This is a genomic window from Aquabacterium sp. OR-4 (assembly GCF_025290835.2).
GTDB lineage: Bacteria > Pseudomonadota > Gammaproteobacteria > Burkholderiales > Burkholderiaceae_C > Pseudaquabacterium.
Map to the genome: position 1 here is coordinate 682,168 of NZ_JAOCQD020000003.1, position 56,288 is coordinate 738,455.

The 56,288-nt window shown below is 67.5% G+C and carries 54 protein-coding genes and 1 pseudogene (2 of these 55 only partly in view); 23 read left to right on the forward strand and 32 right to left on the reverse strand.

The features are described 5' to 3' along the window. The 8 genes from N4G63_RS24760 to N4G63_RS24795 form a co-directional block, all read right to left on the reverse strand. A protein-coding gene (locus tag N4G63_RS24760) for a zinc-binding dehydrogenase (RefSeq protein WP_314600403.1) crosses the window boundary here: on the reverse strand, window positions 1–637 show its 5' portion. It extends 347 nt beyond the left edge of the window; the window shows 637 of its 984 coding nt (coding positions 1–637); its start codon is at window positions 635–637; the stop codon falls past the left edge of the window. A gap of 9 nt (window positions 638–646) precedes the next feature. Continuing rightward, window positions 647–3,109: a hypothetical protein gene (locus tag N4G63_RS24765; RefSeq protein WP_260789646.1), complete on the reverse strand. Its 2,463-nt coding sequence runs from the start codon at window positions 3,107–3,109 to the stop codon at window positions 647–649. Between the two features lie 215 nt (window positions 3,110–3,324). After that, window positions 3,325–4,377, reverse strand: coding sequence for an alcohol dehydrogenase family protein (locus N4G63_RS24770; protein ID WP_314600270.1), 1,053 nt, complete (start codon window positions 4,375–4,377; stop codon window positions 3,325–3,327). A 22-nt stretch (window positions 4,378–4,399) separates the two neighbouring features. Continuing rightward, entirely contained in the window at window positions 4,400–5,731 is a 1,332-nt protein-coding gene (locus N4G63_RS24775) for an acyl-CoA dehydrogenase family protein (RefSeq protein WP_260789648.1), read from the reverse strand. Between the two features lie 116 nt (window positions 5,732–5,847). Continuing rightward, on the reverse strand, window positions 5,848–6,609 hold the full coding sequence (locus N4G63_RS24780) for an SDR family NAD(P)-dependent oxidoreductase (RefSeq protein ID WP_260789649.1): 762 nt from the start codon (window positions 6,607–6,609) through the stop codon (window positions 5,848–5,850). 181 nt (window positions 6,610–6,790) lie between these two features. Then, window positions 6,791–7,480: a hypothetical protein gene (locus N4G63_RS24785; RefSeq protein WP_260789650.1), complete on the reverse strand. Its 690-nt coding sequence runs from the start codon at window positions 7,478–7,480 to the stop codon at window positions 6,791–6,793. Window positions 7,481–7,685: 205 nt separating this feature from the next. Then, window positions 7,686–8,648 carry a Bug family tripartite tricarboxylate transporter substrate binding protein gene (locus tag N4G63_RS24790; RefSeq protein ID WP_260789651.1) on the reverse strand — a complete coding sequence of 321 codons (963 nt, stop codon included), beginning with the start codon at window positions 8,646–8,648 and terminating at the stop codon, window positions 7,686–7,688. A 121-nt stretch (window positions 8,649–8,769) separates the two neighbouring features. Continuing rightward, entirely contained in the window at window positions 8,770–9,675 is a 906-nt protein-coding gene (locus N4G63_RS24795; RefSeq protein WP_443112103.1) for an SDR family NAD(P)-dependent oxidoreductase, read from the reverse strand. A gap of 331 nt (window positions 9,676–10,006) precedes the next feature. On the opposite strand from N4G63_RS24795, the gene gnd reads away from it, so the two are divergent. After that, window positions 10,007–11,476: an NADP-dependent phosphogluconate dehydrogenase gene (gnd, locus tag N4G63_RS24800; RefSeq protein ID WP_260789652.1), complete on the forward strand. Its 1,470-nt coding sequence runs from the start codon at window positions 10,007–10,009 to the stop codon at window positions 11,474–11,476. 58 nt (window positions 11,477–11,534) lie between these two features. On the opposite strand, the gene N4G63_RS24805 is transcribed toward gnd, so the two are convergent. Next, on the reverse strand, window positions 11,535–11,945 hold the full coding sequence (locus tag N4G63_RS24805; protein WP_260789653.1) for a DUF4870 family protein: 411 nt from the start codon (window positions 11,943–11,945) through the stop codon (window positions 11,535–11,537). 262 nt (window positions 11,946–12,207) lie between these two features. Here N4G63_RS24805 and N4G63_RS24810 point away from each other — a divergent pair, with 262 nt between their 5' ends. Next, window positions 12,208–13,293, forward strand: coding sequence for an AraC family transcriptional regulator (locus tag N4G63_RS24810; protein WP_314600273.1), 1,086 nt, complete (start codon window positions 12,208–12,210; stop codon window positions 13,291–13,293). Between the two features lie 113 nt (window positions 13,294–13,406). Here N4G63_RS24810 and N4G63_RS24815 read toward each other — a convergent pair whose 3' ends face one another. The 4 genes from N4G63_RS24815 to N4G63_RS24830 all read right to left on the reverse strand — a co-directional run bounded on the left by N4G63_RS24815 (window position 13,407) and on the right by N4G63_RS24830 (window position 16,369). Further along, window positions 13,407–13,919 (reverse strand): hypothetical protein, encoded by a 513-nt coding sequence (locus N4G63_RS24815; protein WP_260789655.1) that lies wholly within the window; start codon window positions 13,917–13,919, stop codon window positions 13,407–13,409. A 150-nt stretch (window positions 13,920–14,069) separates the two neighbouring features. Then, window positions 14,070–14,531, reverse strand: a complete 462-nt coding sequence (locus N4G63_RS24820) for a DUF4440 domain-containing protein (RefSeq protein ID WP_260789656.1) — start codon at window positions 14,529–14,531, stop codon at window positions 14,070–14,072. Between the two features lie 401 nt (window positions 14,532–14,932). Further along, a complete protein-coding gene (locus tag N4G63_RS24825) occupies window positions 14,933–15,394 on the reverse strand; it encodes a cupin domain-containing protein (RefSeq protein ID WP_260789657.1) in 462 nt (153 codons plus the stop codon). A 51-nt stretch (window positions 15,395–15,445) separates the two neighbouring features. Continuing rightward, window positions 15,446–16,369 carry a homocysteine S-methyltransferase family protein gene (locus N4G63_RS24830; RefSeq protein WP_260790205.1) on the reverse strand — a complete coding sequence of 308 codons (924 nt, stop codon included), beginning with the start codon at window positions 16,367–16,369 and terminating at the stop codon, window positions 15,446–15,448. Between the two features lie 250 nt (window positions 16,370–16,619). Between N4G63_RS24830 and N4G63_RS24835 the strand changes: the two genes are divergently transcribed. Further along, window positions 16,620–17,702 (forward strand): IS630 family transposase, encoded by a 1,083-nt coding sequence (locus N4G63_RS24835; protein ID WP_260785852.1) that lies wholly within the window; start codon window positions 16,620–16,622, stop codon window positions 17,700–17,702. Between the two features lie 384 nt (window positions 17,703–18,086). Here the strand turns inward: N4G63_RS24835 and N4G63_RS24840 are convergent, their stop codons facing one another. Further along, a complete protein-coding gene (locus tag N4G63_RS24840) occupies window positions 18,087–18,395 on the reverse strand; it encodes a putative quinol monooxygenase (RefSeq protein WP_260789658.1) in 309 nt (102 codons plus the stop codon). Between the two features lie 242 nt (window positions 18,396–18,637). Between N4G63_RS24840 and N4G63_RS24845 the strand changes: the two genes are divergently transcribed. From N4G63_RS24845 to vapC, 3 genes are all read left to right on the forward strand, one after another. Beyond that, complete coding sequence (locus N4G63_RS24845) at window positions 18,638–18,904, forward strand: hypothetical protein (RefSeq protein WP_260789659.1); 267 nt, start codon at window positions 18,638–18,640, stop codon at window positions 18,902–18,904. Window positions 18,905–19,070: 166 nt separating this feature from the next. Beyond that, window positions 19,071–19,265, forward strand: a complete 195-nt coding sequence (locus tag N4G63_RS24850; protein ID WP_260789660.1) for a type II toxin-antitoxin system VapB family antitoxin — start codon at window positions 19,071–19,073, stop codon at window positions 19,263–19,265. Further along, complete coding sequence (gene vapC, locus N4G63_RS24855) at window positions 19,262–19,669, forward strand: type II toxin-antitoxin system VapC family toxin (protein ID WP_260789661.1); 408 nt, start codon at window positions 19,262–19,264, stop codon at window positions 19,667–19,669. The genes N4G63_RS24850 and vapC overlap by 4 nt, the downstream gene beginning before the upstream one ends. Before the next feature lie 120 nt (window positions 19,670–19,789). Here the strand turns inward: vapC and N4G63_RS24860 are convergent, their stop codons facing one another. Continuing rightward, window positions 19,790–20,299 carry a hypothetical protein gene (locus tag N4G63_RS24860; protein WP_260789662.1) on the reverse strand — a complete coding sequence of 170 codons (510 nt, stop codon included), beginning with the start codon at window positions 20,297–20,299 and terminating at the stop codon, window positions 19,790–19,792. A gap of 151 nt (window positions 20,300–20,450) precedes the next feature. Between N4G63_RS24860 and N4G63_RS24865 the strand changes: the two genes are divergently transcribed. Further along, on the forward strand, window positions 20,451–21,017 hold the full coding sequence (locus N4G63_RS24865) for a hypothetical protein (protein ID WP_260789663.1): 567 nt from the start codon (window positions 20,451–20,453) through the stop codon (window positions 21,015–21,017). A 170-nt stretch (window positions 21,018–21,187) separates the two neighbouring features. On the opposite strand, the gene N4G63_RS24870 is transcribed toward N4G63_RS24865, so the two are convergent. The 7 genes from N4G63_RS24870 to N4G63_RS24900 all read right to left on the reverse strand — a co-directional run bounded on the left by N4G63_RS24870 (window position 21,188) and on the right by N4G63_RS24900 (window position 25,777). Further along, window positions 21,188–21,817 (reverse strand): hypothetical protein, encoded by a 630-nt coding sequence (locus N4G63_RS24870; protein ID WP_260789664.1) that lies wholly within the window; start codon window positions 21,815–21,817, stop codon window positions 21,188–21,190. 150 nt (window positions 21,818–21,967) lie between these two features. After that, window positions 21,968–22,399 (reverse strand): hypothetical protein, encoded by a 432-nt coding sequence (locus N4G63_RS24875; RefSeq protein WP_260789665.1) that lies wholly within the window; start codon window positions 22,397–22,399, stop codon window positions 21,968–21,970. 34 nt (window positions 22,400–22,433) lie between these two features. Beyond that, complete coding sequence (locus tag N4G63_RS24880) at window positions 22,434–22,763, reverse strand: hypothetical protein (protein WP_260789666.1); 330 nt, start codon at window positions 22,761–22,763, stop codon at window positions 22,434–22,436. A 140-nt stretch (window positions 22,764–22,903) separates the two neighbouring features. Then, window positions 22,904–23,416: a hypothetical protein gene (locus N4G63_RS24885; RefSeq protein ID WP_260789667.1), complete on the reverse strand. Its 513-nt coding sequence runs from the start codon at window positions 23,414–23,416 to the stop codon at window positions 22,904–22,906. 164 nt (window positions 23,417–23,580) lie between these two features. After that, window positions 23,581–24,126 (reverse strand): hypothetical protein, encoded by a 546-nt coding sequence (locus N4G63_RS24890; protein WP_260789668.1) that lies wholly within the window; start codon window positions 24,124–24,126, stop codon window positions 23,581–23,583. 228 nt (window positions 24,127–24,354) lie between these two features. Further along, window positions 24,355–25,434: a hypothetical protein gene (locus N4G63_RS24895; protein WP_314600274.1), complete on the reverse strand. Its 1,080-nt coding sequence runs from the start codon at window positions 25,432–25,434 to the stop codon at window positions 24,355–24,357. 193 nt (window positions 25,435–25,627) lie between these two features. After that, on the reverse strand, window positions 25,628–25,777 hold the full coding sequence (locus N4G63_RS24900; RefSeq protein WP_260789670.1) for a hypothetical protein: 150 nt from the start codon (window positions 25,775–25,777) through the stop codon (window positions 25,628–25,630). A gap of 3 nt (window positions 25,778–25,780) precedes the next feature. Between N4G63_RS24900 and N4G63_RS24905 the strand changes: the two genes are divergently transcribed. The 11 genes from N4G63_RS24905 to N4G63_RS24955 all read left to right on the forward strand — a co-directional run bounded on the left by N4G63_RS24905 (window position 25,781) and on the right by N4G63_RS24955 (window position 40,047). Next, the gene (locus N4G63_RS24905; RefSeq protein ID WP_260789671.1) at window positions 25,781–25,912 is read left to right on the forward strand and encodes a hypothetical protein; all 132 of its coding nucleotides are present in this window, start codon (window positions 25,781–25,783) and stop codon (window positions 25,910–25,912) included. Beyond that, entirely contained in the window at window positions 25,902–27,029 is a 1,128-nt protein-coding gene (locus tag N4G63_RS24910) for a M14 family zinc carboxypeptidase (RefSeq protein WP_260789672.1), read from the forward strand. The genes N4G63_RS24905 and N4G63_RS24910 overlap by 11 nt, the downstream gene beginning before the upstream one ends. Continuing rightward, on the forward strand, window positions 27,026–27,865 hold the full coding sequence (locus N4G63_RS24915; RefSeq protein ID WP_314600275.1) for an alpha/beta fold hydrolase: 840 nt from the start codon (window positions 27,026–27,028) through the stop codon (window positions 27,863–27,865). Before N4G63_RS24910 ends, N4G63_RS24915 begins: the two co-directional genes overlap by 4 nt. Window positions 27,866–28,003: 138 nt before the next feature. Next, entirely contained in the window at window positions 28,004–29,188 is a 1,185-nt protein-coding gene (locus N4G63_RS24920; protein ID WP_260789674.1) for an ABC transporter substrate-binding protein, read from the forward strand. Between the two features lie 2 nt (window positions 29,189–29,190). Then, complete coding sequence (locus N4G63_RS24925; protein ID WP_260790228.1) at window positions 29,191–30,000, forward strand: NUDIX hydrolase; 810 nt, start codon at window positions 29,191–29,193, stop codon at window positions 29,998–30,000. A 64-nt stretch (window positions 30,001–30,064) separates the two neighbouring features. Then, a complete protein-coding gene (locus N4G63_RS24930) occupies window positions 30,065–31,303 on the forward strand; it encodes an acetyl-CoA C-acetyltransferase (RefSeq protein ID WP_260789675.1) in 1,239 nt (412 codons plus the stop codon). Window positions 31,304–31,972: 669 nt separating this feature from the next. Continuing rightward, window positions 31,973–32,116 carry a hypothetical protein gene (locus N4G63_RS24935; protein WP_314600276.1) on the forward strand — a complete coding sequence of 48 codons (144 nt, stop codon included), beginning with the start codon at window positions 31,973–31,975 and terminating at the stop codon, window positions 32,114–32,116. A gap of 160 nt (window positions 32,117–32,276) precedes the next feature. Continuing rightward, window positions 32,277–34,448, forward strand: a complete 2,172-nt coding sequence (locus N4G63_RS24940; protein WP_260789677.1) for an alkaline phosphatase — start codon at window positions 32,277–32,279, stop codon at window positions 34,446–34,448. 129 nt (window positions 34,449–34,577) lie between these two features. Continuing rightward, window positions 34,578–35,951 carry an MFS transporter gene (locus tag N4G63_RS24945; protein WP_260789678.1) on the forward strand — a complete coding sequence of 458 codons (1,374 nt, stop codon included), beginning with the start codon at window positions 34,578–34,580 and terminating at the stop codon, window positions 35,949–35,951. Between the two features lie 5 nt (window positions 35,952–35,956). Then, on the forward strand, window positions 35,957–37,555 hold the full coding sequence (gene gtfA / locus N4G63_RS24950; RefSeq protein ID WP_314600277.1) for a sucrose phosphorylase: 1,599 nt from the start codon (window positions 35,957–35,959) through the stop codon (window positions 37,553–37,555). A gap of 182 nt (window positions 37,556–37,737) precedes the next feature. Further along, window positions 37,738–40,047, forward strand: coding sequence for a TonB-dependent receptor domain-containing protein (locus N4G63_RS24955; protein ID WP_314600278.1), 2,310 nt, complete (start codon window positions 37,738–37,740; stop codon window positions 40,045–40,047). Here N4G63_RS24955 and N4G63_RS24960 read toward each other — a convergent pair. Continuing rightward, the gene (locus tag N4G63_RS24960; protein WP_260789681.1) at window positions 40,035–41,204 is read right to left on the reverse strand and encodes a LacI family DNA-binding transcriptional regulator; all 1,170 of its coding nucleotides are present in this window, start codon (window positions 41,202–41,204) and stop codon (window positions 40,035–40,037) included. The genes N4G63_RS24955 and N4G63_RS24960 overlap by 13 nt on opposite strands. Before the next feature lie 106 nt (window positions 41,205–41,310). Between N4G63_RS24960 and N4G63_RS24965 the strand changes: the two genes are divergently transcribed. Together N4G63_RS24965 and galK are read left to right on the forward strand one after the other, a co-directional pair. After that, window positions 41,311–42,432, forward strand: coding sequence for a UDP-glucose--hexose-1-phosphate uridylyltransferase (locus N4G63_RS24965; RefSeq protein ID WP_260789682.1), 1,122 nt, complete (start codon window positions 41,311–41,313; stop codon window positions 42,430–42,432). Between the two features lie 4 nt (window positions 42,433–42,436). After that, complete coding sequence (gene galK, locus N4G63_RS24970) at window positions 42,437–43,615, forward strand: galactokinase (protein ID WP_260789683.1); 1,179 nt, start codon at window positions 42,437–42,439, stop codon at window positions 43,613–43,615. A 105-nt stretch (window positions 43,616–43,720) separates the two neighbouring features. On the opposite strand, the gene N4G63_RS24975 is transcribed toward galK, so the two are convergent. From N4G63_RS24975 to N4G63_RS25015, 9 genes and pseudogenes are all read right to left on the reverse strand, one after another. Then, complete coding sequence (locus N4G63_RS24975; RefSeq protein ID WP_260789684.1) at window positions 43,721–44,707, reverse strand: LacI family DNA-binding transcriptional regulator; 987 nt, start codon at window positions 44,705–44,707, stop codon at window positions 43,721–43,723. A gap of 213 nt (window positions 44,708–44,920) precedes the next feature. Then, window positions 44,921–45,939: pseudogene (gene denD / locus N4G63_RS24980) on the reverse strand (D-erythronate dehydrogenase). After that, on the reverse strand, window positions 45,936–46,772 hold the full coding sequence (locus N4G63_RS24985) for a FadR/GntR family transcriptional regulator (RefSeq protein WP_260789686.1): 837 nt from the start codon (window positions 46,770–46,772) through the stop codon (window positions 45,936–45,938). The pseudogene denD and the gene N4G63_RS24985 overlap by 4 nt, the downstream one beginning before the upstream one ends. A gap of 13 nt (window positions 46,773–46,785) precedes the next feature. Next, complete coding sequence (locus N4G63_RS24990; RefSeq protein WP_260789687.1) at window positions 46,786–47,556, reverse strand: SDR family oxidoreductase; 771 nt, start codon at window positions 47,554–47,556, stop codon at window positions 46,786–46,788. A gap of 19 nt (window positions 47,557–47,575) precedes the next feature. Next, the gene (locus N4G63_RS24995) at window positions 47,576–48,655 is read right to left on the reverse strand and encodes an ABC transporter ATP-binding protein (RefSeq protein WP_314600279.1); all 1,080 of its coding nucleotides are present in this window, start codon (window positions 48,653–48,655) and stop codon (window positions 47,576–47,578) included. A 12-nt stretch (window positions 48,656–48,667) separates the two neighbouring features. Next, on the reverse strand, window positions 48,668–49,510 hold the full coding sequence (locus tag N4G63_RS25000; RefSeq protein WP_260789688.1) for a carbohydrate ABC transporter permease: 843 nt from the start codon (window positions 49,508–49,510) through the stop codon (window positions 48,668–48,670). 10 nt (window positions 49,511–49,520) lie between these two features. After that, window positions 49,521–50,378, reverse strand: coding sequence for a carbohydrate ABC transporter permease (locus tag N4G63_RS25005; protein WP_314600280.1), 858 nt, complete (start codon window positions 50,376–50,378; stop codon window positions 49,521–49,523). A gap of 189 nt (window positions 50,379–50,567) precedes the next feature. Further along, window positions 50,568–51,944 (reverse strand): ABC transporter substrate-binding protein, encoded by a 1,377-nt coding sequence (locus N4G63_RS25010; protein ID WP_260789689.1) that lies wholly within the window; start codon window positions 51,942–51,944, stop codon window positions 50,568–50,570. A gap of 97 nt (window positions 51,945–52,041) precedes the next feature. Further along, window positions 52,042–53,052, reverse strand: coding sequence for a 2-hydroxyacid dehydrogenase (locus N4G63_RS25015; protein WP_443112096.1), 1,011 nt, complete (start codon window positions 53,050–53,052; stop codon window positions 52,042–52,044). A 144-nt stretch (window positions 53,053–53,196) separates the two neighbouring features. On the opposite strand from N4G63_RS25015, the gene N4G63_RS25020 reads away from it, so the two are divergent. The 3 genes in view from N4G63_RS25020 to N4G63_RS25030 are tightly spaced (at most 19 nt apart) and all read left to right on the forward strand, a layout consistent with a single transcriptional unit that may run on beyond the window. After that, a complete protein-coding gene (locus N4G63_RS25020) occupies window positions 53,197–54,942 on the forward strand; it encodes an IlvD/Edd family dehydratase (RefSeq protein ID WP_314600281.1) in 1,746 nt (581 codons plus the stop codon). Window positions 54,943–54,954: 12 nt separating this feature from the next. Beyond that, entirely contained in the window at window positions 54,955–55,716 is a 762-nt protein-coding gene (locus N4G63_RS25025; RefSeq protein ID WP_260789691.1) for an SDR family oxidoreductase, read from the forward strand. A gap of 19 nt (window positions 55,717–55,735) precedes the next feature. Next, window positions 55,736–56,288: the 5' portion of an L-idonate 5-dehydrogenase gene (locus N4G63_RS25030; protein ID WP_260789692.1), read on the forward strand. Its footprint extends 473 nt past the window's final position; 553 of the gene's 1,026 nt are visible here — the first part of the coding sequence; the start codon lies at window positions 55,736–55,738; its stop codon lies beyond the right edge, outside the window.

Consider the following 56,288-nt stretch of genomic DNA (forward strand, 5'->3'; position numbering starts at 1 on the left):
AGCCTTGCGTGGCCTCGGCCAGCTGCGCGGCCAGGGTCTTGGGGTCGTCGGCGTCCAGCACGGTGGCGCCCAGGCTGGCGGCCAGCGCGCGGCGCTCGGGCACGCGGTCGATGGCAAACACGCGGCTGGCGCCCATCACGAAGGCCGATTCCACGCCCATCAGGCCGATGGGCCCCAGGCCCACCACGGCCACGGTGCTGCCGGGGCCGATGTCGGCATTGCGCGCGCCGAACCAGGCGGTGGCCTGGGCGTCGGTGAGCATCAGCGCCTGCTCGTCGCTCAGGCCTTCGGGGATGGCCCGGGCGTTGAAATCGGCCGCTGGCACGCGCAGGTACTCGGCCTGGCTGCCCTGCAGCTTGGTGCTCAGGCCGTAGCAGCTGCCGGAGTTGGTGACGCAGCGGTTTACCACGCCGGCCAGGCAGGCCGGGCACTGGCCGCAGCCCACAGCGGCCGACACCATCACGCGCTGGCCCACCTTGAGCTGGCGCACGCCGCGGCCGGCCTCCACCACCTCGCCCACGGCCTCATGGCCCACGCAGAAGCCGATGTCTTCCGAGAAACCATGGCCGAGGTAGATGTGCAGGTCGCTGCCGCAGATGGCGCGAACTGCGGCGCGGCAGTTGCGCTTCGGCGAGATTCAGCTAGCCTAATCGTCCAGTAGACCATTATCCCTAAGACTTCTAGCCACCCTAGCAAAGGACGCAGCAGAAGATTGCCGCGTACTACTCCAATCGAAGTACGGTTTAGCCTCCATGGTACTCCATGTCATGTCGAGATAGTCTAAAAATGCCCTCGCCCTATGGTATCTAGCAAGCAATCTATTGTCATTTACGTCTGAAAGCAACTTCGTACGAATATTTTCATCGAGAATATTCGTATCAAAGGCCATAGCCTCTAGAAATGAAAACTCGGCCGCCCACCTCTTATAGTGATACGCACCAACCGAGGTAACGCGGAATGCTTCCGGAAGTCCTCGCTCCCTTAATTCCTCACCCGTATCAAGAAGCCGTCTTTCAGTAGTCTCCACCAACTTTCGACGCGTCAGTTTCTGTAGATGTGCCGCAGTCTGATCAACAGTAAATCCGCTCTTCTGCATTTCGCCCAAAATTGCGGACGCGGAAATAAACCCGTCAGTTTGCGCCGTCTGCGCTCCGTCCCATGACAGGTAACCGATAATCATGAGCGAAAGAAAATGCTCCTTCTGGTCCCGATACACTAGCGAGAATACATTGGTTGCAGCAGAAGACTCCTCTTGAAAATGAGAATACTCCGACAGCAGCGCGGCTTTTGAAAACTCGTGCAATGGAACATCATAGTAACCTTGCTCGGTGATAATCTGAACAATCCGCTCCGATTCAACATTTGGACTACCCAAGTACTTTGAAACCAGTTCAATCGCCAATCGGACGTTGCCGCCACTTACATTTACGATGAATTCATTTAAATCCCGATTTCTTGCCAAGGATCGCAACAAAGCTCCAATCAGCTTGGCAAGGCTATCAACATGTAGCGTGACCCCGCCAACACGCTGCACGGGAATTTCACCTTCAGCCATCCGAAGCGCAAACTCAAGCCGCTTCTGAATTGCCTCTTCAAGCTTTGGGGGTGGGATAACAAATATCTTAGTGGGATAAGCCGAGAGGGTACCACTGCGCTTTGAGGCATGAAAGGTCTGCGGCCGCAGCGCTATGAAAACCAATGCCGCCCAGCTATCCGCAATTTCCTGAGCGATCAGAAATGCCTCCTGCTGAACCTCAAAGCTACGCTGGTCAGCATTATCAATGATGATAATTGATTGACACTTCTTCATCTGAGCAGCGTACGCGAGCGCGAGCCGTAGATGGGTCTCCCGCTTGTCAGCCAACTTTCGCATCAAGTCGATTCGTTGCTGTAAAAACTTTGGAGGATCAACCTCCTTCAACTCGGAGTTAAACCCTTCGTCGTAATCTCGCAACTCGCGCTTATATATGTCCTCCATCAACGGCTTACCTGTCAGGTTAATGCCAAATTGATCCCTGAGGGTGGCCTCCACCTGATCAAGCAAAGCATCTTTTGGCGTAGCACTCAAAGTTGCCCGGTTGCCTAAGTCAAAATATATTGAAATGGATTTTGAAAAGGCATCCTTTCCAGTAACCTGCATGAGGTGTTTTAAAAAAGTTGTCTTACCTACACCAACGTCGCCAACCAATACAACTGGCCTTTTAGCCAGCGCTTCTTGAAGAACCTGCTGAGTGAACGGCTCCGATCGCGTCGCGCCTCTCTTAGGATTAACCAGTTCTACTCGACTGCCGGGCTCACCCGAAGTAAAAAGAGCCGCGTAACGAGCGGCGATGAGATTCTTCCCAACTAGCGAGTATTGTGTGAGGGGGCCACTTTCACAATAACAACTCTCAAGAAAGTTCCGCTCCTGGTCAGTAACCCTGCCCAAATCCTCAATGACAAGAGCCGCCGCATTCTTGACCGACTCCTGAAACGCGCTGCTGTATTTGTGCTCGAAATAATTCAGGCATGTGGCGGAAATTTTCGGCGGAAGCGAAGCTGGAATCGCCCCTGTCAGCCTGTCAACTAGTCGCTTGTCTTCAACACCTTCCCTGCTTAGGACCTCGTAGATTAAATCAAACCCTCGCACAATCTCATCATAACCATCGAATACCAAAGCATCCCCCTGCAAAGGGGACTTGCCATCAAGGTTTGTAGCGAGGAAAGCGATCAACTGCGGCCCATTCGCGACAGCCACCGGACCAACTCCACGACTGGCACCATAAAGCTGTGCCTGCCGGACGGCCGCTGCCACGTCTGGATCAAAACTCATCAAGGAATTTAGAGTTACCCTTATCTTATTCTTCCTTGGCGGAATTCGGAAAGGAACCTTGGCATGCTTGGCTTCGACAATCAGTGACCGAGGTTGTCCGCATTCATAATCAGTCCTAGCTTCGTTCTCATAAACCTCTACTTTAATTTCCGAGCGAGGCCAATTTAGACACTCCTCCAAAAGCTTGTCGATGAATGAGAATCGTGTCTGAGCTTCGTTACTTAGCTCACCCAGAGGGGAAAACTCTTGGATGAGCTTTTGGAGATTGCTTCGGGCGACTGAATATTCAATTGTCATGCTTCTTGGCCAACTGTCCTCAGCGCAGATGATCGCAGAGGCCACATCAAACCGACAAGCAGAACGACTGCGTGCGACGCCAATCCACCACTCTTAAAACGTTCTTGCTGAGGCGCGCGCATTTCCATGCCAATTGATGCATGTAGCGACTCACAACGAATAGCTCCTCATGGACCAAGCAAGAGTGCGAGACATTGCCTTGCCATGGCGGCCCGTCACTTCCCCGGCTTCAACACCATCTTCAACGCCCCGTCTTCGCGCTTGTCGAACAGCTCATACGCTCTAGCACCTTCGCTGAGCGACAGGCGATGGCTGATGAAGCGCTCAGGGTGCAGACGGCCGCTTTGCACCAGCGGCACCAGGGCCGGCCATTCCTCGGGCACCGAGCAGGTGCCGATGCGCAGGGTGAGGCCCATGTTGAAGGCGCGCCACATCGGAAAGTTCACCATCTTGTCCTGCGCCACGCCGATCACGCTGACCGTGGCGCGGCGCCCGGCCAGGCGCAGCGCCAGACTGATGGTGGCCTCATGGCCCACGGCCTCCAGCACGCAGTCGGCCATGCAGCCTTGCGTGGCCTCGGCCAGCTGCGCGGCCAGGGTCTTGGGGTCGTCGGCGTCCAGCACGGTGGCGCCCAGGCTGGCGGCCAGCGCGCGGCGCTCGGGCACGCGGTCGATGGCAAACACGCGGCTGGCGCCCATCACGAAGGCCGATTCCACGCCCATCAGGCCGATGGGCCCCAGGCCCACCACGGCCACGGTGCTGCCGGGGCCAATGTCGCCATTGCGCGCGCCGAACCAGGCGGTGGCCTGGGCGTCGGTGAGCATCAGCGCCTGCTCGTCGCTCAGGCCTTCGGGGATGGCTCTTGCGTTGAAATCGGCCGCGGGCACGCGCAGGTATTCGGCCTGGCTGCCCTGCAGCTTGGCGCTCAGGCCGTAGCAGCTGCCCGAGCCGGTGACGCAGCGGTTCACCACGCCGGCCAGGCAGGCCGGGCACTGGCCGCAGCCCACGGCAGCCGACACCATCACGCGCTGGCCCGGCTTGAGCTGGCGCACGCCGCGGCCGGCCTCCACCACCCCGCCCACGGCCTCATGGCCGACGCAAAAGCCGGTGTCTTGCGAGAAGCCGTGGCCGTGGTAGATGTGCAGGTCGCTGCCGCAGATGGCGCAGGCGGTGACCCGGACGATGGCGTCGCGCTCGTCCTCGATCTTCGGGTCGATCAAGTAGGTGAACCGGATGTCGCGGGTGCCGAAGTAGGCCAGGGCTTTCATGCTGGGTCGGTCTTTTCGGGTGTTAGGCAGGATTCGACTGCGACGGCCGAACCACGCTGGCGCCCGTGGTGCCAGGCGGGTGCGCCGGCTGCTCGCCCGAGGCATCGGCCGGCGACATGCCCTGCGCTGCCATGGCCGACAACTCCTTGATCTTCTGCCGGCCCAGCTGGTTCATGTGCACGGCATCGGGCCCGTCGGCAATGCGCACAAAGCGGTTGATGGCCCAGAAGTAGGCCAGCTCGGTGTCGTCGCTCACGCCCATGCCGCCGTGCGCCTGGATGGCGCGGTCGATCACCTGCGTGGCCATGCTGGGCGCCACCACCTTGATCGCGGCGATCAGGTCCTTGGCCACCTTGTTGCCATGCTTGTCCATCACGTCGGCGGCCTTCAGCGTGAGCAGGCGCGCCTGCTCGATCTCGCAAAAGCTCAGCGCCACGTCCTGCCGGATGGCGCTTTGCTCGCTGAGCTTGCGGCCGAAGGTGCTGCGCGCCTCCACGCGGCGGCACATGGTCTCGAGCGCGCGCTGGGCCTGGCCGATCGAGCGCATGCAGTGGTGGATGCGGCCCGGCCCCAGCCGGCCCTGCGCGATCTCGAAGCCCTTGCCGGGGCCCAGGATCAGGTTGGCCCTGGGCACGCGCACGTTGTCGAAGCGCAGCTCGGCCTCGCCGCCCGGCGAGTGCAGGCGGCCAAACACCTTCTGGTTGCGCACGATGGCGAGGCCCGGCGTGCCGCGCGGCACGATCACGGTGCTGTGCTGGCCGTAGCGGCCGCCGGCCTCGCCGATGGCGGCATCCTTGCCCATCACCAGCAGCAGGGTGCAGCGCTCGTCCATGATGCCGCTGATCCACCACTTGCGGCCGTTGAGCACCAGCGTGTCGCCGTCGTGCTCGATGCGCAGCGCCACGTTGGTGGCGTCAGATGACGCCACCTGCGGCTCGGTCATCACATAGGCCGAGCGGATGGCACCGTCCAGCAGCGGCTGCAGCCACTGCGCCTGTTGCGCCGGTGTGCCGTAGCGGGCCAGCACCTCCATGTTGCCGGTGTCGGGCGCCGAGCAGTTGAACACCTCGCTGCTCCAGGGCACGCGGCCCATCACCTCGGCCAGCGGCGCGTATTCCAGGTTGCTGAGGCCCGGGCTGATGTCGCCATAGTCGTGCGGCAGAAACAGGTTCCACAGGCCTTGCGCGCGCGCCAGCTTCTTGAGCGGCTCGATGCCGGGCCAGGGCTGCCAGAGCCTGCTCGGGTCGTTCACCCAGTCTTCATGCGCGCGCTCGGCCGGGTAGATGTGCTGATCCATGAAGGCCTTGAGCTGCACCAGCAGGCCTTGCACTTTGTCGCTGTGGTCAAAATTCATCGCTCAGGCTCTCGACAGTGAAAATGCAAACCCTGCGGTCGCCGCGGAACCGGCTCTGCCGGGCCGCTGGTGGCGCCCCCTTGAGGGGGAGGCGCCGCAGGCGCTTCGGGGGTGGGTCAAGCCAGCGACAGGCCGCCATCACAGGCGATGGTCTGCCCCGCCATGTACGCGGCCAGTGGCGAGGCCAGAAACAGCACCGCGCCGGCCATGTCAGCCGGCGTGCCGATGCGGTGCATGGGGATGCGGGCCAGCGCGCCGTCCAGCCGCCTGGGGTGGGCCGTGGTCACCTTGGTGAGCTTGGTGTCCACCAGGCCCGGCGCCATGCCGTTGACCCGGATGCCTTCGGGTGCCCAGGCCACGCCCAGCGTGCGCACCAGGCTGATGGCGCCGGCCTTGCTGGCGGCATAGGCCGGGTTGCCCACATTGGCGCCATAACCGGCGATGCTGCTGACGATGACGATGCGGCCGCCCTGGCGCCCATCCGACGGCAACAGCGCCGGCTTGAAGCGGCGGCAGCAGTGCATCAGGCTGTCGAGGTTGACGGCCATCACCTGCGCCCAGCCCGCGCGCTCGAACTCGCCGCGGCCGTAGACCACGGTGCCCTGGCACAGCACCAGCACGTCCAGCCTGGCGCCGGCGCCACCGGGCTGCGGCGCGGCGGCAATGGCATCGGGCTCGGCCACGTTCACGCCCTGGTAGTGCAGGCCGGTCAGGTCGCTGCCGTCGCTGTCGGCATAGTCGGCAGCGCTGGCGCGCGTGCCCCACACATGCACCTCGGCGCCACGGGCGCGGAAGGCCTGGGCCACGCCGTTGCCGATGCCGCTGCTGCCGCCCACCACCAGCACACGCTGGCCGGCAAAGCTGGTGTCGTCCGTCATGCCGCGCTCCCCATTCGATCTGGTGCGTTGCATGGTGCGCCCGCCGGGCGGCGCGCGGGCGTCGCGCGGTGGACAGCCCGGCATCAGGGCATGCCCGCAGGCCGGGTGTCGCCTGGGTGTCGCCTGGGGGCGTCAGGCGGGCGCGCTGGTCGGCCGTTGGGCCGCCGGCGCGTGCGTCCGTTCAGTTGGCCGCGAAGCAGTAGAAGCGGCCGCTGCCGCCGGTGCGCACCAGGGCTTCCTGGCTGCAGCCTGCCGAGGGGTGCGAGAAGTTCCAGCTCTTGGCCCAGTTCTCGGGCAGCGGGCCGATGCGGTCGTGGTGGCCCACGATGGCCGAGCCTTCGGTGCTGCTGGTCCAGGCGCGGCAGGTGGTGTCGGCCTGCGGCGCGAAGGCGGTGCCGTCGTCGCGCGAGCCGGTCAGGATGTCGTGCTCGTTGGGCGTGTCGCCGCGGCCGTTGACCGTGCGGCCGCGCTCGTCCAGTGCGGTGGCCTTGGTGATGGCGCCGCCGGCATGCAGCTCGGTGGCATCGCGCGCCACCAGCACGCCCGCGGCGTTGTACCAGGGGCCGGCGCCGATGCGGTCGCGGGCGTTGACGGCCGGCACCGCCGCCGCGCTGGCGGTGGCAAAGATCGGCGGCAGGCTCAGGTAGGCACGCCAGGTGCGGGCCCCGGCGCCACTGGCGCCCGAGGCGGCGGCCAGCTTCTGGCAATGCGCGTCGGCGCCGGCCAGGCCACCCAGGTTGCCGCCCTGCCCCGAGCCGACGCTGGTGACGAAAAAGCCCAGCGGGCCGCTGGCCGGCGTGCTGGCGCAGCCCGACAGCATGCCGGCAACGGCCAGGGCACAGGCGGTGGACAGTGAGAGGGCTCGGCGCATCGGCAAACTCCAGTGAGATCGGTTGAGGGGTGACTGAGCATCGTACAAAAGCCTGGCGGTGTACGTGCCAGGGCCCGGCTTTTGTCCTCAGGGTGTTCCCGATCTTCCGGCTGGGCGGTCTCGCCGGCTCGCCTGGTCAGGCGGCGCGGGCCCGGTCGGGCCGGCCCGGCCCGGCTTGCGGCGGGCGGCGGGCGGCGGGCGGCTGTCAGTCGATGCTGATGCCCTGGGTCACGCTGGCCCACTGGGTGCGCTCGGTGGCCGCGCGCTGGGCCACCTGCTCGGGGCTGCCCGTCCAGGCGTCGTAGCCCTGCTCGGCCAGGGCCTTGGCCAGCTCGGGCTGGGCCAGGGCCTTGCGCGTGGCGTCCAGCAGGCGGGCCGCCACCGCGGGCGGCAGCTTGTTGGGGGCGTACAGCGCATACCAGCCGCCCACGTCAAAACCCGGCAGACCGGCCTCGGCCATGGTGGGCACCTCGGGCAGGGCCGCGCTGCGGCGGCCGGCGCTCAGCGCGATGGCGCGCACCCGGCCACTGGCGATGTGGCCGCGCGCGGTGCTCAGGATGTCGAACATCATCGTCAGCTGGCCGCCGATCAGATCGGACATCGCCGGCCCGCTGCCCTTGTAGGGCACGTGCAGCAGCTGCGTGCCGGTGCGCTGGGCCAGCAGCTCGCCGCTCAGGTGGTTGCTGCTGCCGATGCCGGCCGAGCCAAAGCTCAGCTTGCCTGGCTGGGCCTTGGCCAGCGCCACCAGCTCCTTGAGGCTTTGCGCCGGCACATCCTTGTGAACCACCAGCACATTGCTGTAGTTCACCAGCGGGGCCACCGGCGTGATGTCGCGGGCCGGGTCGAAGGGCATCTTCTTCATCACGTGGGGGCCGATGGTCAGCGGCGGGCTGGCGGCAAACCACAGGGTCAGGCCGTCGGGCGCGGCGCGGGCCACGGCGTCGCCGGCCAGCGTGGCATTGGCGCCGGGCTTGTTTTCCACCTGCACCGGCTGGCCCAGCTCCTTGGCCAGGGCCGGCGCCAGCAGGCGCGCCGCGGCGTCCACCGGGCCGCCGGCGGCATAGCCCACCAGCAGGCGCACGGGGGCTGGCTGCGCCCAGGCTGCCAAACACAGCGATGACGCCACCATCGCCAGCAAGGCGCGGCGCAAAACGCAGGCACGGTTCATGTTGAACGCTCGCTTGAGGCCGGTGAACCCGGCGCTGGTGGTGGCTCAGGTGGTGGCGCGGGTGGTGGCGCGGGTGGTAGTGCAGATGGCGGCGCCGGCGCCGCCACGGCGGGGGTGGGCGTCAGATCGGGTCCCAGCCGAAGACATCGGCCGAGCGATCCATGGCCACGAAGCTGCCCTTCAGCGCGGGCATCGCATGCTCGGCAATGTGCTGCGGGGTCCAGCCGTCGCCGCGGTGCACGCTGCGGATCGGGCGCGGCTGGCTCATCAGAAAGATCTCGTTGTTGCGCACCGCAAAGACCTGGGCGTTGACCTCTTTGGCCGCGTCACTCAGCAGGTAGACGGCCAGCGGCGCGATCTTGGCCGGCGTCATCTGCTGCATGCGGGCCACGCGGGCCTGCTGCTCGGGCGTGTCGGTCGGGATCGAGCCGATCATGCGGCTCCAGGCAAAGGGCGCGATGCAGTTCGAGCGCACATTGAACTTGGCCATGTCCAGCGCCACGCTCTTGCTGAAGGCGGTGAGGCCCAGCTTGGCGGCGCTGTAGTTGGCCTGGCCGAAGTTGCCGATCAGGCCCGAGGTGCTGGTCATGTGCACGAAGGCGCCGCTGCCCTGCTCCTTGAAATGGTTGGCCGCGGCGCGGCTGACGAACCAGCTGCCGTACAGGTGCACCTTGATCACGGCGTCCCACTCGGGATCGCTCATCTTGTGAAAGATGCGGTCGCGCAGGATGCCGGCGTTGTTGACCACCCCGTCGATGCGGCCGAAGTGATCGAGCGCGCACTGGATGATGCGGTTGGCCGCCACCGCCTCGGCCACGCTGTCGGTGCTGGCCACGGCCTGGCCGCCGGCGGCCTTGATCTCGTCGACCACCTGCTGCGCCGGGCCGGTGCTGGCGCCCTCGCCGGTGGTGCTGGTGCCCAGGTCGTTGACCACCACCCGGGCGCCTTCGGCCGCCATTGCCAGCGCGATGTCGCGGCCAATGCCGCCGCCCGCGCCCGTGACCACCACCACCTTGCCATCCATCATGCCTGCCATGTCTCGTCTCGCTTGCGTGTGTGTCGATGCCGGCCGCGCGCAGCGCCGCCCGGTCCAGCCGCCAGCGTGCCCGCCGGGGCGCCGTCGCGCCATTCGGCTTTGCCAAGGGGCCACTTCGCCGCGGCCAAAGCGCTTGGCCGCTTGCGACAGGCCGGCGCGGCGCGGTGAGCGGTCTGGCCAATCGCGCGGCGTGGCGGGCGCCCTGGCGGCGCTGCAGCACAGGCCGGCGCCGCGCCGCATGTGGACAACCACGACACGCCGGCGCCCGGCCACGGCCGACAATCGGCCGCCTGATCCACTGCTGCCCCAAGCGCGTTTGCCCATGACACAAGCTGCCAACATCGGCCACATCGCCATCGTGGGCCTGGGCGTGATGGGCCGCAATCTGGCGCTGAACCTGGCCGACCACGGCCACACGGTCATCGCCTACGACCTGCAGCCCGCGGCTGCCCTGCAGGCGCAAGAGGCCGCCGTGGCGCGCGGCGCTGCCGCCAGCGGCCAGGTGCTGGCCGTGGCCACGCCGGCCGAGCTGGTGGCCGCGCTGGCGCCGCCGCGCAAGATCTTGCTGATGGTGAACGCCGGCGCGCCGGTGGATGCGGTGCTCGAGCGCCTGCTGCCGCTGCTGGCCGCGGGCGACATCGTGATCGACGGCGGCAACAGCCGCTTCACCGACACCGAGCGCCGCAGCGCCGCGCTGGCCGCGCGCGGCCTGCACTTTGTGGGCAGCGGCATCTCGGGCGGCGAAGAAGGCGCACGCCACGGCCCGGCGCTGATGCCCGGTGGCTCGGCCGAGGCCTGGGCCGCCATCCGGCCGCTGTTCGAGGCCATTGCCGCGCAGGCGCATGGCCAGCCGTGCGTGGCCCACATCGGCCCCGGTGGCGCCGGGCATTACGTGAAGATGGTGCATAACGGCATCGAGTACGCCGACATGCAGCTGATCTGCGAGGCCTATGCGCTGCTGGCCGCCGCCGGGCTCGACAACGACCCGATGGCCGCCGTGTTTGCGCGCTGGAACGCCGGGCCGCTGCAGAGCTACCTGATCGAGATCACCGCCAAGATCCTGGCCCAGCGCGACGCCGACACCGGCCGCCATGTGCTGGACCTGATCCTCGACAAGGCCGGCCAGAAGGGCACCGGGCAGTGGACCCTGGTGGACGCCGCCGAGCGCGCGGTGGTGGTCAGTGCCATGGGCGCGGCGGTGGACGCGCGCGTGCTGTCGTCACTGAAGGCCGCCCGCGTGGCCGCCAGCACCCAGCTGGCCGGGCCCGATGGCCGCATCGACCCCGCCACCCTGCCCGGCGGCGCCGAGGCCTGGGTGGCCCTGGTGCACGACGCGCTGATGGCCGCCAAGATCGTGGCCTATGCGCAGGGCTTCGAGCTGATGGCCACCGCCGGGCGCGAGCGTGGCTGGGGGCTGGATCTGGCCGCCATCGCCCGGCTGTGGCGCGGCGGCTGCATCATCCGTGCGCAGTTTCTGGACCGCATCGCCGAGGCCCAGGCCGCGCCTTCAACGGCTGGCGCGCCGGTGGCCAACCTGATGCTGGCGCCCTGGTTCCGCGACACGCTGGCGCGGGTGCAGGGGCCGTGGCGCGAGGTGCTGGCCACGGCCGTGCGCACCGGGGTGCCGGTGCCGGCCATGAGCGCCGCCCTGGCCTACCACGACAGCTGGCGCAGCCCGCGGCTCAGCGCCAACCTGCTGCAGGCCCAGCGCGACTTCTTTGGTGCCCACACCTACGAGCGGATCGACCGCCCGGCCGGCCAGCATTTTCATACCGAGTGGCCGCAGGCCTGAGGGCCTGCACGCCAGCCGCAGCCGCGGCCCGGCGGTGCCGGGCCGCGGGCGGCCGGGCTCAGATGGGCATGGCCTGGCCGTTGTTCAGGCGCAGCCAGCCGCGGCCGATGCGGTAGATGGCCCACACGCCCAGCACCAGCATGCCCAGCACCCAGGTGCCGAAGCCGACGATCACCAGCATCAGCGGCCCCGACACCAGGGCCACGATCACGGCCCACAGCAGCGCGAACCAGAAGGTGCGGATCTGCCAGGCAAAGTGCGTTTCGAGCCAGGTGCCGCGGGCGTCGCCGCGCTTCACGTAGTTCAGGATCACCGCAATGATCGAGGGCCAGCCGAACAGGAACGAGCCCACCAGGCTGGCCGCCCCGAACGCCCCCAGGGCCAGGCCCAGGGCGTGCAGGCCGTAGCAGATCTGCAGGATGCGCAGCAGGTCACGGTCGGAACCGACGGCAACGACGGGGGCGTTCATGGCAGGTGGCCCGGTGAAGGGCTGGCGGTGAAAAGAGCGCCCATCATGCACCGCGGCGCTGCCGCACGCGGGCCGATGCGACCATCTGCCGCACGCGGCGATGGTCTGCCGCCGGGTGGGATGCAAGGCGGTGGGATGCAAGGCGGTGGGCGCCGGCCGGTGCGCTGGCATGCCCGCGACAGCCACCGCGCGGCCGCCTGCGTAGCATGGCCGCGTGAACCACCCCGAACCTTGGCCCCGGCGGCTGCCGCCCGCGCGGCCCATGCAGCCCGTGCCGCCCGCATCCGCCGCAGCCGCCGCAGCCGCCGCAGCCGCCGCAGCCGCCGACGGGCTGGCCCAGCACACCGTGGCCATCGTGCAGGTGCGCAGCGTGCTGCAGGGGGCGCAGCACCTGGGGCTGGATCTGGCGCCGCTGCTGGCGCGGGCGGGCATATCGCCGGCGCTGCTGGCGTCGCCGCTGGCGCGGGTGTCGCACACCCAGTACGCGCTGCTGCTGCGCGCCCTGCGCCGCGCCACGCGCAGCGAGCTGTGGGGCCTGACCGAGCAGCCGCTGCCGGTGGGCAGCTTTGGCCAGTGCGCGGCGCGCCTGGTGCATTGCGCCCGTCTGGGCGATGCGCTGCGCGCGGGCTTCGCTTTTCATCACCTGCTGATCGGCGACTTCACCGCGCGGCTGCAGGTGCAGGCCGGCACACCGGCGCTGGCGCGGGTGCAGATCGTGCGCCGCGCACCGTTCAACCCGCGGCTCGACTATGCGCAAAAAGCCTTCATGCTGTTTGCCTTTGGCATGGCCTCGTGGCTGGTGGCGCGGCGGGTGCCCATCGTGGCGGTGGACTACACCGAGCCGGTGCCCGGCAGCGACAGCTCACGCGTCTACCAGGCCCCCATTCGCGCCGGTCAGCCGCACCTGGGCTTCACCTTCGAGGCCCGCTGGCTCGATCTGCCGGTGGTGCAAAGCCCGCAAAGCCTGCGCGAGTTTCTGGCCCGTGCGCCGGGCAATCTGCTGATCAAGTACCGCGATCCGGGCAGCGTGACCGAGCGCATCCGCCGCCTGCTGCGCCGCCACCTGGGCGGCGAAATGCCTTCGCTCGAAGCCGTGGGCGAGGCGCTGGCCATGACCCCGCAAACCCTGCGCCGCCGCCTGCGCGACGAAGGCCGCGGCTACCAGGCCCTGAAAGACGATCTGCGCCGCGACGCCGCCATCGCGCTGCTGGCCCAGCCCGAGCTGCCGCTGATCGAGGTGGCGGTCCGCGTGGGCTTCTCCGAAGCCAGCACCTTTCACCGGGCGTTCAAGAAGTGGTGCGGCGTGGCGCCGGGTGAATACCGCCACACCCGGCTGCACGGCAGCTGAGCACACTGGCGTTGCCCACCGGCGACTGGCGACTGGCGAGCGGCCAGCGGCCAGCGGCCAGCGGCTACCGGCTACCGGCTACCGGCTACCGGCTACCGGCTACCGGCTACCGGCTACCGGCAGGTGGCCACGAACACCCGGCGCACCACCCGGCCCAGCAGCTGCTGGCGCTCGTTGTACGCTTCCAGCAGCACGTGGCCGCCAAACTTGTCTGACCTGGCCGCCAGCTCGAAGGTCTTGATGCGCCGCACGGCGCCCAGCGCAAAGGGCAGCTGCAGCGGCCCCGGGCCGTGCGCCAGGCCCAGCAGCTTGTGCAGGTGCACCAGCGAGCGCTCGGCACCATTGAAGCCGGCGTACTCGGGCCCGTACGGATCGGCCGCCAGGTTCAGGCCAGGGCGGATCACCTCGTCGGCCACCACGCCGTGTGCGCGGGTGGTCACGCCGTTGACCTGGGCCTCGTAGCCGTTCTCGCCCTTCAGCACGATGGCAACCGCCTGCACGCCCTGCCCCATCGCCGAAAAATCGGCCGAGCAGGCCAGCTGGGCCTGGGCCTGGGCCTGGGCCGCGGCCGGGCCCGTCAAGCAGCAGGCCAGGCCCAGCAGCAGCGCTTGGCGTTTCAGTGGCACGGGCGGGTGGGGCATGGGGGCGGCGGCGGCCTGGGCTGGGCCAGGGCAAGCGAGGGGTGGGTCTGGCCGCCGGCCGATGCAAGCCGCCAGGCCGGCCATTGTGCGCCGCGGTTCGGCCGGGTGGCCCCCCCGGCGCTGCGCCCCCTGGGATCAGTTGTGCTCGGGCATGGCTGACGAGTGGTGGCTGGTGATCAGCCACTGCCGCCCGTTCCACTTGTAGGTGTAGGTGTAGCGGGCGTGCACGGCACTGCCATCGCCAAAGGTAAAGGTGTACAGGCCGGCGTCCACGGCGGTATTGCAGTCGATCTCGATCGTGCGGCTGTCGATGGCACCCACCGGCTTGCGCTGCATGAAGTGCTCGAAGTAGTCCTCTTTTTCCTCGGCGGTCAGACGCGGCTTGTTGGACACCGTGGGCAGCAGAATCGACTTCTTGTCGTAGTGTTGAACCACCTTGCCGGGCTCACCGGTCTGCAGCGAGGCGTTCCAGCGGTCGAACAGCGCCGCCACTTCCTTCTCGGAGGTGGCCTTGCAATGCTCGGTGTGGGCAAAGGCGCCCGGGGCCACAGCAAGCAACAGGGTGGCGGCAAGGGCAGTGATGCGAAGAGGCAGCATGAACGCTCCGGAATTGACGATGGTCAATTCTTCAATGCCCCGCTTAAGCCCAGATTAAGGCCGGCCGGCAGCACTGCGTCATGGCCTGCGACAGCGCGCCACGGCCGATGCTTGCACAGCCGCAGAACCCTTCCACACCAACCTTACCCACGACTGCAGTCGGGTGCCCGGTGCGGTCTTGACCCCGGGCGTGGGGTTCAAGCGTCAGGCCTCAGCCGGCCGCACATAGGCTTCGGCGTGTCGCGGCAGGTCATCATTCAAGTTCCACCAGCTGGCCTTTGATCCGGTGAAGGCATGAAAGCCCAGTGACGCCTCGACGGGCGCGCTGAGCAGCCCGGCACGGATGCGAACCACCTCCGGCAAGGCATGCCGGCGGCTGAGAGCCGCGCACGCGGTTTGGGCTACCCGACGGGCCACGGCGATCCATCCTTGCGGCAGAAGCGCCGGCCCTGCTCATCGTGGTGCATGACCAGGTCATGATCCGAGTAGTGCACCACACCGCGTACCGCCCGCGCGCCGACGACCAAGACGGTAGCGTCAGCGTTTGTCCGGTTCTCCAGGCAGTGGCCCACCGGGACACCGGCCTTCCAAGCAGCGGCTTCACCGGCCCTCAGCAACGACTCGTCGTCTTCGATGAGTACCACCTCTCCGGCCAGCACGTATGCAAATTCGTCTTCTGTCAGATGCCAATGCCTGAACGACGAACGAGAACCAGGCGGCAGACGCTCGATGTGGACGCCGAACTGAGACAGGCTGGCTTGATCGCCAAGAACCAGCTCGCTGAACGCCCCCCTGGACAAGCCGGCAAGGCGGTTGATCTTCTCGGGGATGTTCTCCCAGCAGGTGACGTCGAGCTTGGGCATATGGGTGTGAGCAATAGGCTGAGTTGGGCCGCAGACGCGTGCGTGTGATCTTCATCCACCCCACGCATCTCTCACCGCACGAAGGTGACGCCAATCGGTCCCACAGCAACCGCCCACGATGTTCAGGTTCGGCAAGGCGCTCTTGAGGCCCCGATACCGTTGCGCGAGATCGCTCGGATCGCCTATGTCCAGTTCGGCCGATGCGTCGAGTTCAGCGTGACTCTTCGTCGAAGCGTTGGCGCGAAGGCCGCGAATGCGTTCAATCCAGGGCTCGCCCCTCTTCAAGACGCCTGCAAAGTGACTTGGATGAGCACAATTGATTGCGAAGTAAGCCGGCGGCGCCAGCGCGTCCACTCGTTCGATGGCATCGCCCAGCGCCTCACCGCTTGGAAGCCGGCCATCCGTCTCGACGGTAAAAGAGATCGCGACCGGCAGTCCCACGCGCTGCGCCGCCAGCGAAATGCCGAGGGCTTCGGCCGAGGTTGTCATCGTCACCGCAGAGAGCATGTCCACCCCGCCCGATGCAAGTGCTTCAGCCTGCAGGCAGTGATAGCTGGTGGCGGCGGCCACGCTGTCCGGTGCATTGGCAACGTAGCCGTCTCCCCGCGGGCCGATGACTCCGCTGACAACCATGGGCCCACTGAGCCGCGGCGCCCAGCGTGAACGCATGGAACACATCATCTGGGCTGCGGCGTGGTTGACTGCCCTCAGGTGTTCACTATCGACACCTAGAAGCGCGGCCCAGTCGGGATTGGCGCGCCACGTCGGCGTTTCAAGCACGAAGCCAGCCCCGCTCATCTCGGCGCAGAGTTCGAGGTATGGCACGTAGTAACTCTTCAAACGCTCGCGGCCGAGTTCATCTGCGAGCAGCGTAAACGCCGCAAAGTGTGGAAGCTCGATCTTGTCGAGGAAGACGAGCGAAGTCTCAAGGCCACCGTCGCTCAGGAAGACCTGTCCGGTCAGTTGGGGAAGCATGCTCGCCACGATCTGTACCTCCTTGGCCAAAAGCCGGTTTTACCGACGGTACGAGCACATGTCGCGGTGGGCAATCCCGCAGTCGGCGATGTCTGCGCGAGCATGCTGAGCCGGCGAAGGGGCGCTTTCGAGCATTGGGTATCGGGCCGAGAGGTGCGGTGTCCATTGATCTCAGACCCTAGTGTAGTGCGCGTGAATTTATAGAACTTATTTGCGCCGGCATACTCAGACGTTCCAGGAGGCTGGAACAGTGCGGGTTGCCAAGACGATTGAACTGGACGCAGACACCGAGCGCGAGCTCCGTGTGCTGGCCAAGCGCCGAACGGTGGAGGCCCGGTTGCAGCAGCGTGCGCTGGTCGTGCTGCTGGCCGCCGAGGGCCGGCAGAACAAGGACATCGCTGTCGATGCAGGACTGGATCGGCGCCAGGTCGCCATGTGGCGCGAGCGCTTCCTCAGCGGTGGCATCGACGCGCTGCGCAAGGACGCCCCACGCAGCGGCCGTCCGGCCACGATCACCGCTGAGATGGAGTCGCGCATCGTGCAGGCCACGCTGCACGACAAGCCGGTCGACGCCACGCACTGGAGCACCCGCACCTTGGCCGCGCACCTGGGTGTGGGAGCCACCACCGTGCGTCGGGTTTGGCAGAGCAACGGCCTGAAGCCGCACCTGAGCCGCACGTTCAAGCTCTCGCGTGATCCACGGTTCGAGGACAAGTTGCTCGACGTCGTCGGCCTGTACATGAACCCGCCCGAGCACGCCCTGGTGCTCAGCTGCGACGAGAAGAGCCAGATCCAGGCGCTCAACCGTACACAGCCGGGTCTGCCGATGAAGCGCGGGCGTGCCGGCACCGTGACCCACGACTACAAGCGCCACGGCACGACCACGCTGTTTGCCGCGCTCAACACGGTGGACGGCAAGGTGATCTCGATGTGCCAGCCGCGCCACCGGCATACCGAGTGGCTGAAGTTCTTGCGGCTGATCGACCGCCGCACGCCCAAGCACCTGGGCCTTCACCTGATCGTGGACAACTACGCCACCCACAGCCACCCCGAGGTGCAGAAATGGCTGGCGCGTCATCCGCGGTTCGTCATGCACTTCACGCCGACCAGCGCTTCGTGGCTGAACATGGTCGAACGCTTCTTCCGCGACATCACCGACAAGCGCATCCGGCGTGACAGCTTCGCCAGCGTTGCCGAACTGGAGCTGGCCATCGACCTGTACGTGGCCCATCACAACATCGATCCCAAGCCGTTCATCTGGACGGCCCGCGCGACCGACATCCTGGCCAAGGTGACCCGGGCCAAGGCCGCCCTGGTCACCGCACCGGAATAAGTACAGAACAGAGCGGCGCACTGCACTAGAGCGAAGGCAGCCCCGCGACGATTACCTGTCTTGAGGTATCCAACCCTCGCATATCAGCCTGAACAACCGTCGCACATCCACTCATCGGGTGGCAGCAACAGGCTCCGTCGCGTTCCCCGTCCGGCAACGGGTTCCACCATCATCTGTTTGCGCAGAGGGATTCATGCGCGCTCTTGACAGACAGAAGCCATATCAACGTTTGACATGTGGGGTGACCGCAGGGCGCAGCCTTTTGGAAATCCCCTCGATGGAAGGGTTAGGCGTCTTTGCGGCCCTGAGCTGAAACAAGTTTTTGTTCGGCATCGGTGAGTACGGACGGTAGGCACAAAGGCAGATATCGGGGGGTTCTGCCGGTCACGGTTTCTTCACCCAGACAGGAGTGAGTTGCACTACTTGGGGTGGCCCTTCAAGCAATGACTCTACTTCACGAAGATAGGAGAGATAGCTCTGTGTGGAGAGGAACGCCTGAGCTTCTTCGGGAGAGGTGTATTGCTGGAAGGCGCATATTGACTCAGGGTCGGCGTTGTCTTGGCAATAGAAGTAGGCCATGTGGCCCTGGTTTTCCTGAATGGCAGGTGCCATGTGCTTCAACCATATGGATTGAACTTGGCTTCGTTTGCCAAGCAGAGTCTTGTGCTTGATAAATAGCGCAGTACTGGACATTGCTTCTCCTTCAATATGAGGATGTGAGATCGGCGGCCGAAGTTGAGCCGCCTAACGAATGGAAGGGCCTTCCCCGCCCCGAGTGATCCGCGAAGCGAGGCGCCCGAGAGAGGCGTCAAGATGGGAAGTGCGAAATCTCATCAACTCACTTGGAAGGGGAAGGCCCATGACCATGGCGAGGAAGAAATAGCCCGCAGCCTGCGCGGCAACTGGCGCAGTGCGACACCGAGATCGAGGCGCAGTTGGGTCGGCTGCACATCAACGCCGACGAGCCCGCCAAGGGCAAGAAGCGCGGCAAGGCGCGCAACGCGCCGAAGTTCGACCTGCGCACGCGGCTGTTCCAGATGTGCGGGGTGGACCTCACGCGCATCGACGGCATCGACGTGACCACCGCGCTGGCGGTGATCTCCGAGGTTGGCACCGACATGGGCAAATTCGCCAGCGACAACCTGCCGAGCGGTTCGTATCTGGGGCCTCGGCCAACGGTGCCGAAACAAGCCCGCCTGTAGATGTGCAGTCTGTTCCTTGTGGGTGGCGTCAACGCGCATCGCTCCTGGCATTGGGATCAAACGGGGAAATCAAATCAATCCGTAGCGCGTCGGCTCGAACGAGGGGTTAGGCGCCGCCGTGTGTACAGACGCGTGTATGATGTGTATCTCCTATATGGAGGTTGCCGTGCGAACGAACATTGTGATTGACGACAAGCTCATGGAAGCCACGCTTAAGGCTACTGGCCTGAAGACAAAGCGCGAAGCGGTTGAACAGGGTCTGCGGACTCTGCTGCGCTTGAAGCAGCAGACGGAGCTGCGGAAGCTGCGAGGCAAGTACGAGTGGGAGGGAGATCTTGACGCGATGAGGCGCGACAAGTGATTTTGGTCGACTCTAGTGTCTGGATCGACTTCTTTCGAAACACGCCGACCCCGCAGGCTGAATGGCTAGACGCCCACCTTGGCGATGAAGGTCTTGTAGTTGGCGATCTCATCCTTGCCGAAGTGCTCCGAGGGTTCAAGGACGACCGTGGTTTCAACGAGGCTAGACGGCTGCTGGCGCGCCTGGAACAAGTAGCGCTTTGCGGAGAAGACCTTGCCGTGGAAGCTGCGCGCAACTTCAGGCGCCTTCGATCTCGTGGCGTCACGGTGCGCGGAACTATCGACGTTGTCATCGCAACCCGATGCATTTCGGATGGCCTTCGGCTCCTGCACAGCGACCGAGACTTTGATCCGTTTGTAGAGCATCTCGGCCTCCGCATAGTGGATTGCGGCGCCAACGTTTGAGCTAACCAGACCGCCACAGCGTGACGGCGGCTGGGCCAGAATGAAATGGAGGCCCGGACGGCGGCATGCTGTGGTGGGTCTGGTTGAGCGAAGGGTTAGGCCTCAGTCCGCAATCGATGATTAGCCTTTGATAAGTGCTCCGACGATTGAGCCAATGAGCCCGCCTACGGCGCCAGCCAGCGCCACCCACCAGCGTCGGTCCTTCTGATGCTCCAGTGCACGTGAGTGGAGATTGACCGCTGTGTCTACCAGTGTCTTGATGTCAGATGCTGCAAGTGGGACACGCGAAATGCGCAATTTCTGATCCCCGGTTAGCGCTTCGTATTCTTCGTTCGACAAGACGCGCATGGCATCAACATCGAATCGCTTGGGGAACTGGCGGCGCCAGACAAGCGATGCCTTCTCGCGTGCGGAGTCAAGACGAAAGAACTCGGGGTGTTGCTCGAAGAGGCGCTTCCACTTGTCTCCCTGAGTTTTGTCGGCGGCGATTCGGTCCGCCCAATCCTCGTGGGTTAACTTGTAGAACTTGTAGGTCGCCATCGCCTGAATTGCGGCGATCACGTCGCCCAGCCGACCAGGCTCGGCGAGGTACGGCGACGGTGGCGCGGAGTTTGACCAAGGCAGTTGCACGACCGTTCTCCTTGAGGCCAACGTTTGAGCTGAGGCGCGAGCGCCGGTGTGGTGCTTGGCCCGCTGTACGGATGATGAACAGCACCGGGAAGCGGGCCAAGTGCCACGCCGGTGTGAGTCGCCTCGAGCGAAGGGTTAGGCCCCGTGATCGATGAAGGAACATGCCGTAAAGTACGGCTCTGCTGAAGACCAAGCTAGCTTAGGGAAACACCAAATGTTAAGCCGAATCAAGATGCTATTCGCCAGGAAGAGGGACTTGTCGGATGAGTTCTTGAATGCTGCGATTTCAAATTGGTTCGGTCCCGACGCTGAGCTGACTGAGGATGTCAAGTCACGCCTACAAGCAACAATGGACGCAGCGGCGCTCATCGCATATATCGCAGAGGTGCAATTGGCCTTGCTAGGGCAGGGCACAGCAAACAAGTGGTGGAGACATCGAGCCGTTGTATTTGGCTATGTCAGTGGCGTTTCAGATGGTATGGCTAAGTCTAGAGGCGAGTCCAGTAATTGGCCTGGGCTCCTTACTTGTATGGCGGCGATCAACTTTCTTCTGAAAGGCCGCTGGGATGAGCAAGATGTATTTGACACTTGTAGTCGTTTAACTGAGAGCGGAGATCCGCAATTTCAGAAGGGTGCAATGGCTGGATTTGATGACAGTCAGCGGCTGGCTATGAATGGTCCTCGGACTGGACTTATTGGCGCCTTGCAAGGCGAATGATCTGCTGCTTGCCGGAGGTGAGTCGTTTGCATGCTTGGCTGGCAAGTCGGGGCCTAACGTTTGAGCTAACCGGACCGTTGCGGTATGCGGCTAAAGGCCCAGAATGAAATTGAGGGCCTTTGGCCGCATGCCGCAATAGGTCCGGTTGAGCGAATGGTTAGGCGTCATGCTTATGCTGCGGCCAGACTATCGAATTTGCGGATGAAAGCTGCTTTCAAACTGGCTTCTTCCGTTAGTTCTTGTTTAAAATCAGATATGTATGTCAGCAAAGCTGCTTGAAAGTTATTCCGAAACACAATCTTGTCCTCAACACTAGCGACAAGTCCGTCAGGTCCATCTGCCCAAATTCGCCACCCGGACTTTGTTCTTGCCTCGTGCACCAACGCGCAGCGAACATTTGCGTAGAAGTCTCTCGCTGAACTGAGCGTAAATGTCGACAGGAATGGCGGGTGTTTGCTCAAGAATCGTGAAAATACTTCACCACTTGCGGAATATTCATATTCTCCAAGTTTTTGTCCCTTCTTGGGATGGCAATAATTGGTTCCTTCCCTTGTTGATTCTAGGAACTCTATCAGTGAGCATTGAATAACAAGAATGGAAAATCCTTCGCCTTGGAGATGTAGGTGTTCTTGCAATACAGCTATTGGATCCAGATATCGAAGTTTGAGTCTTGTAAGAAAGTAGTCCGAATATGCTTCATACCAGGCTGAGGAATCATCGTCTATCAGCCTAGGCCTGATGGCTTGCCAGTCCGTGGCCGTTTTCCACCCAGCGATGTAGTCTGCGGTATCGAATTTCATGACGCTTAACGTTTGAGCTAAGCGGGCGACGACGGCAGGACGCCAGGCCCGGGCTGGCGAAAATGTACCGCGTACCGCCAGACCGGGCCTGGTGGCCTGCCGTTGGCGCTCCGCTTGAGCGAGGGGTTAGGCGTCTCCGCGTTCACGGCCTTACCGTCGCCTTGACGAAGTGAACTGCGCCTTGATGATGCGACCGGTCAGAACGACTACGAGAACCAGTCCAAAGATCACTACGGCTGTGCGAAGGAGGTTTTCGGCGATCTGGGTCAACAATAGAGTCCAGGTCACAAAGCCCCCCAGGAGAAGAGTGATCAGTGGAACTACAAGAGTGACGGGAACAGCCAGAACAATCGCAAGCAAGACGTTTAACTTTAACCAAGCCCGCAGACCGCCGTTTGGGGAGATGGCTTGCTCCAGCGACAATAGATTGAACCTGACCACTTCTGCGACGCGCTCGAAACTTGGCAGATTGTCTACGTCCGAGTCCAGTTCTGGCGGTGGAGGCGGCACCGGCCGCCATGCCGTCCGCAGCGCGGTGACGATGCGCACGTACAGCGCTGGCCCACGCAGAGCAGTTTCCATCGGTGAGCGCGAACTCGGCGCGTCGTTATCCCTGTTACTCATCGCGGCGTGCTCGCTCAGCCTTCTTGCGTGCTGACGATCCTAACGAGATTCCGAAGAGTACCGCAGCAACAGAACCGATGATTCCGAGTAATGCGGCTATTCGCCAGAACTCAGAGGATTGCGCTTCCTTCTCGCGCTTTTGCTTCTCTTCGGCAAGCATGCGCTGAGTCTCCTCCTTTGCCGCTCTCTCGTTGTTTGCACGCTCGGTTTGTCTGACTTCCTCGGCGGTGGGCCCAGGAGCGGGCGCCTCTTCTTTCTTTCCGCACCCACCGAGCGAAATGAGGATGCAAAAGGCGGCAGCGTAGCGTTTGTATTGATTCATGCGGACAGACTGTAGCGGAGTTCCTTCTTGAGACGCCTAACGTTTGAGCTAACCGGACCGTTGCGGTATGTGGCTAAAGGCCCAGAATGAAATGGCGGGCCTTTGGCCGCATGCCGCAATGGGTCCGGTTGAGCGAATGGTTAGGCCTCGGCTGCACCACTCTTCGTACTCTCTATTACGGTTGTCAATGTTCCGCTGATTATGCTTGCAGATGCAGAAATGGAATCGGGGGCCATAGAAAGCATGATTTGATTCAGAAATTTCAGAATGTACTCTGTAGTCGTTGAGTTCTCATTCAACCGAACTGAGATGATGTTTTCGGCCGTGGCGATGAATTTTGCACCTTCCTGTAATCCCATTGGGCTCACAATAATCCCACCAACGGCGCCAGTATCTTGGATACGGTATGCGATAGCGGCTGTATCTTCTTGAGTTATTCGGCTACTTGTGTACCGCCGAATTTCGACAATTACAAAATTTTCCCCGTCTGGTTTGACTCCTTTCGCGTCAATCTCCCATTTTGTTCCTGATTTCAACCCAGCGACATGTTGTTTTCCTTCTACGTGTTCAAGCCCTAGTCTCGTGCTGATCTTATGAAGAAGGTGCGTGGCTACCTCTTCGTATGTTTTCCAGGGTTTGTCGTTTGTCTTCATGTGCTGGCGAGTGAGTAGGGATTTTGACTCCGAGGCCTAACGTTTGAGCTAACCGGACCGTTGCGGTATGTGGCTAAAGGCCCAGAATGAAATGGCGGGCCTTTAGCTGCATGCCGCAATGGGTCCGGTTGAGCGAATGGTTAGGCCTCATGCGCTGGTTAGCATTATTGATTCGCCGCCCGACGCCGCAGAGGTTGTACAAACCGTGTCGGGATGAGTTCAAGAATTGCAGCTAGGCAGCGACTCGCTGTGTTCAAATTCTGTACTTGATGATTGAGCATCTCTAGTGTTTTGAGGCCATGAAAGAGATTGTTGCGAAGGCGATATATAATAATCATGAGGGCTAGGAGTTTTTCCTCATCTGTCGTAAGTCGACCAGACAGTACACCTTCGACATGATCGCGCCTGTCATTTGGCCGAAAGTACAGGCTTTCGAAGTAGTCGTTGAAACCGTCAGGTGATTGATACCTAAACTGCCAGAATGATAAGCAATCTTGAAGAGACTGCTTTGCCGATTGCGATGCTCTGGCAGATTGATAATGTTGTATGGCTCTCTGGAATGCGGCAATCGAGGCGCGATTTTCGCAAAGTGTGCTCTCAAAGAAGTTCCACATCGTCGTAAATGATGCCACTGATTTGTTTGCTTCATCAGTGAGGTTGGTTCCGCCAGTTGTGTTGGCGGCGATCCATTCCGTGGCGTTGAATGTCATATACGATGGCGTTTCGGTGTTGGGTATGAGGCCTAACCTGCTTTATACGTCAACCCATCCGCCCGCAGGCAGATATGGCCACCGGTAGACACAGCACGGCCTGTCTCTGCTCAGTCGGCTCAAATGCCTGCCAGTGGCCAGTTGTTGCCACCACTGGCAACAAGCGTCCACCTGTAGGCACGCGCCAATGGCCCAGCGCGCTGCGCGCAGCAACAAGGCCATTCGCCGTCATTGGCGCTTCTCCATGGCCCCACCCGGCACTGCGCCGTAGCCGTCATTCACGCGGGCAAAGCTCAATTCGCGCTCGGCGTCCATGAAGGCCCGCAATCCGTCCATTTGAAGCGGTCGCAATTCGGGCAGATGGTGCAGCGCAATTTCGGCGGCCAGGGCCCAGTCCACATCGGTGGCTTGGGGGTTGATCCACAGCGGGGCGTCTGCGGCTTCGGCGGGGCGGGCGTTCAGCAGGGTCTGGGCGGCGCTGCTGGCCTGGGTGTTGGCCGCGCTGTGGCCTGCACCGGGGCCGGGCATGGGCGCCAGCAGCACGTGCTGGGGCCAGCGGCCGGGGTGGGGGGCGTCGGCGCTGGGGGGCGCCCACAGCAACAGCAGATGTTGGGCGTCGTGGCTTTCCACCACCGGGCCAGCCAGTGGGATGCCGCCGGCAGGGCCGTGGCCATGGGCCGATACAAACTCGGTGCTGGCCTGCAGCACCAGGCGGTGCGCGCCTATCCAGGCGCCGGGCTGCCAGCGCGGCAGCACGCGGGGGTCGGTTGCGTGGCGCAGGTGCAGGGTTTGCGGGTCGGGCTGCCAGTCATCGGCCGGGTGGGTGCCGGCCTGGGCGGCGGTGGCGGCTGCGGCGCAGGCCTGGCGGCCGATGTCGTGCAGCAGTGCGTCTTGTGCCGCTGCGTTGGCGGGCGCGCCGGTGGGCGCGTGGGGCAGGTCGAGCACGGGCACGTCGGTCACGTCGTCGGCCTGCCAGCGTTCGCCGTTGCGCAGCAGGCCGCCCTTGGCGGCTTTGGGGCTGACGGTGGCCGCAGCGGGCTCGGGGTGCAGGATGCTGCTCAGGCCCGACAGGTCGGTGGGGTCGCTGTCGGCGGAGGGGGCGCCACGGTGGCCGCTGTGGCCGCGCGCCGTGCCGCCTGGGTGCAGGCGGCGCAAGAAGTCGTCCAGCGCGTGGGTGGGGTCGTCGTCGTCGTCGGCCTGGGGTCCGGGTGCCGGGCGGCCGGGGCTGTGGCCGGAGGCTGTGGGGTGGGCATCGTGGCGGTGGGGGGCGTTCCGCCGTGCCGCCGGGTCGTCAGGGGGCGTGCTCATGGGCCCATTCTGCGCTGGCTGGCTGGCCTTGTGGCCGGCTGTCATGCCCCTGTCACGGGGGATTCAAGTGGCCGGCCCATCATCGGCGCTGCGCGGCCTGCTGGTGCGGGCTTGGTTGGCCTGGGTAGCCTTGGGAGGCTGGGTGCCGTTGTTGGTGCGGGCCGTTGCGGCCCACGCTGCCCCGGGGTGTTGCTCAGCCCTGGGCAATGCGGCGCTGCTGGCGCCGGTCTTGCCAGCGGCTGCGGGCCAGGGCCAAGCATTCCAGCAGGCCGAACACCAGCGCGGCCAGAATCACCGGCCAGTGGGCCATGGCCGATGCGGAAGAGCGAGACGGATGCAGCATGCGATGAATCTCCAGCCGGGCCAGCCCTGGTGCGGCCCGCAGCGTGGCAGTCTGCGCGGCATGCATGACGTTTGCGTGTCAGGCACCGGCGTGCTGCTGATCCGCCTGGCGCAGGGCGCCCGCCATGTCGGCTGAGCCGGCGCGTGGCCAGGCGGCAGATCGCGGGGCCGATCCGGCCGACCGGGCTGATCCGGGTAATCCGGGCCGTGTGGCCGATGCCGCCGCGGGCCACGGCCCTGCCGATCTGCCGGTGCTGGCCGAGGTGCGGCATCTGGCCAGCATCAGCGGCGGGCTGGCGCAATGGCGCGCGGTGTGCGAGGTGCACACCGGCGGCCGGCGCTTCGAGGTGCCGGTGGTCACGCTGGGCAACCCCGATCCGGCCGCGCCGGCGGTGGGTTTTTTTGGCGGGGTGCACGGGCTTGAGCGCATTGGCGCCGAGGTGGTGGTGGCCGGCCTGCGCCACCTGGTGCAGCGCCTGCGCTGGGACGACGCGCTGCACGCGCTGCTGGCCGGTGTGCGCGTGGTGTTCATGCCGGTGGTCAACCCCGGCGGGTTGTGGCGTGGCACGCGAGCCAATCCGCAGGGGGTTGACCTGATGCGCAACGCGCCGGTGGATTGCGCCGGCGGCGCGCCGCCGCTGATTGGCGGCCAGCGCTTTGGCCCGGCGCTGCCCTGGTACCGCGGCGCGGCGGGCGCACCGATGGAGCCCGAATCGCAGGCGCTGTGCGCCGTGGTGCAGCACGAGCTGCTGAGCCACCGCGTTTCGCTGGCGGTGGATTGCCACTCGGGCTTTGGCCTGCGTGACCGGCTGTGGTTTCCGTTTGCGCACACGGCGCAGCCGGTGCCGCAGCTGCCTGAATGGCTGGCGCTGGCGCGTCTGCTTGACGACAGCCTGCTGCACCACCGCTATGTGTTCGAGCCGCAGAGCCGGCAGTACCTGGCGCATGGTGACCTGTGGGATCACCTGGTGCTGCAGGCGCCGGCCGAGCGGCTGTTTCTGTCGCTCACGCTCGAGATGGGCTCGTGGCTGTGGGTGCGCAAGAACCCGCGCCAGGTGTTCTCGCGCCGCGGCATCTTCAATCCGCAGATCGCCCATCGCCAGCAGCGTGTGCTGCGCCGCCACCTGGGCCTGCTGGATTTTGTGCTGCGTGCGGCCTACAGCCACCGGCGCTGGCTGCCCGCGGCGAATGACCGCGCCGCGCTGCACCAGGCGGCGCTGGATCGCTGGTACCGCCGCGCGCCCGCACCATGAGCACCGCCAGCCCGGCCACCTGGGTGCTGTTGCGCGGCCTCACGCGCGAGGCCGGGCACTGGGGCGGTTTTGGCGCCCAGCTGGCCCAGGCCCTGGCCCGCGTGCCGGCCGGCCCGGGCCCTGGCGCGGGGGGGCGCGCGGTGGGCGTGGCGCCGCGCATCGTGATGCTGGATCTGCCCGGCGCGGGCGCGCTGCACCAGGCGCGCTGCCCGCTGCAGGTGCAGGCCATGCTGCCAGCCTGCCAGGCGCAGCTGCAGGCGCTGGGGGTGGCGGGGCCGGTGCATTTACTGGGCCTGTCGCTGGGCGGCATGGTGGCCACGGCCTGGGCGGCCACGCAGCCGCGCCAGGTGGCGGCGCTGGTGGTGGTGAACACCAGCCTGCGCCCGCACAGCCCCGTGCAGCAGCGCCTGCAGCTGCGCCATCTGCCGCATTTGCTGCGCCTGCTGGCGCCGGCCGATGCGCTGGCGGCCGAGCGGGCGATCCTGGCCCTCACCAGCGCCTGGCCCGAGCGCCATGCCGCGGTGCTGGCCGATTGGGTGGCCATTCGGCAGGCCCGGCCGGTGCGCGCGGCCAATGCGCTGCGCCAGCTGTGGGCCGCGGCGCGCTTTTCGCACCCCGGCGCGCCACCGCCGGTGCCCACCCTGGTGCTGGGCAGTGCGGGCGATGGGCTGGTGAGTCCGCGTTGCTCGCAGGCGCTGGCCCAGGCCTGGGGTTGCGCGTTTGTGCAGCATCCTGCCGCCGGGCACGACCTGCCGCTGGACGATGGTGCCTGGGTGGCGGCGCAGGTGGCCGCGCAAATGGCCGCCTGGGTGGCGGCCGGCGCGCCTGGCCCGTGATGGCCTGCGGCCCGCGCCGCCGCGTGTAGCCAACGTGACGCATGCCGGTCGACACCCCGCCCTAGACTGGGCCGCCCACGGCAACAGACCGGCCCCACGCCGGCGGGCCGCGCTTCACACCGCAGGAGACAAGGCCCGATGAACACCCCCGCGCTCTCACGCCTGGCAGCGGCCCTGCTGCTGGGCGCCGCCACCTGGGCCGGGCTGCCCGCCCTGGCGGCCAGCAAAACCGAGATCAAGCTCGGCAACACCGTGCCCTACAGCGGCCCGGCCTCGTTCTACGGCCTGGTGGGCCAGGCCGCGGTGGCCTGCTTTGCCGAGGTCAACGACCGCGGCGGCATCAACGGCCGCAAGGTCACGGTGCTGAGCCTCGACGACGCGCTGCAGCCGCCCAAGACCGTGGAACAGGTGCGCCGGCTGGTCGAGCAGGACGAGGTCGACGCGGTGATCAACCAGGTGGGCACGGCCACCGCCTCGTCGGTGCGCAAGTACCTCAACGAGCGCAAGGTGCCGCAGCTGTTCGTGATGTCGGGCTCGAACAACTTTCAGCAGCCGAAAGACTTTCGCTACAGCACCTCGGCGCTGATGAGCTACGAGTTCGAGGCCAGGGTGTATGGCCAGCTGATCGCGCGCGACAAGCCCGGCGCCAAGCTGGCCATCCTCTACCAGAACGACGACTACGGCAAAGACTACCTGCGTGGCCTGAAGGCCGGCTGGGGCAAGGCGCTGGCCGCCGAGATCACCTACGAGCAGACCGACCCCACGCTCGATTCGCAGATCGTGGCGCTCAAGAGCGCGGGCGCCGATGTGGTGGTGCTGGCGGCGTATTCCAAGCAGGTGAGCCAGTCGCTGCGCAAGATCAACGAGCTGGGCTGGAAGCCGCAGGTCTGGATCAGCCATGTCTCGGCCCAGGTGCACCCCACGCTGTCGAACGTGGGCCTCGACAACGCCGTGGGCGTGATGACCGCCTCGGTGATCAAGGACCCGTCCGACAGCAGCTGGCACAACGACGCCGACTACAAGGTGTACCTGGCCTGGATGCAGAAATACCTGCCCAAGGCCGACATCAACAACTCCAGCTTTGCCTCGGTGTACGCCACCTGCGCGGCCATGACCCAGGTGCTGAAGGCCGCCGGTGAAGACCTGGGCCGCGAGAACATCCTGCGGCAGATGACGCAGCTGAAGGACTTCAGCGCCCCGATGCTGCTGCCCGGCGTGACCATGGGCATGTCGGCCGACAACTACAACCTGTTCCGCAAGATCCAGATCCTGCGCTTTGACGGCAAGCGCTGGGTGCCCCAGGGCAAGCCGGTGGGCGATTGAGCATGGCGCCAAGCAACGCGCCCTTCGGCCTGCCGGTGGTGCCGGCGCGCCCGGCGGCCACCACGCTGGTGCTGCGCGATGGCGCGGCGGGGCTCGAGGTGCTGATGGTGCGGCGCTCGCTGCAGGCCAGCTTCATGCCCGGGGCCTATGTGTTCCCCGGGGGCGCGGTGGACGCGGCCGATGCCCTGGCCGCGCCGCTGTGCGACGAGCCGGCCGCGGCGCTGGCCGCACGCATCGGCCGGGTGGCCCAGGTGGGTGAGCAGGCGCTGGCCTTTGCGGTGGGCGGCCTGCGCGAATGTTTCGAGGAATGCGGCCTGTGGCTGGGCGCGGCCAGTGCCGGCGCGGCCGACTGGCCGGCGCTGCGCGCGCGCCTGCACGGCGGCGAGCCGCTGCAGGGCCTGGCCGCGGCCGCCGGCCTGCGGCTGCACACCTCGGTGCTGCAGCCCTTCAGCCACTGGGTCACGCCGCTGGGCCTGCCCAAGCGCTTTGACACGCTGTTTTTCGTGGCCCTTGCACCACCCGGCCAGGTGCCCGAGGTGGATGCCGGTGAAACCACCACGCTGGCCTGGGTGAACCCGGCGCAGGCGCTCGACGACCGCCGGCGCGGCGAGTTTCCGATGGAGTTCGCCACGGTGAGCACGGTGCGCCAGCTGCTGCCCTTTGGCAGTGCGGCGGCGCTGCTGGCCCATGCCGCGGGCCTGAGCAGCCTGCCGCCGCTGCACCCGCGGCTGACCCTGGGCGCCGATGGCCGGCCCAGCGGCGTGCTGCTGCCCGGCCAGCCCGGTTACGACGATCTGTGGGGCGACGGCTGAACGCCCGCTGGCCCACCGCGGGCGCTGCGCCCGCCCCCCATCCCCCACCCCACCGGAGACACCCATGACCGAGGCTTTCATCATCGACACCTGCCGCACGCCGCGCGGCATTGGCAAGCTGGGCAAGGGCGCGCTGGCCGACTTTCATCCGCAGCACCTGGCGGCCACCGTCTTGAAGGCGCTGGCCGAGCGCAACCAGCTCAATACCGCCGATGTGGACGACGTGATCTGGGGCACCAGCACCCAGCGCGGCAAGCAGGGCAACGACATGGCCCGCATGGCCCTGCTGGATGCGGGTTATGACCCGCGCGCCAGCGGCGTCACGCTCGACCGCTTTTGCGGCTCGGGCATCACCAGCGTCAACCTGGCGGCGGCGTCCATCCTGTCGGGCATGGAAGATCTGGTGATTGCCGGCGGCTGCGAGATGATGAGCTACACCGCCACGCTGGCCGATCCCAAGGCGCCGCCGGTGATGGACGCCGGCAACCTGCGCCTGCGCGCGCGGGTGCCGCAGTCGCACCAGGGCGTGTGCGCTGACGCCATCGCCACGCTGGAAGGCATCTCGCGCGAGGCGCTCGACGACCTGGCTTATGTGAGCCAGCAGCGCGCCGCGCTGGCCATCGAGCAGGGCCGCTTTGCCCGCAGCCTGGTGCCGGTGCACCGCGACGACGGCACGCTGGCGCTGGGCCACGAGGAGTTTCCGCGCCCGCAGACCACGCGCGAGGGCCTGGCGGCGCTGAAGCCGGCCTTCGAGATGCTGGCCAATGTGGTGGTGGACGAGGCCGGCAACACCTACGGCGGCCTGATCCGCCAGGTGTTCCCTGACCTGAAGATCCAGCACAGCCACCATGCCGGCAACAGCAGCGGCGTGGTCGACGGCGCCGGTGCGCTGCTGCTGGCCTCGGCCGGCTATGTGAACAAGAGCGGGCTCAAGCCGCGCGCCCGCGTGCTGGCCATGGCCAACATGGGCGACAGCGCCACGCTGATGCTCAACGCGCCGGTGCCGGCCGCGCGCAAGGTGCTGGCCAAGGCCGGGCTCACGGTGGACGACATCGACCTGTGGGAGATCAACGAGGCCTTCGCCGTGGTGGCCGAGAAGTTCATCCGCGATTTGCGCCTTGACCGCGACAAGGTCAATGTCAATGGCGGCGCGATGGCTCTCGGCCACCCGATCGGCGCCACCGGCTCGCTGCTGATCGGCACCGTGCTCGATGAGCTCGAGCGCCGCGACCTGAAGCGCGGCCTGGTCACCATGTGCGCGGCCGGCGGCATGGCCCCGGCGATCATCATCGAACGGGTCTGAGGGGCTGCGGCCCTTGTGGCGCGGGCCGCGGCGGCGGCCTCCGGGCTGGCCCGGCCGGGCCCGGCCGATGCGGTGAGAATGGGCGCTGACCATGCCCGGTGCCAGCCCCGCCACCTCTGCCGCCCCCGCCTCCCGCGCCAGCCCCTTGTGCGGCCCAGTGCCGGCCCGGCGTGGGTGGCGTATGTTGCGCGTGCGGCGCGTGCGGCGCGTGGGGCGCGCACCGGTGGCGCCCGGCAGGCCATGGCAAGAAGGACTGTGCCTGGCCATCGGCCTGTACCTGCTGGGCCTGGCCCAGGCCACATGGGCCCAAGCCGGCCCTGCCCCAGCCACCTTTGCCCAGGCCACGGTGGCCGTGGCCGATGGCGAGCCCGTGAGTCCGATCGCGTTTTCGCAGTTCTTCCAGCAGCCCAGCGGGCCGCGCGGCCTGCAGATCAGCGAGGCCCTGCGTGCGGTCGATGGCCGGCGGGTGCGGCTGGTGGGGCACATGGTGGCGCAGCAGCAGCCGCGGCCCGGGCGCTTCTTGCTGGCGCCGCGGCCGGTGCTGCTGAGCGAGCACGCCGACGGCGAGGCCGACGATCTGCCGCCCAGCGCCGTGCTGGTGCTGCTGGATGCCGCCCACAGCGGCCATGTGCTGCCGCACCGCAGTGGCGCGCTGGCCCTGGTGGCCGCTTGCTGGTGGGCCGGCACGAGGCCGACGACGGCCGCGTGGTGTGGGTGCGGCTGCAGCTCGACGCCGATGCGGTGCGCGATGGCGCGGCCTTTGGCGTGGCGCCGCCGCTGCTGCGCCTGCCTGCCGTGGGCCATGGCCATTGATTTGCGGCGGCCAGCCCGCCGGCTTGCCTTGGAGATGACAACGATGCCCCAGACGTTTTTGGCCCAACCCCAACCCCAACCCCAACCCCAATCCCGAACCCAGTCCCGAACTCGGTCTCGAACCCGACCCCAGCGCTGTGCTTGGCGGCCGGCCGCCGCCGTGGCCGCCAGCGTGGCGCTGCTGGGCCTGGCGCTGCCGGCCGCCGTGGCCGCGCCGGCCGTGAGCCGGCTCACGCCGCCCAGCGAGCTGTTTGCCAGCGGCCGGCCGGCGCCGGTGATCGCGCGTTTTCTGCCTGGCCAGCGCTTTGACCTGCAGGCCACGCTGCGGCCCGATGCGGGCCGGCGCATCGTGTCGGCCCGCTTCGCCATCGATGGCCAGCCGGTGGCCGCGGAGGTGGCGTTGCGCGACTGCGCCAGCGGCTGCCGCAAGGGCCTGGCGCCCGAGACGGCGGTGGCCACGGTGCGTGCGGTGACGGTGGATCAGGCCGGGCTGCACCGCTTCAGCGTCGAGGCGCGGCAGGACGACGGCGCCACGGTGCGTGCCGAGGGCAATTTCGAGATCGTGCCGTTCCAGACGCCGCTGGGCGGGCCGGTGAAGAACATCATCCTGCTGGTGGGTGATGGCATGGGCGTGGCGCACCGCACGGCGGCGCGCATCGTGCGCGGCGGTTATGCCCAGGGCAAGGTGATCGAGCCGCTGGCGATGGACAGCTTTCCGGCCACGGCCCTGGTCAAGACCGCGTCGCTGAACTCGGTGGTGACCGATTCGTCGCCGGGTATGACGGCCTATGTGCTGGGCAACAAGAACGACAACAACGAGCAGGGCGTGTTTCCGGACGACACGCTCGATGCCTTTGACAACCCGCGCATCGAGTATCTGTCGGAGTACCTGCACCGCACCCGCGGCCTGGCGCTGGGCATCGTGACCACCGCCGATGTGTTCGATTCGACCCCCGCCGGCAATGCGGTGCACACCAGCCACCGCGGGGCCGGCACTGGCATCGTCGACCAGTTTTTTGACGACCGCGCGCGCACCGGCCTGACGGTGCTGATGGGCGGCGGGCGCAAGTGGTTTCTGCCGGCCGGCACACCGGGCTCGGCGCGCAACGAGCGCTTCGACTACGCCTTCTCGGCCACCGAGCCGCACACCGCGCAGATCGTGCAGCGCTGGGGCGCGGCGCCGGGCGCCATCGACAGCCAGCGCGATCTGCTGGCCGACTTTCAGCGTGCGGGCTGGCGCTACGCCGCCACCCGCAGCCAGCTCGACGCGCTGGCGCCCACCGGCCACGAGCCCCTGCTGGGCCTGTTTGCGTTTTCGAACATGAACGTCGCGCTCGACAAGATCGACGGCCGGCGGCGCCAGGCGGCGGGATTGCCGGCCACCGGCGTGGTCGACGACTTCGGCCTGCCCGACCAGCCCATGCTCGACGAGATGGCGGCCAAGGCGCTGGCCGTGCTGGCCCGCCAGCCCAAGGGCTTTGTGCTGATGATCGAGGGCGCGTCGATCGACAAGCAGGCGCATGCGATGGACTCGGAGCGCTGGATGCTCGACACCCTCGAGTTCGACCGCGCGGTGGCGCTGGCGCAGGCGTTTGCGCGCCAGCGCGGCGACACCCTGGTGGTGGTGACGGCCGACCACGAATGCGCGGGTGCGGCCGTGATCGGCGCCTCGCGCGTGAGCGACAGCCGGCTGCAGGCGCTGGCCCAGGCCGGCGGCAAGGAGAACCTGCGCGATCCGGTGGTGGGCGTGTACGAGCAGGCCGGGTTTCCGCGTTACCGCATCGCTGCCGATGGCTACCCCGAGACGACCGACATCGACCAGCGCCTGCTGGTGGGCTATGGCGCCAACGCCGACCGCCACGAAGACTGGCGCACCAACCCCCGGCCCTGGCGCGATGCCAATGCGGTGGCACCCGGGGTGGCCGCGCGGGTCGCTTCGGGCGCGTCGGGCGCTGCGGCTGGAGGTGCGGCGAGTGGCACGGCGGGTGGGGCGGCGGCGGGCTCGGCTGGGGGCGTGGGCGCATCGGCGGCATCGGCTGCTGCGGCCGGCAGCACCGTGCTGCTGGGCTACCCGGCCAATGCCCTGGCGCGCGATGCCGAGGGGCGCTTCCTGGTCACCGGCCAGGTGCCGGGCAGCAGTGCGGCGCACACCGCCACCGACATTCCCTTGTCGGCCTTCGGGCCTGGGGCGCTGGCCTTTACCGGCGTGATCGACAACACCGACGTGTTCTTCAAGCTGGCCCAGGCGGCCGTGCGCGGCGTGGTGGCCCCGGCCAGCCTGGCCGGGCCCTGGCCGCAGCCGGCCCAGGCCACGCCCCGCCGCAGGCGCTGAGCCGACTCGCCGCAGTCGCCGCCAGGCCGGGAGAAACCCGGTATTGCAAACGATTGCAATGTGCCATCATGCGGCTGTGGGCAGCCGGTCGGGTGCCTGCGTCTGTGTCACTGCCATGAGTTTCGAGCCATGAGCGTCAGCGCCCCGAATGCCAGTGCGGCGGCCAGCCCCGCGGCGGCCGGCCTGCCCAAGCCCCACCTGTCGTTCTGGCAGGTGCTGAACATGAATGTCGGCTTCTTCGGCATCCAGTTCAGCTTCGGGCTGCAGCAAAGCAACATGAGCCCGATCTACCAGTACCTGGGCGCCGATGAAGCCAGCCTGCCGCTGCTGTGGCTGGCTGGCCCGGTCACCGGTCTGGTGGTGCAGCCCATCATCGGCGCGATGAGCGACCGCACCGACAGCCGCTGGGGCCGCCGCACGCCCTACTTCCTGATCGGCGCGCTGCTGTGCAGCCTGGGCCTGCTGCTGATGCCCTTCAGCCCGGCGCTGTGGTTCGCGGCCTCGCTGCTGTGGATCCTGGATGCGGCCAACAACGTCACCATGGAGCCCTACCGCGCCTACGTGAGCGACCGCCTGCCGCCGCAGCAGCACTCGATCGGCTTTCTGAGCCAGAGCGCCTTCACCGGCCTGGCGCAGACCCTGGCCTACCTGGCCCCCAGCCTGCTGGTGTGGCTGGGCATGAACAAGGACGCGGTCAACGGCAACAACATCCCCCACATCACCATCGCGGCCTTCCTGATCGGTGCGGTGTTCTCGATCAGCACCGTGTGGTGGAGCGTGCGCACCACGCCCGAGCTGCCGCTCAGCGCCGATGAGCGGGCGCGCATTCGCGCGCTGCCGCGCGGCGTGGCCGCCACCCTGGGCGAGATCTGGCAGGCCCTGCGCGAGATGCCGGCCACCATGCGCCGGCTGTGGTGGATGAAGCTGTTCCAGTGGTACGGCATGCTGTGCTACTGGATCTACATCGTGCCGGCGCTGGCCAGCAGCATGTTCGGCACGCGCGACGCGGCCTCGGTGGGCTTTCGCGATGCCGGGCTGCTGAACGGCCAGATCGGCGGCTTCTACAACGCCGTGGCCTGTGTGGCGGCCTTTGCCATGGTGCCGTTCACGCGGCGCCTGGGCGCCCAGCGTGTGCACGCCTTCTGCCTGGTGGCGGCGGGCATCGGCATGTGGGCCATTCCGGCCATCCGCGACAAGGCGCTGCTGTTCGTGCCGATGCTGGGCGTGGGCCTGGCCTGGGCCAGCATCATGGGCAATCCGTATGTGCTGCTGGCCGGCAGCATTCCGCCCGAGCGGGCGGGCGTCTACATGGGCATCTTCAACATGTTCATCGTGCTGCCCATGATCCTGCAGATGCTGACCCTGCCGCTGTACTACCAGTCGCTGCTGGGCGGCCAGCCCGAGAACGTGATCCGCCTGGCCGGCACGCTGCTGATCGCAGCCGCCGTGGCCGTGCTCTTCGTGCCCGGCCGCGCGGCCGGCGCCACCCACTCCAACACCTGAATCCGATGAAGAACCAGGTTCAACTGATCAGCTATGTCGACCGCCTCGGCGGCGGCAACATCGCGGCGCTGCAGGCCTTGCTGCGCGGCCCGCTGCAAGGCCTGTTTGGCGGCGTGCACCTGCTGCCCTTCTATCACCCGATCGACGGCTCGGATGCCGGCTTCGACCCGATCGACCACACCCGGGTCGACGCCCGGCTGGGCGACTGGGCCAGCGTGTCGGCCCTGACGCAGGACGTGGACGTGATGGCCGACGTGATCGTCAACCACATGTCGAGCCAGTCGCCGCAGTTTCTCGACTACTCGGCGCGGGGCAGCGAATCGGCCCACGACGGCCTGTTTCTCACGCTGGACGCGGTGTTTCCGCAGGGCGCCACCGAGCGCGATCTGCTGGCCATCTACCGCCCGCGGCCCGGCCTGCCCTTCACGATGGCCACGCTGGGCAATGGCCAGCGCCGGCTGCTGTGGACCACCTTCACCGCGCAGCAGGTCGACATCGACGTGCAGCACCCGCAGGGCCGGGCCTACCTCAGCGGCATCCTGCGCACGCTGGCCGCGGCCGGCATCCGCATGGTGCGGCTGGACGCGGTGGGCTATGCCATCAAGAAGGCCGGCGCCAGCTGCTTCATGATGCCGGAGACCTTTGCCTTCATCGACGCCTTCGCGGCCGAGGCGCGGGCGCTGGGCATCGAGGTGCTGGTCGAGATCCACGCCTACCACCGGCGGCAGATCGAGATCGCCGAGCGGGTTGACTGGGTGTACGACTTCGCGCTGCCGCCGCTGGCGCTGCATGCGCTGTTTTTTGGCAGCGCGGCGCCGCTCAAGCGCTGGATCGCGATCCGGCCGAACAATGCGCTCACGGTGCTCGACACGCACGACGGCATCGGCGTGATCGACATCGGCGCCGACGTGGCCGACCGGGCCGGCTCGCCCGGCCTGGTGCCACCGGCCGAGCTGGATCTGCTGGTGGAGCTGATCCACGAGAACAGCGGGGGCCAGAGCCGCCAGGCCACCGGCGCGGCAGCCAGCAACCTCGACCTGTACCAGGTGAACTGCAGCTTCTACGACGCCCTGGGCCGCGACGACGCGGCCTATCTGGCGGCGCGGGCCATCCAGTTCTGGCTGCCCGGCGTGCCGCAGGTGTACTACGTGGGCCTGCTGGCCGGCCACAACGACATGGCCTTGCTGGCGCGCAGCGGCGTGGGCCGCGACATCAACCGCCACCACTACAGCGCAGACGAGATTGCGGCCGACCTGCAGCGCCCGGTGGTGCGTGCGCTGTGCGGGCTGATCCGCCTGCGCAACAGCCACCCGGCCTTTGGCGGCGAGTTCGTGCTCGAGCCCAGCCCCGACGACCGCCTGCTGCTGGCCTGGCAGCACCAAACCGCCGATGGCGTGCTGCACGAGGCGCGGCTGGCGGTGGACCTGGTCGAACGCGTGGCGCTGCTGGAGTACAGCCTGCCTGTTGCGCCTGTTGCGCCTGTTGCGCCTGTTGCGCCTGGGGCGCCAGGTGAACCGGTTGAAGGCGCCGCCGCTGGCCAGGCCGGGCATGCAGGCCCGCGCCGGCGCCTGCGCCTGGATGCCGCGGCCGATTTTTCTGGCTGACGATGCAATCGTTGCCATCCCGCAACGTGATGACTCGGTCAAACCCTTCGGGAGACTTTGATTTTCAGGGTTTCGCCGGATAACGCAATCGATTGCAACGCGATGCAATCCAACCCGACACGCCATGATTCAGGGGTGCGCGCCGCCGGCCCCGATGCCCACCACCCACAGGAGACAAGACCATGAACCCCCGTGCCCTTTCGCTTCGCCCCGTGGCCGCTGCAGCCGCCACCGTGGCCGCCAGCCTGTGCCTGATGCCGGCGCTGGCCCAGGCCCAGCAGGCCGCAGCGGCCAGTGGCGCCGCGGCCGGTGACGGCCTCAAGCTCGACAGCGTGGTGATCACCGGCACCTCGACCGCGCGCACGAAGATGAAGCAGTCGGTGTCGCTGTCCACCCTCGACGGCGACTCGCTGCAAAACACCGTGGCCGCCAGCGCCACCGATGTGCTGCGCACCGTGCCCGGCCTGCGCGCCGAGTCGAGCGGTGGTGAGGGCAATGCCAACCTGGGCGTGCGTGGCCTGCCCATGAGCGACGGCGGCGGCCGCTATGTGCAACTGCAGGAAGACGGCCTGCCGGTGCTGCTGATCGGCGACATGTCGTTCGCCACCGCCGACCAGTTCGTGCGTGCCGATTTCATGACCGACGGCGTCGATGTGATCCGCGGCGGCTCGTCGTCAACTTTGGCCACCAATGCACCCGGGGCCATCGTCAACTTCCGCAGCAAGACCGGCAAGGCCGCCGGCGGTGCGCTGGGCTTCTCGACCGGGCTCGACCACCGCCAGATGCGGCTCGACTTTGCCTACGGCGGCAAGCTGGGCGATGGCCTGACGTTTCAGATGGGCGGCTTCTACCGCCATGGCGAAGGCCCGCGCAACACCGACGTGACGCTCGAGAACGGCGGCCAGTTCCGCGCCAACCTCACCAAGGACCTGGGCCAGGGCAGCTACCTGCGCGTCAACTTCAAGAGCCTGCATGACAAGACCCCCACCTACCTGCCGGTGCCGGTGGTGGCCAATGGCAGCAGGATCGAGACGATTGCCGGTGTCGATCCGCGCCAGGCCTTCTTCGTGAACAGCAAGTTCGCCAGCGATGTGGTGGTCGACAAGAACGGCAACCGCGTGGCCACCAACCCGGCCGACGGTCTGCAGGTGAAAGTGGATTCGATCGGCCTCGAAGGCCAGTTCAACCTGGGCGGCGGGCTGCAGATCACCGAGCGCTTTCGCAAGAGCGCGATCAGCGGCCGCTTCATCGGCGTGTTTCCGGCAGGCAGCCAGCCGGCCGACTATGCGGGCACGGCCAAGGTGTTCTCGGCGCACATCTTCAACACCTCGCTCGACGACATGGGCAATGTGTTCAACGACCTGCGCATCAGCAAGGAGCTGGCGCTGGCGGCCGGCAGCAAGCTCACGCTGGTGGGCGGCTTGTTCAACGGCCAGCAGAACGTGGGCCAGACCTGGTACTGGAACCGCTACAACATCGGCCTCGGCGGCGATGGCGCGGGCGTCTACAACAACGCCGGCGCCGCCAGCACCGGCGCGGTGGGCGATGCCACCACCACCTGGGGCGGCTGCTGCTTTCGCAACATCGACGTGCGCGTGACCGCCACCGCGCCCTACGCCGCCCTCACCTTCGAGCAGGGCCCGCTGAGCATCGACGCCAGCGTGCGCCACGACCGGCAACAGGGCAGCGGCACGCAGAAGTTCGGCAGCGCCACCACAGGCACCTGGAACCCGGCGCGGCTCAACGCCATCGGCTGGCGCAGCGACGCCACCTCGTACTCGGTGGGCGCCAACTACGAGCTGCAGCGCAACCTGGCGCTGTTTGCCCGCGCCAGCCACGGCGCCTCGTGGAAGTCGCCCGACCGCGTGGTGTGGGACCTGGACGTGGACAGCGGCAAGGCGCCCTACCCGCTCAACGAGATCGACCAGGTCGAGGCCGGCGTCAAGTACCGCGGCCAGGGCTTCTCGGCCTTCGTCACCGCCTTCTTCGCCAAGACCCGTGAAGGCGCCGGCTACGAGCTGACCACCCAGACGGTGAAGAACAACTCGTACGAGTCCAAGGGCATCGAGGCCGAGTTCTCCACCCAGATCGGCCCGGTGCGCCTGATCGGCGGCGCCACGCTCACCGATGCGCAGATCACCTCGGGCAGCAACATGGGCAAGACCCCGCGGCGCCAGGCCAGGCTGGTGTACCAGCTGTCGCCCAGCTACGTGATCGGGCCGGTCGAGTTGGGGGCCAGCATCGTGGGCACCACCAAGAGCCATGCGCAGGACGACAACGTGGTGGTGCTGCCGGGCTATGCCACGGTCAACACCTACCTGAACTACGAGCTGCGCGAGAACCTCACGCTGCAGCTGGGCGTGAACAACCTGTTCAACACCCTGGCCTACACCGAGGCCGAGGGCCAGAACAACCTGGGCACCAACCCGCTGTACATCGCCCGCGCCATCAACGGCCGCAGCGCCAAGCTGGCGGTGCGCTACAGCTTCTGAGCGGGCCCGGCCACCGGCGCCGGTGCCGGCGCCGGTGGCTGCGCGGAGGATGACGCCGGTGTTTGCGCTTGCGCCGGCGCGCCGCAGGACTGCCGCTGCACCAGGTGCGGCACCAGCTGCGGCACCAGCTGCGGCACCCGATCGGGCGCCAGCGCCGCGCTGGCGCCGCTGTCGCCCATCTGGGCGCGCAGCAGGCTCAGGGCCTGGGCGCCGTGGCCCTGCGGATCGGAATGCACCGTGGTCAGCGGCGGTGTGGCAAAGGCGGCCAGCGGAATGTCGTCGTAGCCCACCACCGCCACGTCCTGCGGCACGCGCAGGCCGGCCTGCTGGATGGCCTGCAGCGCGCCGAAGGCGATGGTGTCGTTGCCGGCAAACAGCGCCGTGATGCCCGGCCGCCGCGCCAGCAGCGCCCGCGTGGCGCGCCAGCCGCTCTCGGCGCTGAAGTCGCCGCGCGCCAGCCAGTGCGCCGGGGCGTCGATGCCGTGCTGTGCCAGCGCGTTGCGCCAGCCGGCCTCGCGCTGCGCCGCGGCATGGAACTCGGTGGACGCATAGTTGACGAAGCCGATCGCCCGATGGCCCAGCCCGATCAGGTGCTGCACCGCCAGCTGGGCCGATTGCGCCGTGTCGTCGCCCATGGCGTGGCGCGGTGATACCTCGGGCAGGCCGCAGCCCAGCACCACCAGCGGCAGGCCGGATTCGATCAGCTGCTGCACATGCGCCAGCTCGGCCGTGCGCAGGTGCGCCAGGATCAGGCCGTCGATGCGGCGGCTGCGCACCAGCTGCACAAAGTCGCCCGGCTCGCGCCCCGCCCCCTCGGTGGATTCGATCAGCAGCCGCAGGCCATGCTGGTGGCACTGGGCGTTGATGCTGGCCAGCAGCTGCGCCAGAAACGCATCCACATGCAGGTGCGCCAGGCTGGGCAGCACCAGGGCCACGGTGCCGGTGGCGCCGCCGGCCAGCATGCGCGCGGCGGCATGCGGCTCGTAGCCCAGCTCGCGCGCGGCCTGCAGCACCCGCTGGCAGGTGGCCTGGCTGATGCCGCGGTCGGTGATGCCGTTGAGCACGAAGGACACCGTGGTGCGCGACACCTGGGCACGCTGGGCCACATCGGCGCTGGTGGGCCCGCGGTTCAGGCCGGTGCGTTGGCTGCGATTCATTGAGGGTTAACCCTTAAACCTAACACGCGTTAGCTTTTTTACGATGCGACTAACGCGCTTTAGATTCAGTGTAGCGCGAGGTTTCTGGCCTTCTCCGAGATCACCCGTGACCCCAGCGTTCAACCCCGCCGAGCATCCGCACCGCCGGCTCAACCCGCTCACCGGCCGCTGGGTGCTGGTGTCGCCCCACCGCGCCAAGCGGCCCTGGCAGGGCCAGCAGGAGCCGCTGGACGCCACCGCCCGCCCGGCGCACGACCCCGACTGCTACCTGTGCGCCGGCAACGCCCGCATCACCGGCCAGCGCAATCCGCCCTACACCGGCACCTTCGTCTTCGACAACGACTTTGCCGCGCTCACCGCGGACGAGCTGGGGCCGGCCACCGGGGCCGAGCCTGAAGCCGCTGCGGCGTCAGGCAGCCTGTTCACCACCGCGCCGGCGCGCGGCCTCAGCCGGGTGATCTGCTTCTCGCCCGACCACGGCCGCACCCTGCCCGAGCTGCCGCTGCCGGCCATCCGCGGCGTCATCGACACCTGGTGCGCGCAGACCGCCGAGCTGGGCCGCCAATGGCGCTGGGTGCAGGTGTTCGAGAACAAGGGCGCGATGATGGGTTGCAGCAACCCGCATCCGCACGGCCAGGTGTGGGCCTGCGACTTCGTGCCCGAAGAGCCGGCGCTCGAAGACGCCCACCAGCGCGCCTGGCAGCAGCAGCATGGCCGCGTGATGCTGGCCGAGCTGGCCGCGCGCGAGGCCGCACTGGGCACCCGCGTGGTGGTGAAGACGCCGCTGTGGCTGGCCATCGTGCCGCACTGGGCCACCTGGCCGTTCGAGACCCTGCTGCTGCCGCGCTTTGCCGTGCAGCGCCTGCCCCAGCTCGATGAGGCCCAGCGTGCCGACCTGGCCGTGGCGCTGAAGGAGCTCACCGCGCGCTACGACAACCTGTTCGGCTGCTCGTTCCCGTACTCGATGGGCTGGCACGGCGCGCCGTTCGACCCCGCGGCCCCAGCCGCCGGCGGCAGCGGCGCCGCGCCGGGCGATGTGTCGCACTGGCAGCTGCACGCCCACTTCTACCCGCCGCTGCTGCGCTCGGCCACGGTGCGCAAGTTCATGGTCGGCTTCGAGATGCTGGCCGAGGCGCAGCGCGACCTCACGCCCGAGCAGGCCGCCGAGCGCCTGCGCGCCGTGCCCGCCCGCCACTACCTTGACCCCCTGCCCGCCAGCCCGGACTGACGCCATGACCTCCCTGATCGATGCCGACCTGCGCCAGCGCGTGCTGCGCAGTTTTGAGTCCAGCTTCGGCCACGCCCCGAGCGCACTGGTGCAGGCCCCGGGCCGCGTCAACCTGATCGGTGAGCACACCGACTACAACGGCGGCTTCGTGCTGCCCTGCGCCATCGACCGCCAGACCCTGGTGGCCCTGCGCCCGCGTGCCGACCGCCAGGTGCTGGTGGTGGCGGCCGACCGCCAGGGCGCGCGTGATGGCTTCTCGCTGGACGAGCCCATTGGCCACCGCGCCGACGCCAGCTGGAGCCACTACGTCCGCGGCATGGTGCAGGTGATGCTGGCCCACGGCCTGCCGCTGCAGGGCATGGAGCTGGCCATTGCCGGCAACGTGCCGCAGGGGGCGGGGCTGTCGTCGTCGGCCTCGCTCGAGGTGGCGGTGGGCCAGGCCTTCAAGACCGCGCAGGGCCTCGACGAGCTGCCGCCCACGCTGCTGGCCCAGCTGGCGCAGCGCGCCGAGAACGAGTTTGTCGGCATCCGCTGCGGCATCATGGACCAGCTGATCTCGGCCCGCGGCGAGCGCGAGCATGCGCTGCTGATCGATTGCCGCTCGCTGCAGGCCCGCGCCGTGCCCCTGCCCGCCGGCGTGGCGGTGATGATCGTGCACAGCCGCGTGCGTCGCGGCCTGGTGGACAGCGAGTACAACACCCGGCGCCAGCAGTGCGAGGCCGCGGCCGCCCACTTTGGCGTGCCGGCGCTGCGCGACGTGGGCCTGGCCCAGCTTGACGACCCGGCTGCCACCGCCGGGCTGGACGGCGTGGTGCTGCGCCGCGCGCGCCACATCGTGAGCGACAGCGCGCGCACCGTGGCCGCCGCCCAGGCGCTGGCGGCCGGTGATCTGCAGGCCATGGGCCGGTTGATGGCGGCTTCGCATGTCTCGATGCGCGACGACTTCGAGATCACCCATCCGGCGGTGGACGAGCTGGTGGCCATCCTGCAGCAGGCCATCGGCGCCGAGGGCGGCGCACGCATGACCGGCGGCGGCTTTGGCGGCTGCGCCGTGGCCCTGCTGCCCGAGGCCCGCGTGGCCGCCGCCACCGAGGCGGTGCGCAGCCACTACCGCTCGCCCGAGGGCGAGCCGGGCACGGTGTGGGTGTGCCGGGCGGCCGACGGCGCTTCAGCCGTGGCCTGATCGCCGCCGGCGGCTCGTCAGCCGTTGATCGCCAGCCGTTGATCGCCAGCCGTTGATCGCCTGCGGCGGCTTGGCATCCGCTGATCGCCAGCCGCTGACGCGACATCAGCTGCTCTGGCGCACCACCAGCTCGGTGCGCAGCAGCCGGCTGCCCACGCGCTCACCGGCCAGCTGGGCCAGCAGGCCCTGCACCAGCAGCACGCCGGCCTCGCTGATCGGCTGGCGCACGGTGCTGATCGGCGGCTCGAAGTTGGCCGCCAGCGCGATGTCGTCGTAGCCCACCACGCGCACGTCGTCGGGCACCCGGCGGCCATGGCGGCGCAGCGCGCTGATCACGGTCATGGCCATCAGGTCGGAGGCGCAGAACACGGCGTCAAAGGCCAGCTTGTCGCGCACCAGCTGATCGACCTCGCGGCGGATGTCGTCGGCCACAAAGGGCACCGGCCGGGCCAGTGCCGGGTCCACCGTGCGGCCGATGCGGGCATGGGCGCGCTCCCAGCCCTGCATGCGCTGGCCGATCTCGGGCAGCTCGGGGTCGCCCATGAACAGCACGCGCTGCGCACCGCGCTCGATCAGATGGGCGGTGGCCAGCTCGCCGCCGGCGATGTTGTCGCTGCCCACCGTGGCGTACAGCTGCTGCGGCATCTGCGCGCCCCACACCACGAAGGGCACACCCTGCACGGCCATGGCATTGAGCTGGTCGTGGTGATGCCACTGGCCCACCAGCACCACGCCCGAGGCCTGGCCGGTGCGCCAGGGCCGCGCGGCTTCATCCAGATGGCCGGCATCGACGCGGGTGATCAGCATGTCGTGGCCGCGGTCGGTCAGCGCATCCGCCAAGCTGCCGATCAGGCTCAGGAAAAACGGGTCGCTCAGGTGCTGCCGGGTTTCGGGGTCGTAGGGCACGATCACCGCCACGGTGCGGTTCTGCTTGAGCCGCAGGTTCTGCGCCCCGATGTTGATGCTGTAGTTGAGCGAACGCGCCAGCTCGGCCACGCGGGCACGGGTTTCGGCATTGACCAGGGTGCTGTCGGACAGTGCCCGCGACACGGTGGACACCGACACGCCGGCCAGCCGCGCAATGTCGGACATCTGCACCCGTGAGGGGCGCACCAGGCCGCCGGGGCCGGTTGGGGCGAGGCTTGCCGGGTCGGCGGCTGAAGCGGCGGGGGGTGGACGTACGGCGGACCATGCGGCAGACCATGCACTGGGGCGGGCGGGACGGCGGGCACTGCGTCCCGTGGGGGCTTGCGTGACGATGATGCCACGGCCCTCCTGGCCGCCACGCCCTTGCCGGGCGCGGCTTCAGCCGGCCAGGCCCTTCAGCGCCTCAGGGTGTTCCCGATGGTCGGCGATGTACTGGCGAATGATGTCGTCGAAGCTGGCATCGGCCTGCAGGCCCAGCGCCTGGGCGCGCGCCGCCGACGCCGCCTGCGGCCAGCGCGCCACGATGCCGGCAATGCGCACGTCGTGCTGGAAGCTCACCCGCGCGCGCACGGCCGGGCCGGCCACGCGCTCGAGTGCATCCAGCATCTGCTGCACGGTGACGGTGAGGCCCGGCAGGTTGAGCGCGGTGCGGCCGGCGTAGGCGTCGCGGCTGGCCTCGTACACGGCGATCAGCCCGGCCACGGTGCTGGCCGGCGAGGCCACCGGGTGCGAGGTCTCGGGCGCCACCGGGCACACCGACGGCTCGCCCGCCAGCGGCTCACGGATGATGCCGCTGAAGAACGACGAGGCGGCGCCATTGGGCCGGCCGGGGCGCACGGTGACGGTCATCAGCCGCGCGCTGCGGCCGTCGATGAAGCCCTTGCGGGTGTAGTCGGCCACCAGCTGCTCACAGATGTACTTCTGGATGCCGTAGCTGGTTTGCGGCGTGGGCAGGGTGTTGTCGGTCACCACGGCCGGCATCGGGTGGGCCTCGTCAGGCCGAACACCGCCACCGAGCTGCTGAACACCAGGCGCGTGGGCGCCGCCCCGGCCTGCACGCGGGCGCGCAGGGCATCGAGCAGCGCACGGGTGCTGTCGAGGTTGGAGCGCAGGCCCAGCTCGAAATCGGCCTCGCACTCGCCCGATACCGCGCTGGCCAGATGGAACACGCCGTCAAAGGCCTCGTCGCGCAGCGCCTCGCACTGCGCCAGCAGCGGGCTGGTGCGGGCCTGCACGCGCGGGTCGGCGGCCAGATCGGCCAGGTGCGGGCCCAGCGCGAACTGGTCGGACAGCACGATGCAGCGGATGGGCGTGCCAGCCAGCGTGCCGCGGGCCAGCAGGGTGCGCGCCAGGCGCGCGCCGACGAATCCGGCGCCGCCGGTGATCAGGATCTTCATGTCAGGGTCTGGCTCGGCTTGGTGGGCTTGGAGGTCTTGGCGGTCTTGGCGGGGGCCGCCGGGCGGGCGGGCTTCGGCGACCGTGGCGCCTTCAGCGGCGGCGCGGGCAGGGCCAGCGAGGGCAGCTTGCGGCGCGGCGAGCCGAGCACCTGCTCGATGTCTTCCTGCGCGCCGTCGATCTGCAGCAGCGAGGCGCGCTCGGCGCGGTCGGCGTCGCGGGCGATCAGCGCATCCAGCACGGCGCGGTGCAGCGGCAGCGATTGCGCGGGGCCGTCAGGCCGCGAGGTCGAGATCTCGAAGCTGGTGCGCAGCAGCGCGCCCAGCGCCTTGCCCATCTGCACCATCATGCGGTTGTGGCAGGCGTGCAGCAGGCCCTGGTGAAAGCGCAGATCGTGGGCCACGTAGTCGCCGCCCAGCTCGATGGCGGCCTTCATGCCGGCATAGGCGGTCTCGATCTCGGCAATGTCGGCGGGCGTGGCGCGCTCGGCCGCCATGCGCACGGCGGCCGGCTCGACGATGCGGCGCAGCTCCTGCAGATCACGCAGAAACTCGCGCGTGAGGCCGATGCGCGACTGCCAGGCCACCACCGAGGGATCGAACCAGTTCCACTGGTCGGCCGGCAGCACGCGCGTGCCCACCTTGGGCCCGGTGGTCACCAGGCCCTTGGCCACCAGCGACTTGATGGCCTCGCGCACCACGGTGCGGCTGACGCCCAGCTCGGTGCACAGCTGGGCCTCGGGCGGAATGCTGCCCACATGGCCGTAGCGGCCCGACACGATGGCCTCACCCAGCAGATCGAGTGTGTGGCCCAGGACGTTCTTGATGGCGTTCATGAGCCCGCGATTGTCACAGCGAGGCGGTCACGCCGCCGTCGACGTACAGGATGTGGCCGTTGACGAAGGCCGCGGCGTCGCTGGCCAGAAACACGCAGGCCGGCGCCAGTTCTTCCACCTCGCCCCAGCGGCGGCTGGGCGTGCGGCTGAGCAGCCAGCCGCTGAAGGTGTCGTCGGCCACCAGCTTGGCGGTGAGCTCGGTCTTGAAGTAGCCCGGCCCCAGGCCGTTCACGGTGATGCCGTGCGGCCCCAGGTCGATGGCCATGCCCTTGGTCAGCATCTTCACCGCGCCCTTGCTGGCGGCATAGGGCGCGATGCCGGGGCGGCCCAGCTCGCTTTGCACCGAGGCGATGTTGATGATGCGGCCGCGCTGGCGGCCCACCATGCGCCGCGCCACGGCCTGGCCCACGATGAACAGGCTGTCGACATTGGTGCGCATGATGTCGGCCCAGTCTTGCGCGGCAAACTCGTGGAAGGCACCGCGGCGCTGGATGCCGGCGTTGTTGACCAGGATCTCCACCGGCGCCAGCTCGGCCTCGATGGCGGCCACGGCGGTGTCGACCTGCGCGGCGTCGGTCACGTCGAAGGTGCGGGCCTGCACGTTGAGGCCTTCAGCGGCCAGCGTGGCGCGGGCGGCCTCGAGCTTGCCGGCGTCGCGGCCGTTGAGCACCACTGCGGCGCCGGCCTGGGCCAGGCCGCGGGCCAGGGCCAGGCCGATGCCGGCCGACGAGCCGGTGACCAGGGCCAGCTTGCCATCGAGGCGGAAGGTGGAGGCGTCGATCATCGAGCGTGCGGCCGGTGGGTCACAGGCGCTGCTGCGAGGCGCCGTCGAACACATGCGCCTTCACCGGGTCGTACTGCAGGTACACCGTGTCGTCGGGCTGGGCGGCGGTGCGGCCATGCATCACCACCACCAGGCGGGTGTCGCCCACCTGCACCAGCAGCTCGGTCTCGGCACCGGTGGGCTCGACCACCACCACACGCGCGGCAATGCCGTGCCGGCCGCCGGGGCCGGCCGCCGGGCCATCGGCCAGGCGCAGGTCGGTGGGCCGGATGCCGTAGTGCACGGCCTGGCCGGACCTGGCGGCCGAGCCGGGCGGCAGCGGCCAGTCCACGCCCAGCGCCTGCACCGCGCCATCGGCCACCGCGCCCTCGAACACGTTCATGGCCGGCGAGCCGATGAACTGCGCGACGAACAGGTTGCCTGGCCGGTCAAACAGCTCGAGCGGCGTGCCGATCTGCTCGACGATGCCGTCGTGCATCACCACGATGCGGTCGGCCATGGTCATGGCCTCGATCTGGTCGTGGGTGACGTAGACGGTGGTGGTCTTCAGGCGCTGGTGCAGGGCCTTGATCTCGGCGCGCATGGCCACGCGCAGCTTGGCGTCGAGGTTGGAAAGCGGCTCGTCGAACAAGAACACCTTGGGGTCGCGCACGATGGCGCGGCCCATGGCCACGCGCTGGCGCTGGCCGCCCGACAGCTCGCGCGGGTAGCGGCCCAGCAGATGGTCAAGGTTCAGGATCTTGGCCGCCTTGGCCACCCGCTCGGCCGTGGTGGCGGCATCGGCCTTGCGCAGGCGCAGGCTGAAGCCCATGTTCTCGCCCACCGTCATGTGCGGGTACAGGGCATAGCTCTGGAACACCATCGCGATGTCGCGGTCCTTGGCCTCGAGCTCGTTGACCACCTTGCCGTCGATCAGGATCTCGCCGCCCGAGATCTCCTCCAGACCGGCCAGCATGCGCAGCAGGGTGCTCTTGCCGCAGCCCGAGGGGCCGACGAGCACGACGAATTCACCGTCGGCAATGTCGGTGCTGATGCCATGCAGCACCTTGACCTTGCCGCCATAGGTTTTCTGGACATTGCGAAACGAGACTGCAGCCATGATGTTTGTGAGTTAGCTTTTTACAGCGCCGGCGGTGAGGCCGGAGACCATGTAGCGCTTGAAGGCGTAGTAGATGGCGGCGGGCGGCGCGGCGTAGACCAGGCCGGTGGCCATCAGCACCTCCCACGGCGAATCGTCGGCGGCCAGAAAATTGCCCAGTGCCACGGCCAGCGTGATGTCGGTCTCGGCCGAGAGCAGCAAAAAGCCGTAGAGGTATTCGTTCCAGGCCAGCAGCAGCGCGTAGGTGCCCACCGCCACCAGGCTGGGCACCATCAGCGGCACATACACCAGGCGAAACAGCTGCAGCGGGCTGGCGCCGTCGATGCGCGCCGCTTCGTCCAGCTCCCAGGGCAGCTTGTCGCTGGCCTGCTTGAGCACCCAGATGCAGTAGGGCGTGGCAATCGTCACCATGGCCAGGATCAGCGACCAGTGGTTGTTCAGCAGGCCGTAGGTGGCCATGGTCTTGTACATCGGCACGGCCAGAAAGGCCGCGGGGATGAAGTAGGTGAACAGCGCCAGGTTCATCACCGTGCGGCCGCCGCGCACCTTGAGCCGGCTGATCGCAAAGGCCGCGCAGGTGGCGATGCCCAGCGTGATCACGCCCACGCTCACCGCAATGAACAGCGAGTTGCCCAGCTGCGTCCAGAAGTGGGTGAGGTAGTAGTGCTTTTGCTGGAACACGGTGGCGAAGTTGTCCAGCGTGGGCTCCTTGGGCCACAGGCGGCCGCTGGTGGCCTGGTCACGCGGCGAGATCGCGAACAGCATCAGGTGGTAGACGGGGATCAGCGTCCACAGCAGCACCGGAATGCCCACCAGCAGCAGCTGGGCCTCGGTGATGAACTTCTTGAGTTTCATGTCAGCCGGCTCACTTCGACAGGCGCTTCATCATCAGGAACACCATCGGCAGCACCAGCGGCAGCGCGACGACGATGGTGGCCATGGCCAGCTCGATCTGATCGAGCCGCAGGTAGCGGATGCCGAGCGTGGCCAGCACATGGGTCAGGTCGGCCGGGCCGCCGCCGGTGAGCAGGTAGACGCTGTTGAAGTCACCCAGGGTCCAGATCATCGACAGCACGCTGCTGGTGATGTACAGGCCGGCCATCGACGGCCAGGTGATGAAGCGGAACTTCTGCCAGCGGGTGGCGCCGTCGACGCTGGCGGCCTCGTAGTGCTCGGCCGGAATGGCCAGGCGGCCGGCCAGCAGGATCAAGGTCCAGAAGGGCAGTGACTTCCAGATGTGCATCAGCATCGAGAAGCTCAGCGCCAGCATCGGGTCGTTGAGCCAGTTCGGCCCGTCGAGCCCGGTGAGCTTGAAATAGGTGGTGTTGATCACGCCCCATTCGGGGTTGAGCATGAAGCGCACGCTCAGGATCGTGGGAATGCTGGGCACCGCCCACGGCAGGATGAAGATGGCCGAGAGGATCTTGATCCACCAGCGCGCGGTGACGAAAAATCCCGACAGCCCCAGCGCGATCAGCATCTTCAGGTTCACCGCCACCACGATGAAGATCACCGTGTTGATGGCCGTGCGAAAGAAGATCGGGTCTTCGAACAGCTTCACATAGCTGGACGGATGGCGCGCCAGCCACAGGCCGTAGCCCACCGGGTACAGCACGAAGACGACGAACACCAGCAGGTAGGGCAGCAGCATCGCCCGGCCCCAGAAGGTCCAGGGGCTCATCGGCCGTGCAGGTAGCGGTGCGGGAAGGGCTGCGGTGCTCATGGCTCGCTGTATTCAGACATCGACAGAAGCGCTGTCAGGTCGGCGGGGATAGGGCGATGGGCACGACCGGGGCGCGCCACGCACGCGCGCAGCGCCGTGCACCTTCAAGCAGTCGCGCCAGCCCGGCTTGGCCGGGCTGGCCGGGACGCCCCCCTGGGGGGGAAGCGCCCCTGGGCGCTTCGGGGGGGCTTAGTTCGCGGCGACGGTCTTGATGCGCGAGATCATCTCGTCCACCGCCTTGTCCACCGGCACCTTCTCGCTCAGGATGCGGTTCATGGCCTTGGCCCAGACGTTCTCGTTGTTGAGCACCGTGAACTTGTAGTTCTTGGTGAACTCGAACGGCACCGTGCCGCTCTTGAACTGGTTGTACACGGCCACGCGGTGGGCATCGGCCTTCCAGAAGGCGCTCTCCTGTGCCGTCTTCTGCACCGGGAACCAGCGGCCCTGCGAGCCTTCCACATACGGCGTGAGGTTCTTCTCGTCGAGCATGAAGCTGACGAACTGCTTGGCCAGCGCCTTCTGCTTGGCGTCCTTGAAGATCACGCCCACCTTCACCGCGGCGCGGTACTGCATCTTGCTGCCGTCGGGCTTGGTCGGGAAGCCGGCGGTGGCGATGTTCTCGGCGTAGTTCTTCTTGGCCGTGGCGCGCTGGGCCTCGGTGAGCGTGGCGTTGGTGCTGTCATCGAGCCACTTGGCGGCAATCGAGATCGTCGCGTTGTGGGTCAGGATGATGGTCTTGTTGTGGAAGGCGACGTTGTTGTCGGGGTCCTTCCAGGCGGTGGACGACGGCGGCGTGCAGTTCTTGCCGTACACCGAGGTGTAGTCGGTCATCGCATTGATCAGGCCCTGGCGCACGGCCGGGTCGTCGACCAGCAGCTTGCCCGAATCGTTCACCAGCTTGACGTTGTGCGCGTCCATGAAGGTCAGGAACGAGTAGAACGCGTCGCTCGAATCCACGCCCATCGGGAAGCCGGTGGCATAGCCGCGCGAGCCGGTCTTCTGGCGGTAGGCGCTCTGCACCTTGTCGCACCAGAAGCTCCAGTAGCCCTTCCAGTCTTTCGGGATGTCGGTGTCCTTGAAGCCCGCCTCGGCCAGCATGTCCTTCCAGTACTGGATGTGCATGGTCTGCTGCTTGATCGGGAAGGCGTAGTACGCGCGCTTGCCGTCGGCGTTGTTCAGCAAGAAGGCGGTGGACAGCGCCTGCGGCTCGAACTTGGCGCGCAGCGGATCGATGATCGAGCTGAGGTCTTCGAGCTTGCCGTCATAGGCCCACTTGGCCGCCACCTGGAAGTCGTACACGTCGCCATAGGCCACATCGGGCGGGTTGCCGGCATCGAGTGCGGCCACGCTCTTGGGGATGATTTCCTGCGGCGCATACAGCGACAGCGCGACCTTGCTCTTGGTCTTTTCCTCGAAGGCCTTCACGGCGGCAAACAGTGCGTCGTCCTCGCCCTTGTAGTAGCCCTTGTTCCACCACACGGTGAGGGTCTGCTGGGCAAATGCCGAGGTGGTGGCCATCAGGCCGGCGGCGATCAAGGCGCCGGTGATCCAGTTGCGTGCATGCATCGAGATGTCTCCAGTCGTGGCCCGTTGGGCGGGCTTGTCAATGGCGGTCATGCCGGATGATGATCGTATGATGAATGATGTCTGCTCAGCCCGGGACTTACCCGTGGCCGCGGCACTCGGGCACCGGCGTGGGCGGTGTCTGGCCGCTGAAGTGGGCGGCCAGATTGGCCTGCGCCAGATCGGCCATGGCCTGGCGCGTGGCGCGCGTGGCACTGCCGATGTGCGGGGCCAGCACCACCTGCGGCAGCGCGCGCAGGCGCTCGGGCACCCGCGGTTCGTCGGCAAACACATCGAGGCCGGCGCCGGCGATCACGCCGCGCTCGAGGGCGTCGATCAGCGCGGCTTCGTCCACCACCGAGCCGCGGGCCACATTGACCAGGATGCCGCGCTCGGCCGAGCTGCCGCCCAGCGCGGCCAGCACCTGGGCATTGACCAGGTGGCGGGTGCCGGCACCGCCGGGCGTGATCAGCACCAGAAAGTCGCTCTCGGCGGCCAGGGCCTGGGCACTGGGCAGGTAGCGCCAGGGCAGCCCGGGCTTGGCCGAGCGCGCGGTGTAGGCAATGGCCATGTTGAAGGCCGCGGCGCGCTGCGCAATGGCCTGGCCGATGCGGCCCATGCCCACGATGCCCAGGCGCGCGCCGCTCATCTTGCGTGCCAGCGGCAGTGGCCCGGCGGCGGCCCACTGGCCGCTGCGCACATGGTGGTCGGCCAGCGGGATCTGGCGCGCGGTGGCCAGCATCAGGGCCAGGGCCAGGTCGGCGACATCGTCGTTGAGCACATCGGGCGTGTGCGTGACCATCACGCCGCGGGCACGGGCGGCGGCCACGTCGATGCCGTCGTAGCCCACGCCCATCACCGAGATCACCTCCAGGGCCGGCAGGCTGGCGATGAGCTCGGCGCTGACCTTGCTTTCGCCGCTGGCCGCAATGCCGCGGATGCGCGGCGCCACGGCGGCAAAGGCGGCCGGATCGCTCTCGTGCAGGCGGTCGTGCAGCGTGAAGGCGGCGCGCAGCTGCGGCTCGAGCAGGGGCGACGGGCGGGTCACCGACAGGATCTCGGCCGGGGCCTGCGCGGCTGTGCCCGCTGGCGTGGATGGGGGTGCGTTCACCGCTGCGCTCTCCTGCAAAAACTCGGGGGTTCCACGGGTATTCGGCTCAATCGTCATACCATAGTATCTCGACACAACAAACCCGGGCGCCCGGGAAAACGAGAACACCGGCCGCCCGCAAAGCCAGAGCACCGTGAGCACACGATGAGCGACACACCGAAGAAAAAACGCGCCAAGGATCTGCGCAGCCAGCAGTGGTTCGGCCGCCAGGACCGCGACGGCTTTGCCTACCGCAGCTGGGTCAAGGGCAAGGGCGTGCCGCACGACCAGTTCGACGGCCGGCCGGTGATCGGCATCTGCAACACCTTTAGCGAGCTCACGCCCTGCAACAGCCATTTCCGCACGCTGGCGGAACAGGTGAAGATCGGCGTCTACGAGGCCGGCGGCTTTCCGCTCGAGTTTCCGGTGATGAGCCTGGGCGAGACCCTGCTGCGCCCCACCGCCATGCTCTACCGCAACCTGGCCAGCATGGATGTCGAAGAGAGCATCCGCGGCAACCCGATCGACGGTGTGGTGCTGCTGATGGGCTGCGACAAGACCACGCCCAGCCTGCTGATGGGCGCCGGCAGCGTGGACCTGCCCACCATCGGCGTCAGCGGCGGGCCCATGCTCAACGGCAAGTGGCGCGGCCAGGAGCTGGGCAGCGGCACCGGCGTGTGGAGCATGAGCGAGCAGGTGCGCGCCGGCACGCTGAAGCTGGCTGATTTTTTCGAAGCCGAGAGCTGCATGCACCGCAGCCACGGCCACTGCATGACCATGGGCACCGCCAGCACCATGGCCAGCATGGTCGAGGCGCTGGGCGTGGGCCTGCCCGGCAATGCCGCCTACCCGGCGGTCGACGGCCGGCGCAATGTGCTGGCGCGGGCCGCCGGCCGGCGCATCGTCGAGATGGTGCATGCCGACCAGACGCTGTCGAGCATCCTCACCCGAGAGGCCTTCGAGAACGCCATCCGCACGCTGGCGGCCATTGGCGGCAGCACCAATGCGGTGATCCACCTGATCGCCATTGCCGGCCGCCTGGGCGTGCCGCTGTCGATCGACGATTTCGACCGCCTGGCCAGCGAGCTGCCCTGCCTGGTGAACCTGCAGCCCAGCGGCGAACACCTGATGGAAGACTTCTGCTACGCCGGCGGCCTGCCGGTGGTGATGCGCCAGCTGCTCGAGGCCGGCCTGCTGCACGGTGAGGCCATCACCGCCAACGGCCGCAGCATGGCCCAGAACGTGGCCGAGGCCGAGAACTTCGATCCGCGCGTGATCAAGACCATGGCGGCGCCCTTCAAGCCCGCCGCCGGCATTGCCGTGCTGCGCGGCAACCTGGCACCGCGCGGCGCGGTGATCAAGCCCAGCGCGGCCACGCCGGCGCTGATGCAGCACACCGGCCGCGCGGTGGTGTTCGAGAACAGCGACGACTTCCATGCCCGCATCGACGACGAGGCGCTCGATGTCGACGAGACCTGCATCCTGGTGCTGAAGAACTGCGGCCCCAAGGGCTACCCGGGCATGGCCGAGGTGGGCAACATGCCGCTGCCGCCCAAGATCCTGCGCAAGGGCATCACCGACATGGTGCGCATCAGCGATGCGCGCATGAGCGGCACCGCCTACGGCACCGTGGTGCTGCACACCGCGCCCGAGGCCGCGGCCGGTGGCACGCTGGCCCTGGTAAAAAGCGGTGACCTGATCACGCTGGACGTGGCCGGCCGCCGCCTGCACCTGCATGTGGACGATGCCGAGCTCGAGACGCGCCGCGCCGCCTGGCAGCCGCCCAAGCCACCGCTGGACAGCGGCTACTGGAAACTCTACGTCGACCATGTGCTGCAGGCCGACGAGGGGGTCGATCTCGACTTCCTGCGCGGCAAGCGTGGCGCCTTCGTTCCCAAAGACAACCACTGACCTCACCGCCCCATGAGCACTGTCAACAACAAGTACGCCCTGGTCACGGGCGCCAGTTCCGGCATCGGCCGCGCCTGCGCCCTGGGCCTGCTGGCCGAGGGCTGGACCGTGGCCCTGGTGGGCCGCCGTGCCGATGCGCTGGCCGAAACCGCCGCGGCGGCCGGTGCGGCCGCCAGCCGCGCCCATGCCCTGCCCTGCGATGTGAGCGACGAACACGCGGTGGCCGCGTTGTTCGACACCGTGCGCCAGCGCTTCGGCCGGCTCGACCTGCTGTTCAACAACGCCGGCGTGTCGCTGCCCAACACCTTGCCGGGCGATCTGTCGGCCAGCGAGTGGCGGCGCGCGGTGGATGTCAACCTGCACGGCATGTTCTTCTGCCTGTCGGCGGCCTTCAGGCAGATGCAGACGCAAACGCCGCAGGGCGGGCGCATCATCAACAACGGCTCGATCTCCGCCCATGTGCCGCGGCCCGGCACCATTGCCTACACGGCCACCAAGCATGCGGTGAGCGGCCTGACCCGCGCCGCCGCGCTGGACGGCCGCAACTTCGACATCGCCGTGGGCCAGATCGACATCGGCAACGTGGCCAGCGACATGACGCTGAAGATGGCCGCCGGCGTGCCCCAGCCCGATGGCAGCGTGCGCCCCGAGGCGCGCATGGACATGGGCTCGCTGGTCGAGACCTTCATGGCCATGACCCGCCTGCCGCTGAGCGCCAATGTGCTGTTCACCACCGTGATGGCCACCAGGATGCCCTTCGTGGGCCGTGGCTGACCGTTCACCAAGGCCCGACATGACCCTCGCCTGCCAGATCCACGCCGCGCACGACCTGCGCCTGGTTGATGAAGCCCCGCCTGAACTGGGCCCGCACGATGTGCGCCTGCGCCTGGGCGCCGGCGGCATCTGCGGCTCCGACCTGCACTACTACACCCATGGCCGGGTGGGCGCGTTCACGGTGCGCCAGCCGCTGGTACCAGGGCACGAGGCCTCGGGGGTGGTGGATGCGGTGGGCAGCGCCGTCACGCGGGTGCAGGCCGGTGACCGCGTGGCCTGCAACCCCTCGCATGCCTGCGGCCGCTGCAGCTACTGCCGCGCCGGCCGCGGCAACCTGTGCCGCAGCATGTTCTTCCTGGGCAGCGCCAGCGTTTTTCCGCATGCGCAGGGCATGTTCCGCGAGCGTTTCGTGCTGGGCGAGGCCCAGCTCACGCCCATCACCGAGGCCCACATCAGCCTGGGCGAGATCGCCTGCGCCGAGCCGCTGTCGATCGGTCTGCATGCCATCCACCGCGCCGGGCCGGTGCTGGGCGAGACGGTGTTCATCACCGGCGGCGGCACCATCGGCTGCA

Bases quoted from the DNA above. Each gene is read 5' to 3' on its own strand.
- N4G63_RS24790 (WP_260789651.1), bottom strand. From the start codon at position 8,648: ATGAACCGTGCCTGCGTTTTGCGCCGCGCCTTGCTGGCGATGGTGGCG.
- N4G63_RS24960 (WP_260789681.1), bottom strand. From the start codon at position 41,204: ATGAATCGCAGCCAACGCACCGGCCTGAACCGCGGGCCCACCAGCGCC.
- N4G63_RS24810 (WP_314600273.1), top strand. From the start codon at position 12,208: ATGCAGCCCGTGCCGCCCGCATCCGCCGCAGCCGCCGCAGCCGCCGCA.
- N4G63_RS24945 (WP_260789678.1), top strand. From the start codon at position 34,578: ATGAGCGTCAGCGCCCCGAATGCCAGTGCGGCGGCCAGCCCCGCGGCG.
- N4G63_RS24820 (WP_260789656.1), bottom strand. From the start codon at position 14,531: ATGCTGCCTCTTCGCATCACTGCCCTTGCCGCCACCCTGTTGCTTGCT.
- N4G63_RS25005 (WP_314600280.1), bottom strand. From the start codon at position 50,378: ATGAGCACCGCAGCCCTTCCCGCACCGCTACCTGCACGGCCGATGAGC.
- N4G63_RS24955 (WP_314600278.1), top strand. From the start codon at position 37,738: ATGAACCCCCGTGCCCTTTCGCTTCGCCCCGTGGCCGCTGCAGCCGCC.
- N4G63_RS25000 (WP_260789688.1), bottom strand. From the start codon at position 49,510: ATGAAACTCAAGAAGTTCATCACCGAGGCCCAGCTGCTGCTGGTGGGC.
- N4G63_RS24930 (WP_260789675.1), top strand. From the start codon at position 30,065: ATGACCGAGGCTTTCATCATCGACACCTGCCGCACGCCGCGCGGCATT.
- N4G63_RS24890 (WP_260789668.1), bottom strand. From the start codon at position 24,126: ATGACATTCAACGCCACGGAATGGATCGCCGCCAACACAACTGGCGGA.
- N4G63_RS24995 (WP_314600279.1), bottom strand. From the start codon at position 48,655: ATGGCTGCAGTCTCGTTTCGCAATGTCCAGAAAACCTATGGCGGCAAG.
- N4G63_RS24780 (WP_260789649.1), bottom strand. From the start codon at position 6,609: ATGACGGACGACACCAGCTTTGCCGGCCAGCGTGTGCTGGTGGTGGGC.
- N4G63_RS25010 (WP_260789689.1), bottom strand. From the start codon at position 51,944: ATGCATGCACGCAACTGGATCACCGGCGCCTTGATCGCCGCCGGCCTG.
- N4G63_RS24785 (WP_260789650.1), bottom strand. From the start codon at position 7,480: ATGCGCCGAGCCCTCTCACTGTCCACCGCCTGTGCCCTGGCCGTTGCC.
- N4G63_RS24830 (WP_260790205.1), bottom strand. From the start codon at position 16,369: ATGCTTCCCCAACTGACCGGACAGGTCTTCCTGAGCGACGGTGGCCTT.
- N4G63_RS24795 (WP_443112103.1), bottom strand. From the start codon at position 9,675: ATGATGGATGGCAAGGTGGTGGTGGTCACGGGCGCGGGCGGCGGCATT.
- N4G63_RS24990 (WP_260789687.1), bottom strand. From the start codon at position 47,556: ATGATCGACGCCTCCACCTTCCGCCTCGATGGCAAGCTGGCCCTGGTC.
- N4G63_RS24920 (WP_260789674.1), top strand. From the start codon at position 28,004: ATGAACACCCCCGCGCTCTCACGCCTGGCAGCGGCCCTGCTGCTGGGC.
- N4G63_RS24880 (WP_260789666.1), bottom strand. From the start codon at position 22,763: ATGAATCAATACAAACGCTACGCTGCCGCCTTTTGCATCCTCATTTCG.
- N4G63_RS24885 (WP_260789667.1), bottom strand. From the start codon at position 23,416: ATGAAGACAAACGACAAACCCTGGAAAACATACGAAGAGGTAGCCACG.
- N4G63_RS24805 (WP_260789653.1), bottom strand. From the start codon at position 11,945: ATGAACGCCCCCGTCGTTGCCGTCGGTTCCGACCGTGACCTGCTGCGC.
- gtfA (WP_314600277.1), top strand. From the start codon at position 35,957: ATGAAGAACCAGGTTCAACTGATCAGCTATGTCGACCGCCTCGGCGGC.
- N4G63_RS24905 (WP_260789671.1), top strand. From the start codon at position 25,781: ATGAATCTCCAGCCGGGCCAGCCCTGGTGCGGCCCGCAGCGTGGCAGT.
- N4G63_RS24910 (WP_260789672.1), top strand. From the start codon at position 25,902: ATGTCGGCTGAGCCGGCGCGTGGCCAGGCGGCAGATCGCGGGGCCGAT.
- N4G63_RS24925 (WP_260790228.1), top strand. From the start codon at position 29,191: ATGGCGCCAAGCAACGCGCCCTTCGGCCTGCCGGTGGTGCCGGCGCGC.
- N4G63_RS24775 (WP_260789648.1), bottom strand. From the start codon at position 5,731: ATGAATTTTGACCACAGCGACAAAGTGCAAGGCCTGCTGGTGCAGCTC.
- N4G63_RS24975 (WP_260789684.1), bottom strand. From the start codon at position 44,707: ATGTCCGACATTGCGCGGCTGGCCGGCGTGTCGGTGTCCACCGTGTCG.
- N4G63_RS24770 (WP_314600270.1), bottom strand. From the start codon at position 4,377: ATGAAAGCCCTGGCCTACTTCGGCACCCGCGACATCCGGTTCACCTAC.
- N4G63_RS24895 (WP_314600274.1), bottom strand. From the start codon at position 25,434: ATGAGCACGCCCCCTGACGACCCGGCGGCACGGCGGAACGCCCCCCAC.
- N4G63_RS24825 (WP_260789657.1), bottom strand. From the start codon at position 15,394: ATGCCCAAGCTCGACGTCACCTGCTGGGAGAACATCCCCGAGAAGATC.
- N4G63_RS24840 (WP_260789658.1), bottom strand. From the start codon at position 18,395: ATGTCCAGTACTGCGCTATTTATCAAGCACAAGACTCTGCTTGGCAAA.
- N4G63_RS24900 (WP_260789670.1), bottom strand. From the start codon at position 25,777: ATGCTGCATCCGTCTCGCTCTTCCGCATCGGCCATGGCCCACTGGCCG.
- N4G63_RS24865 (WP_260789663.1), top strand. From the start codon at position 20,451: ATGAAGGAACATGCCGTAAAGTACGGCTCTGCTGAAGACCAAGCTAGC.
- N4G63_RS25025 (WP_260789691.1), top strand. From the start codon at position 54,955: ATGAGCACTGTCAACAACAAGTACGCCCTGGTCACGGGCGCCAGTTCC.
- N4G63_RS24765 (WP_260789646.1), bottom strand. From the start codon at position 3,109: ATGACAATTGAATATTCAGTCGCCCGAAGCAATCTCCAAAAGCTCATC.
- galK (WP_260789683.1), top strand. From the start codon at position 42,437: ATGACCTCCCTGATCGATGCCGACCTGCGCCAGCGCGTGCTGCGCAGT.
- N4G63_RS24875 (WP_260789665.1), bottom strand. From the start codon at position 22,399: ATGGAAACTGCTCTGCGTGGGCCAGCGCTGTACGTGCGCATCGTCACC.
- N4G63_RS25020 (WP_314600281.1), top strand. From the start codon at position 53,197: ATGAGCGACACACCGAAGAAAAAACGCGCCAAGGATCTGCGCAGCCAG.
- N4G63_RS24985 (WP_260789686.1), bottom strand. From the start codon at position 46,772: ATGAACGCCATCAAGAACGTCCTGGGCCACACACTCGATCTGCTGGGT.
- N4G63_RS24870 (WP_260789664.1), bottom strand. From the start codon at position 21,817: ATGAAATTCGATACCGCAGACTACATCGCTGGGTGGAAAACGGCCACG.
- N4G63_RS24915 (WP_314600275.1), top strand. From the start codon at position 27,026: ATGAGCACCGCCAGCCCGGCCACCTGGGTGCTGTTGCGCGGCCTCACG.
- gnd (WP_260789652.1), top strand. From the start codon at position 10,007: ATGACACAAGCTGCCAACATCGGCCACATCGCCATCGTGGGCCTGGGC.